This is a genomic window from Microbacterium sp. gxy059 (genome assembly GCF_050958665.1).
Lineage (GTDB): Bacteria > Actinomycetota > Actinomycetes > Actinomycetales > Microbacteriaceae > Microbacterium.
Genome location: NZ_JAMXWT010000028.1, coordinates 1 through 42,423, shown reverse-complemented (window position 1 = coordinate 42,423; position 42,423 = coordinate 1). Strand labels below are relative to the sequence as shown.

Genomic DNA, 42,423 nt, shown 5'->3' with positions numbered 1-42,423 from the left:
GGGGGGGCCCCCCCCCCCCCCCCCCCCCCCCCTCTCCCGGGGAATCCGGGCGGCTACTCGCCGGCCTCCGCGAGGGCGCCGTCCTGATCCATCTGCCAGACCGTGCCGGTCTCGGCCGATGTGGCCTCGACGACGAACTCGCCGTCGGCGACCTGGATCGTCGAGATGTACTTCTCGACGGCGTCCGAGGGGTGGTAGGGCATGACCCACATGCCGTACTTCTGCGTCGGCTGGTCGACATCCGACGCGAGCATGATCTGGGTCAGGTCGGGCTGCTCCGCGAGCTGGTCGTTGACGATCTGCACGCCCTCCTCGAGGTCGGCGACGAACTCGGCGCTCTCCTCGCCCGCGTCCTGCTCGGTCGCCGCGCCTCCGTCGCCGCCTCCGGCGGGCTCCTCGGCGTCGCTCGCGCAGCCCGCGAGCCCGATGACGCCGGCGGCGAGCAGGGCCGCGACGATGCCGGTGCGCTTGAGTGTGTCGTTCATGTCTGTTTCCTCTTCCTGTGATGACGAGCGGCCGGGGCCGCGGGATCCCTCCGCGCGGCCCCGGCGGGTTCTCATTCGATGGGCGAGCCGACCGAGGCGAGCCCGAAGCCGAACTCGTACGAGCTGCCCTCCGAGTCGACGTAGGGCGTCGTGTCCGCGACGTCCTCGAGGCTGGCCTCGACGGAGTCCATGTCCTTCGGCACCGTGATCGGCAGCCGTCCCCGCGGCTCGCTCAGGCCGAGTGCGATGTCGAGGAAGGCCTGATCGCTCACGCCGCTTCCGAGGAGGATCGCGTCGGCGTCCGCCTCGAACTCCGACGGGATGACGAGGCCGGCCGACACCGAGACGAGCGCGACGACCGGGATGTCGCCTCCCGCCTCCTCGACGGCCGCGACCGCGCGCTCGAAGGCGTCGAGGTCGGCCTCGTTCGAGATCTGCGACGTGTTGCCGAGATACGAGCGGTTCTCCTTCTCGCCGTCCGCGAGCTCGTCGCCGCTGATCGACGTCTCGCGCACGCCGTCGCCGTCAGCCGTGTAGGGGCGGTACTGCAGCGAGAGCGGGTAGTACTCCTCGGTCTCCGCGTCCCAGCCGGCCTCGTCGAAGTTCGTGCCGTTGTTCGGGTTGTCCATGCCGACGAGCACGAGGTCCACGTCGCTGAGGTCGGGGGCCGTGTACGAGACGACCTCGTCGTTCTCGTCGAGCTCGACCTCGTCCGTCAGGACCGTGCCGAAGTACTGCTCGGCCGTCTCGACGTCGACCGTCTCCCCCTCGGTGTAGACCGCGGGCCCGAAGGCGCCGTCGTGGCCCGTGTCGAAGGAGCGGGGGATGTAGACCGTCAGGTCGGAGAAGTCCTCGGCGGAGGCCTCCGCCGGCACCGTGCCGTCGAGGTTCTTCAGGAGCACCACCGAGTCGCGCTGCGCCTGCAGCCCGGCCTCCACGAAGTCGTCAGCTCCGACGACCTCCTCCGAGACCTCGAGGTCCTGGTAGACGTCCTCGTAGAGCCCCACGCGGAACAGGTTGGTGAGCACGCGGCGCCCCGTGTCCGCCCAGCGGTCCTCGGCGCTCGTCTCGAGCTCGCCCGCGGCGTGCGCCTCCTCCCACATCTCGAACGCCTCCTGCACCGGCGCGATGTCGTTGTTGCCGCCGAACTGGTCGATGCCCGTCTTCAGGATCTCGAAGTGCCGCTCGGCGACCGAGAGGTCCTCGGCTCCCCACGAGGTGGCGACGAGCGCATCGGGATCCGTGTCGCCGCCCGCCGTCACGCCCCAGTCGGTGACGATGACGCCGTCGTAGTCGTTGTCGGCGCGCAGGATGTCGACGCGCTCCTGGTCGTAGGCGCTGCCGGCCGCCGCGCCGAACGCGGGCTCACCGTCGCCGTCGAGGACGATCGAGTACGAGGTCATGACCCCGCCTGAGTCGAGTGCGGCGAGGAAGGGCTCGAGGTGCTCGTCGAGGTTGCCGCCGGGCAGGACGCCGTACTTGCCGGGATCCGTGTGCGACTCGCGTCCGCCCTCGCCGATGCCGTCGCCCGGGAAGTGCTTGATGACGGTCGAGACCGACTCCTCGCCCCAGCCCTGGTTCTCGCCGTCGACGAAGGTCCCCTGGAAGCCGTCGACGTACGCCGCGGCCATCTCGCTCGCCAGCTCGACGTCCTCGCCGAACGTGCCGTTGATCCGCAGCCAGCGCGGATCCGTCGCGAGATCGATCTGCGGGCTGAGGGCGTTCGCGAGGCCGAGGGCGCGGTACTCGGTCGACGCGATGCGGCCGAAGTCGCGCACGACCTCGGGGTCGAACGTCGCGGCCATGCCCAGCGAGGAGGGCCAGCCGGAGAGGCCGCCCGCGGCGCCGGCGTAGCTGTCCGCGGCGTCGTTGCGGGGATCCGAGCTGAAGTTGATCGGGATGTAGGGCTCGTCTCCCGAGACGAGCGTCTCGGCGTAGGCCTGCATCTGGTTCGTCCAGAGGACGACCGGCTCGATCTCGTTGCCGCCCGCGTAGAGGACGTTGCGCAGATAGGAGCTCTCGAGGTACTCCTTCTGGGCGTCGGTGAGGCCGTCGCCCGGCGCCCGCTCGTGCCCGCTGAAGAGCATGAGGCCCGAGACCTGGTCGGGGCTGAGCTGGGGAGCGAGGTCCGCCGCGCGCTCCTCGGGCGAGAGGCGCCAGTCCTCCCAGTCGTCGAGCTCGCCGTCGCCGTCCATGTCCTTGAACGCGTACGTCGAGCCGCCGTCCTCGACCTCGATGAGCTCGAAGCCGGCGTCCGCGCTCATCGAGAGAGTCTTCCCGTCACCGGGGTTCTCGACCACCGTGAAGGAGGTCGTCCCGTCGGTCACCTCCTTCGTGGAGTAGGTGCTCTCGTCGCCGCCCGAAGCGGTGCACCCGCTGAGCACCACGGCGAGGCCCGCCGTGGCCGCGAGACCGGTCGTGATCGCTGACTTCCTCATCAAAATCCCCGTATCGTCTTCGGCACGCCGCCGCCATGGCGACGCGAGGGAGCGAAGCCGGTCGTCCCTGCCACCGTTCGCATGCGAGGTGGCCGGATCGGTCGTTCAGCTGTGAGGACCGACGCGCGGCTCGCGCTGTCGACGTTACGATCCGGCCGTCCGACCCGACCGGGCGGATGCACGATCGGACGTTCTCGGCGCATGATCCGCATCTCTCCCCGTCCGCGGACGCGGCGCGGCGCCCGGGACCTGTCCGGTCCCGGGCGCCGCGCCGTCACTCCGTCACTCCCCGACGGCGTCGCCCTCGGCAGCGGGGCGGCTGCGTCGCACACGGCGGATCACGAGGATCGCGCCCCCGACGACGAACAGGCCGAGGAGGACCGTCACGGCGATCTGCCCGTACCACCACATCGGCGGCGCGTACGACACCGTCGCCCCCGGCGCAAAGCCGTTCATCGCGTTGGAGTTCGCCACCGCGTACAGGATGTTGTGGCTGGCCCGGCGGATGTCCTGCTGCGCCGCGGGGGACGACGTGTCGTCGAACGACTTCGACGGCGCGAAGGTGAGCGTCAGGTCGGTGCCCGCCGCGATCGACTGGTTCGGGTTCATGTACCGGTAGAGGTTGAAGTCCGAGATGGCGAAGCCCTCGAACCCCCACTCGTCGCGCAGGACCGTGTCCATGAGCGCCTCGCTGCTGCCCGCCCACGTGGCGCCGATGCGATTGAAGGAGCTCATCACGGCGGTCGCCCCGACCGTGCCCTCCTCGACCGCGCCGCTGTCGTCCGCGATGTGCGGAACGGGCATCTCGAGATCCTTCACGATCATCTCGAACGGCTTCAGGTAGACCTCGCGGATCGTCTGCTCGTTCGCCCAGACGGCGATGCCGTTGTTGACGCGCTGCGCCTCCTGGTCGTTGAGGGCGAAGTGCTTGAGCGTCGTGTAGAGGCCCTTCGACGCGGCTCCCTCGGAAGATGCGAGACCCATCGCGCCCGACAGCAGCGGATCCTCCGAGTAGTACTCGAAGTTGCGCCCCGCGAACGGAGAGCGGTGCAGGTTCACCGCCGGCGCGTACCAGCCGCTGACCTCCTTGAAGAGCGACTCGTTGCCCACCATCTCGCCCATGGCGCGGGACATCTCCGTGTTCCACGTCTGCGCGATGAGGTACTCCGACGGATAGGCGACGCCGTTGACGGAGGCGTTGATGAACGACGAGAACCCGGCGGGGCCGTCGAGCTCGGTCGTCATCGGCTTCGCGATCCCGAGCAGCGCCTCGGTCTGATAGGCGCCGTTGAGCAGCATCGTCGTCATCTCGTCGATCGTGAGCGAGTCGAGGAGCTCCTCCCACTTCTCGTCGTCCTTCGGGAGACCGCGCAGATCGACGAGCGTGAGGTCGGTGCTCGCGCCGGTCGTGGGCGCCTCCGCATCGGACGCCTCGGCGACCGCGTCGGCATCGTAGGGGGCGAACCCGTCGATGATCGCCTCGTCGGCGACGAGCAGGTCGTCCGCGGGCGCCGTCGGGAACGTCCCCGCGAAGTCGGCGCGCGACATGTTGAGGATCCGGCCCTCCTCCGGCTCGTCGCTGAAGCGCTCGGAGACGTCGTCGAACTGGTTGGTGACCTCGGCGAGGTCGCTCGACCGCGCCGCGTTCCCCGCGTAGACGACGGTCTCGTCGACCGCGTAGACGATCGGCTCGACGCCGTCTGCCGGCGTGTGCGAATCGGTGCGGAGCGAGAGGGCGTAGTCGCCCGCCTCCAGCACGTACGCGCGCTCGTCCTCGTAGTCGTAGGAGGCCATGTCCTCGACGGCGAGCGACAGCGTCACCGTCTCCGACTGGCCGGGCTCGAGCGTCCCGGTCTTCGCGAAGTCGCCGAGGACGACCTCGGACTTCTCGATGCCGCCGGGCGTGTAGGGGGCGGAGAAGAAGAGCTCCACGACGTCCTTGCCGGGCGCCGTCCCCTCGTTGGTCACCTCGACGTCGATCTCGATCTCGCCGTCCGCCTCGCCGAGGCGCTCCTCCGCGAGGCTCCACGAGAAGTCGGTGTAGCTCAGCCCGTAGCCGAACGGGTAGACGACGGCCTCGTCGTAGTCGATGAAGCCCTCGGCGGCCGCCGTCTCGTAGTAGCGGTAGCCGACGTAGATCCCCTCCTGATAGTTGACGAAGGGCGCGTCGTTCGTCACGGTCGCGTTCGAGGCGACGGTCTCGAGCGCGGACGAGGGGTACTCGACGTCGATGCCCTCGTAGAAGAAATCGCCGAAGTTGACGAAGCTCGGGTCGGCCGTGAAGTCGGCGGCCCAGGTGTCGACGGTGCGCCCGGAGGGGTTCGTCTCGCCCGCCAGCACGTCGCCCAGCGCGTTGAACCCGGTCGCTCCGGGCGAGCCGATGAGCAGCACCGCATCGACATCGGGATCCGCCTGCACGTCGCCCATCTCGAGCGTCGTCGACGCGTTCACGAGGACGACGACCGTCTCGAAGCGCTCCTTCGCGAGGGAGATGAGATCGCGCTCGTCGGCGTTCAGCTCGAGCTGGTGCTGTCCGTCCTCGTAGTTGTCGTCCCACCCCTCCATGTCGGTGGTGAGATCGCCGCCCTCGCCGCCCGGGCGGCCGAGGAAGACGAGGGCGGCGTCGCCGTACTCGTCGAACGAGTCGGAGACGGCCTCGTAGCCGCTGACCGGCATCTCGCCGATGCTGTAGCTCGACTCGTCGGGGAGGTCCATCTCAATGTGCCCACGGGGGTGCTCGGCCGCGTGCTCTTCGATCGCCGTCAGCGCGGCCTCGTTCACCTGGAAGCCCGCCTGCTCGAGCCCCTCGCGCGGCGTCACGGCGGAGGAGGTGTCGACCGATCCGGATCCCGCGCCGCCGTAGACGGGGTCGACCGCCGAGCGTCCGAGCATCGTGACCGAGCCGCCCGCCAGGGGGAGGGCGGCGCTGTCGTTCTTCGCGAGCACGATGCCCTCCGCGGCGATGTCGGCGACGACGCCCTTCGCGGCCTCGTCCACCTCGTCGATCGACGCGAAGTCGGGCGTGTAGTACTCGGTGTCCCAGTCGGCGGCGGCCTCGGGGGTCTCGACCGTGTAGGTGCCGGACCCCAGCTGCGAGGCGACCCACTTCGATCCGATGTTCAGCGCCACGTTGAGGAGGACGGCGACCACGGCGACGAACGCGAGGATCGGGATCCAGATGAGCAGGAATCTCCTGTTCGACATCCGTGCTCGGGGGCTGCTCGCTGTCGCGTCGTTCACGCTCGGACTCCTTCGTTTCTTCGGCCGCGCATCGTCGGCGATCGCGCAGGGCGTCCGACCACGACGGCGGACTCCCGGCCTCGACAGATCACGCTAGGCGCGCCCGTGTCGCGACCCCCGGCCGGGTTCACGATCGGTCGGATTTCGCGCACGAGCGGTGCGGGACCGGCTCAGCTGAAGCCCACGACGCGACGCGCGACGTGGTAGGCGAGCGAGGTGACGCGTCTCCCGGCGCGGCCGGGGAGGTTGCTGCTCGTGGCGATGAAGCTGCGGCGCAGCCGCGCGTACAGGAGGGGGTGGGTCGCGCTGATCTCGCGCCAGAACGTCTCCCGGACCGCCAGGTGCTCCTGCTCCCCGCGGGCGAGCGTCGCCGACGTCACGGCGCAGACCCCCTCGACGTAGTGCAGGAGCGCCTCGCAGAGCGGCGCAGGCACCTCTCCGCTCTCGACCGCGCTCGCGGACGGCAGCGCGGCGACCGCGAGGCGGTTGACGCGCAGCTGCTGATCGACGCGGCGCAGCATCACGTCGGCCTCCACCGACTGCCCCTGCCTGCCGATGAAGTAGTGGTAGAGGCTGACCGGCAGGTAGATCATGCGTCGGACGTGCGCGAGCGGCACCACCACGTAGAGGTTGTCGACGTAGAAGGTGTGCTCGGGGAGGGCCATCCCCGATGCGCGCACGACGCTCGTGCGGTACACGATCGCGTGCATCATCAGGTACTGGCGCGTGCGGAACCGGTCCGTGTCCTCCCATCCGAACACCCGTCCCGTGGGGAACACCGATCCGAAGCGCGTCGTGCGATTGCTCTTGCCCACCCGGTCGTGCACGTAGTCCGTGAAGAGGGCGTCGACTCCTCCGAGGCGCTCCGCGGAGTCCAGCGCGTCGAGCACGGCGTCGAGCGCGCGCATGTCGAGCCAGTCGTCGGCGTCGAGCACCTTCAGGTAGGTGCCCCGCGCGAGGGCGAGCCCGGCGTTGATCGCGCCGCCGTGGCCCGCGTTCGCCTGGTGCACGACGCGGAACACGTCGGGGCGCGCCTCCGCGTACCCGTCGGCGCGGGCGCCCGTGCCGTCGGTGGATCCGTCGTCGACGACGATCACCTCGAGGCGGCCGCCCTCGGGCAGCGTCAGGAAGGGGTCGAGCGCGCGATGAAGATAGCCATCGGCGTTGTAGGCGGGGACGACGAGCGTCAGGAGAGGCACCTTCTCATCCTGCCTGGTCGACGGCGGCCGGCGTCTCCTCCGTCTCGGGGCGGCGGCTGAAGATGACCTTGAAGATCGGGTAGAAGACCCAGAACGAGATCGCCGAGTTGATGATCATGGTGATGACGTCGGCCGTCACCTCCCCGGTCTGGCCCCAGCCCCAGATGTTCATCAGCAGGTCGTAGATGGGCGCCTTGTAGAACCCCTGGGCGGCCGCGGCGACGAACGTGATGATCACGTAGGCGAACGCGTACCAGCCGGCCGCCACCCACGCGGAGGTGTTCGATCGGAACGTCACGTTGCGCTGCAGGAAGAAGTTGATGACCTGCGCGATGAGCATGGTGATCTGCACGGAGAGGAAGTAGGCGAGTCCGCCGCCGCCCGCGGGCATCGCTCCCGCGGCGTAGTCGAACATGAAGTACTGTCCGCCGCCCACGTCACTCCCCACGGGCAGCACCTGGAAGTCGACGTCGACGAGATCCGTGAACCGCTCGAACCCCCACCGGAACAGCGGCATGAGCGCGAGCTGGAGCAGGGTCACGCCGTTGGAGAAGACGAAGAACATGAGGAACTTCGCCATCTCCGGGTGCGAGGTGCGGAAGTCCGCCCATCTCTTCTGCATGGCGCTGAGCATCAGGCGCTCCTCTTCTCGTCGGATGCGGCGCCCGTCGAGGCGGCGCGGAAGGCCGAGGCCGTGCGCTTCTCCTCGCGGCGGCCCTGGAAGAAGGCCCGGACGACGCGTCCGAGGCCGCGGATGGACTGCCCGTTGACCAGCGTGAGAAGCGCCGCGACGAGGCGACTCGTCGCGAGGCCTCCGCTCATCTTCGAGATGATGCGGAAGGGGCCGTTGAACAGGAAGAGGATGTTGAGGTCGGGTTCGCCCCTGTCCTCGGCTCGGCGGCGTCGGCCGTCGAGGATCCGGAAGGCGGCGCGGGCGATCGGGCTGCGCGCCTCGCCGAGCCGGTCCATGGGGTCGTCGGCGCCGAGCGGACCCGCTCCCCAGCCGGATTCCGGAACGGGACGCCCGAGGAGCGCCGAGAAGGCGTCGTCGTCGACGTCGCGCACGTCCCCTGCCGCGTAGGCGGCGAGGGCGGCGGGCAGCGCGTCCGCCGCGACTCCGTCGAGGACGACGGTCTCGACGAGCGGCAGGTCCTCGAGGTGCGAGCCGACGGCGATCTCGTAGGCGCCGGCTTCCACGCGCCACGCCCCCTGGTCGACGTCGAAGAAGCGGAAGGCGCGCTCGCCGAGCCGGATGACGGCCTCCTGAGTCTCCCCCGGCTCGAGGCGGACCTTCTGGAAGCCCTTGAGCTCGCGCACGGGGCGCGGGACCCGGCTGTCTCCGCGTCGGCCGACGTAGACCTGCACGACGTGGCTGCCCGCGACGTCCCCCGTGTTGGTGACGGCGACGGTCGCCACGACGTCGTCGCCGTCGCGGGACACGCGGAGCCCGTCGAGGACGAAGGAGGTGTAGCTGAGGCCGAAACCGAAGGGGAACGCCGGCGCGACTCCCGCGGTCTCGGCGTACCGGTATCCGACGAACGGCCCCTCGCGGTACTCGGCCGTGCGCAGCGTGCTCGGGAAGCGAGCGGCTGCGACGGTGTCCGCGAGGCGCACCGGGAAGGTCTCGGCGAGACGTCCGCCGGGGTCGGTCGCGCCGGTGAGGACGTCCAGGATCCCCTCGGCGCCGGCCTGACCGCCGAGGTAGCCGTGCACGAGCGCGGCCGCGTCGTCGATCCAGGGGGTCTCGACGGCCCCGCCTGCGCTGAGCACGACCACCGTGCGCGGGTTCGCCCTGGCCACGGCCGCGAGGAGCTCGATCTGCGCGGCGGGCAGGCCGAGGCCGGAGCGGTCGAGGCCTTCCGATTCCGCGATCTCGGGGAGTCCGAGGGCGAGCACGGCGACGTCGGCGGATGCCGCGGCGTCGACGGCCTCGGCGACGAGATCGGGCGCGGCGGCGCCGTCGCGCCGGTACCCCTGCGCCGATGCGGCGAGCACGAGATCGGTCTGGCCGATGGCTCCGCGCAGGGTGCTGAGGCGGGTGGGGTTGACGGCGGACGATCCGCTGCCCTGATAGCGGGGCGCGTCGGCGAAGTCGCCGACGAGGGCGACGCGAGTGCCGGCGGAGAGGGGCAGGAGGCCGTCGTTGCGCAGCAGCACCGCGGACTCGGCCGCGGCTCGGCGGGCGAGCGCGTGGTGCGCCTCGGCATCCGGCTGCTCCGCGACGGCGGGCCTCTTCGAGACGCGCTGCACGAGCCCGAGCACGGCCGCGACCCGGCGGTCGAGGTCGCTCTCGTCGAGCTGGCCGCTCTCCACCGCGCGCACGATCTGCCGCACCGAGTCGAATCCGGGCGACGGCATCTCGAGGTCTCCGCCGGCTCGCACGGCGGCGACCGGGTCGTTCCCGCCGCCCCAGTCGGAGACGACCGCGCCGTCGAATCCCCACTCGTCGCGCAGGATGTCGGTGAGCAGGTGCGGGTTCTCGTGGGCGTATGTGCCGTTGACGAGGTTGTACGACGACATGATCGCCCAGGGCTCCGCTTCGCGGACGACGATCTCGAAGGCGGTCAGATAGATCTCGCGGAGGGTGCGCTCGTCGACGATCGAGTCGCTCACCATGCGCCGCAGCTCCTGGCTGTTCACGGCGAAGTGCTTGGGCGTCGCGGCGACTCCCCGGGATTGGATCCCGCGGACGTAGGCGGCCGCGAGGCGCCCCGAGAGCTCGGGGTCCTCGGAGAAGTACTCGAAGCTGCGCCCGCCGAGCGGGCTGCGCTTGATGTTGAGGCCCGGGCCGAGGAGCACGTCTACGCCCTGCGCCGCGGCCTCATCGCCGAGGGCGGCGCCGATCTCGACCGCGAGGTCCTCGTCCCAGCTGTTCGCGACGGTCGCCGCGGTCGGGAAGCAGGTCGCGGGCTGCGAGGCGTTGAGGCCGAGATGATCGGCGGATCCGACCTGCTTGCGCACCCCGTGGGGGCCGTCGGACATCCAGATCGCGCGGATGCCGAGGCGGTCGACCGCGCGGGTCTGCCAGGTGTTCTCGCCGCTGAGCAGGGCCGCCTTCTCCAGAAGGGTCAGCTGGGCGATGAGCTCGGTCGTGTCGACCACGTTGTGCGCCTCCCGGTTCGTCCGGCCCGAACTGCAGGGCGGGATCCTCTGCGTTCATTTCACCGGACGGCCGCCCGGCGGACGCGGACGATCGCACAAGCTGTCGTTTTGGGCGCACGTTCTGCGGAGGAGACGGAGAGTGGCCGCCCCGAGTCGGGAACGGCCCCTCCTTCTGCGGCGCTCAGCGCCACCAGGTGTCGTCGGGAGCGACGGGGAGGTTCCGCTTGTGCCGCGTCGCGAGGTACTTCGCCTCGATGCGACCGGCCGCGTCGGGCGAGATCGCCTCGCCCTCGAGGTAGGCGTCGATCTCGGCGTAGGACACGCCGAGCTCGTCCTCGTCGGCGCGGCCGGGGGTGCCGTCGAGGAGGTCGGCGGTCGGGGTCTTGGTCGCGAGATGGTCGGGGGCGTCGAGCGCGTGCAGGAGGGCGCGCCCCTGGCGCTTGGTGAGGCCCGACAGCGGCAGGATGTCGGCCGCGCCGTCGCCGAACTTCGTGAAGAACCCGGTGACGGCTTCGGCGGCGTGGTCGGTGCCGATGACGAGCAGGCCGGCGTCGCCGGCGAGCGCGTACTGGGCGACCATGCGCAGCCTCGCCTTGATGTTGCCGCGGTTGAAGTCGGACACGTCGGCGCCGGCGGCGCGCTCGACGTCTTCATCGAGGCGGTCGACGCTGCCGCGGATGTCGACCTCGACCGCCCGGTCGGGGGCGATGAAGGCGAGAGCCTTCTCGGCGTCGTCGGCGTCGTGCTGGACGCCGTAGGGCAACCGGACCGCGAGGAACGTCGCCTCTCCGCCCTCCTCCCGCACGCGCTCGACCGCGAGCTGCGCGATCCGTCCGGCGAGCGTGGAGTCCTGCCCGCCCGAGATGCCGAGCACGAAGCCCTTCGCGCCGGTGGCGGCGAGGTAGTCGACGAGGAACCGCACGCGACGGTCGATCTCGGCGCGCGGGTCGATCTCGGCGCGCACGCCGAGCGCGCTGCGGATCTCCTGCTGCAGGGTCATGGCTTCTCCGCTTCTTCGGTGATGAGGCATGTCGCGCCGAGCGGCGCGGCGTCAGTCGCGGCTCCGGTCTCGGAACACGGCGCGCAGCACGAGGAACACGACGAGCGCCACGATGGCGACGGCGAGGACCTTCACGGCGAACCACATGACCGAGAACAGCACCTGCACGATCCAGATCGCGATGACGACGGCGACGATCACGCCGAGCGCGGTCCAGAGGGTGTTCTTGTTCATGTCTCCCAGAGTAGGCGCCCGCGGGGCGGGAGCGCCCGGCTATTCGGGCTGCGAGACCCGGTCGATCTCGGCGATCTCCTCGGGGGCGAGGTCGAGCCGGCCAGCGGCGAGGAGGTCGGGGATCTGCTCGGGGCGCGAGGCGCTCGCGATCGGAGCGACGACGCCGGGCTGCGCGCGGAGCCACGCGAGCGCGATCGTGGCGATCGATGCGCCTCGGGCGCGTGCGACGCGTTCGAGGGCGTCGACGGTCGCGAGTCCCTGGGATGTCGCGTACTTCGCGGCACCGCCGGCGCGCGGGGAGCTGTCGTCGACGGATCCCGCCCGGTACTTGCCCGTGAGGAATCCGGAGGCGAGGGCGTAGTAGGGAAGGATCCCGAGACCGTGGGCGCGGGCTTCGGGAAGCACGTCGGCCTCCGCGTCGCGCTCGACGAGGTTGTAGTGGGGCTGCAGCGCGACGGGTTCGGGGACGCCGAGGCGGCGGGCGGTGTCGATCCATTCGCGGATCCGCTCGGCGGAGTAGTTCGACAGAGCGGTGTGGCGCACGATCCCGTCGTCGACGAGGGCTCCGAAGGCGGCGACGGTCTCGTCGAGGGGCGTGTCGGGGTCGTCGCGGTGCGCGTAGAGGAGGTCGATCGTCGTCGTGCCGAGGCGTTCGAGCGATGCCTCGACGGCGGCGCGCACGGTGTCGGGGGCGAGCCCGGCGTGGTCGGGGTGCTGGCCGACCTTGGTGGCGACGACGACGCCCTCGGGCGCGCGGGTGGAGAGCCAGTCGCCGATGATGCGCTCGCTCTCGCCGCCGCTGTTGCCGGGTGCCCATGCGCTGTAGACGTCGGCGGTGTCGATGAAGTCGCCTCCCCCGTCGACGAAGGCGTCGAGGATCCGGAAGGACGCGTCGCGGTCGGCTGTCCAGCCGAACACGTTGCCTCCGAGGTTCAGGGGGAAGACGTCGAGGTCGCTCGTTCCGATGCGCGTCATGGGGTCTCCTGCCGGTCGGGTGCGGGTGCGGGTGCGGGTGCGGGTGCGGGTGCGGGTGCGGGTGCGGGTGCGGGTGCGGGTGCGGGTGCGGGTGCGGGTGCGGCCAGCCTAGGTTCGGCGGGGGCGGGCGGGTCCGCGGGGTGCGGATCCGTCGTCACGCGGCGTCATGCGGGGCCGCTCGTCTGCTGGTCGACGATGCTCCATCCCTCCGGGGTCTGCCGGACGCGGAGCTGGGCGGGGATCTGCTCCTGCATCGCCTCGACGTGGCTGATGATCCCGATCGTGCGACCCCCCTGGCGCAGTTCGTCGAGGGTGCGCATGGCGACCTCGAGCGTCTCGGCGTCGAGGGATCCGAAGCCTTCGTCGATGAAGAGCGTGTCGAGCCGGATGCCGCCGGCGCGGTTCGTGACGACCTCGGCGAGGCCGAGGGCGAGGGCGAGGGAGGCGAGGAACGTCTCGCCGCCTGAGAGGGAGTGGGGCGGGCGGGCGCGGCCGGTGAAGCGGTCCATGATCTCGATGCCGAGCCCGGAGGCGGCGTTCCGGCGGGCGAGGGCGTCGGTGTGCTGGAGGGCGTAGCGCTGCCCGGACATCTCGGCGAGGCGCAGGTTGGCGGCGTCGACGATCTCCTCGAGTTCGGCGGCGAGCACGTAGGTCTCGAGGTCCATGCGCTTGGTGTTGGGCGCGCGCCCTGAGACGCTGTCGGCGAGGCGGGTGATGACGGCGGCGCGGGCGAGGAGCTCGGCGACGGCCGTGTGGATCTCGCGGGCCCGGTGGGTGTGCGAGGCGAGCGCGTCGGCGAGGCGGCGGGCGGCGCCGCGGCGCTCGAGGGCGTCTTCCGCGGCGCGGCGCGCGGCGGCGAGGGCGTCCCCGGCGCCGGCGATGTCGACGGGTTCGGCGGGGAGGTCGGCGTCCGCGAGCTCGGCGAGGGTCTGCTCGGCGCTGCGGCGTCGCGCGTCGACGTCGAGGATCTCCTGTTCGAGGGCCGCGAACTCGTGGTCGGCGAGGAGCGCCGCGCGGGCGGCCGCGACGTCGGGGAATCCGGCCTCGGAGAGCGCGGCGTCGCGCGCTTCGGCGGACTCGCGGGCGGATTCCTCGGCGCGGTCGCGGGCGCGGTGCGCATCAGCGAGGGCTCCGGCGAGGGAGGCGAGGCGCTGCGATCGGCCGATGCGCTGGGCGACGGAGTCGAAGGATCCGCGGGCGGCGTCGACGTCGCGGCGGTCGCGCGCGAGGTCGGCGGCCGCGGCGTCGATGCGGGCGGCGAGCGCGCTGCGGTCGCTCTGGTCGCGGGTCTCGGCGGCGGCGAGGTCTTCCTGTGCTCGGCGGAGGTCGTCGAGGCGCTTCTGGTAGTCGGCTTTCTCGCGGGCCGCGTCTTCCGCGGCGGCGAGCTGGGTGCGGGCGGCGAGCATGTCGCCGCTGACCTCGGTCTCGGTGCGGCCGTCGGCGCGCTGCTCGGCGTCGCGCAGGGCGAGCTGGGCCTCCTGCCTGCGCACGGCGGCGGTCTCGGCGGCGGAGGCGGCCTCCTGCCGGGCGGCCTCGGCGGCGTCGATGTCGTCGGCGGTGACGGGTTCGTCGGCGCGTTCGGCGGGCTGGGGGTGTTCGGCGGATCCGCACACGGGGCAGGGCTCGTCGTCGCGGAGGTCGGCGGCGAGCTCGCCGGCGATGTTGCGCAGGCGGCGGGCGTGGAGCGCGTCGAGCCGAGCCTCTGCGGCATTCCTCTGCTCGCGGGCGGCACGGTCGGCGGCATCTGCCTGCGTGTGCTTCTGCGCGAGGTCGCCGACTTCCTGGGCGGCCTCGAACTGCTTCTGGAGGTCGCGGAGGTGGGCGTCGACGGCCTCGCGACGCTGGGCGCGCTCGCGGGCGCCCTCGAGGGACTCCTCGGTGCGCTGGATGCGTTCGGGCAGCACGGCGCGCTGCGCCCGGGTCTTCTCGATGCGCACGTCGAGGGCGGCGAGGTCGACGCGCTGGGCCTCGAGGCGGTCGGCCTGCTGCGCGAGCTGGGTCTCGCGCTCGCGGAGGGGCTGCCAGGATCCGATGCGCTGCTGGGTCTCGTCGACGAACGCGTCGAGGGCGGCGGGTTCCGCGTCAGCGGAGGGTCCGTCGACGCTGCCGCTGCTCTCGTCGGCCCAGCTCGCGCGGGAGCGGTCGAGGGCGGTGGTCGCGGTGGTGACGGCATCGGCGGCGCGGTCGGCGGCGTCGAGGGCTCCGCGGGCCGAGGCGGCGCGCCGGGCGGAGGCGAGGGCGGCGCGGCGGCGTTCGGTCTCCTCCCCCGCGGCGTCGAGGGACGCGAGGGCGGCGCGGGCCGCGTCTCGGCGGTGCTGGCCGTCGGCGGCTCGGCGGAGTGCGTCGCGGGTGCTCTCGGCGGCGTCACGAACCGCGCGTGCGACTTCCGCGTCGGCATCGCGGGCATCGGCGAGCTCGGCGGCACGCGCCGCGGCGGCCGCGAGCCGTGCGATCTCCTGCGTCCAGGGGTCGGTCTCGGCGCCCGCGAGCGCGGACGTGCCGCTGTCTGCGGGGGATCCGGTCGTCTCCGCGTCCGGTGCCAGCTCATCGACGATCGCGGTGTCTCCGGTCGCGACGTCGCCACCCGATCCGTTCCCTTCCTCCGGATCGTTCCCCGCAGTGTCTGCCGTGGACGCATCGGCGGGTGCGACGTGCCCGATCGCCGCGCCCGGCTCTCTCCCCGCTTCGGAAGCGCGCTCTTCCGCAGCCACGTCGGCCGCGAGGAACGGCGTCCCGTCGCGCCGTGCATCGGAGACGTCCGTCCTCTCCTGCAGCGCCTCGTCGAGGGCCGCGATGTCGCTGTCGGCCTGGTCGAGGACGGCGCGGAGGCTCTGCTCCTGCTGTTCGGCCTCGGCGGAGGCCTGCTTTCGACGCTCGTCGAGCGCCTGTTCGTAGCTCTGGAAGCGGCGGGTGCCGAAGAGGGTGCGCAGCAGCTGGCGGCGTTCGTCGTTCTTCGCGAGGAGGAAGCGGGCGAAGCGGCCCTGGGCGAGGAGGATGACCTGCAGGAACTGCTGGTGGGTGAGGCCGATGACCTCGGTGACGAGCTGCGCGACGTCGACGGCGCGGGCGGCGCGGCCGATCCATTCGCCGTCGACGCGTTCGAACATCTCGGCGCGCGGGGGTTCGGTGGTCATGCCGGTGCCGCGCAGCTTGGGGCGCTCGTATTCGGGGCTGCGTTCGATGCGCCAGGTGGTGCCGTCGAGCGAGAACTCGACGGCGACCCGGGTGGCCTCTCCGGGGTCGGCGTGGTCGCTGCGTAGCCGCTTCTCGCCGTCGTCGGATCGGGGCGTGGTGCCGTAGAGGGCGAAGCAGACGGCGTCGAGGATGCTGGACTTGCCGGCCCCGGTGCGGCCGGCGATGAGGAAGATGCCGTCGGCCGCGTAGGCGTCGAGGTCGATCTGCTCGCGGCGCCGGAAGGGCCCGAAGCCCTCGATCTCGATGCGGTGGATCCTCATGCGCTCTCCTCCGCTCGGTGCGCGCTGACGACGTCGGCCACGAGGCCGCGTTCGGCGTCGCTCGCGCCGTCGCCCGCACGGACGAAGGCGAGGAAGTCGTCGACGACCTGCGGGTCGGGGCGTCCGCGGCCGACGCGGTCGCGGTAGCTGCGCTCGGGCCCGGTGTCGACCTGCTCGGGGTCGGACTGGATGGTGGCGCAGTGCGGGAAGCGCTTCTGCAGGCGGCGCATGGGCTCGGGCTGCGGCACGGCGTCGGTGAGCACGGCGCACACCCAGTCGTCCGTGTGCTCGTCGAAGCGCGGGTCGCTGAGGAGCTCGTCGAGCGTGCCCCGGAGCACGGCGAGGCGGCGCGGGACGGGCAGGTCGGTCCACTCGACGCTCGCGATTCCGTCGGCGTCGAGGTCGAGGATCCACGCGCCGCGCGGCTTGTCGGCTTCGCCGAAGCTGTAGTGCAGGGGCGCGCCGGAGTAGCGGATGCCGTCGGCGAGCGTCGCGCGCCCGTGGATGTGTCCGAGGGCGACGTAGTCGTGCCCGGCGAGGTCGCCGAGGGGCACGACGTCGAGGGACCCCTGGCGGAGATCCTGTCGGATCTCGCGTTCGACGCCCTGGGTGGGCTCGACGCCTGCGGCGAAGCAGTGGGCCATGACGATGCTGCGCCCGCCGCGCTCGGCCCTGTCGGCGGAGATGAGGGACATCGCGTGCCGCATCGCCTGCTCCTGCGTGCGGATCTCGGCCTCTGGCCAGAGGTGGCGGACGAGAGCGGGCTCGAGGTAGGGCACGGGATAGACGTGCACGGGCCCGTGGGCGTCGTGGAACGTGAGCGGCTCACCCACGGTGAGCGGGTCGGTGATGACGTGCACACCGGCCGCGCCGAGGAACCGCGACTGGAACCCGAGCCGCGCCGCGGAGTCGTGGTTGCCGCTCGTGACGACGACCTGCGCGCCCGCCTCGCGGATGCCGTGCAGCACGTCGGTGAGCAGCGTGTACGCGCCCGCGGCGGGCGTCGCGGAGTCGAACACGTCGCCCGAGACGACCACGAGGTCGACGCCGTTCTGCTCGACCTGACGCACGAGATCTCGGAGCACCTCGCGCAGCGCGTCGAGCGTCGAGTGCCCGTGGAACGACCGGCCGATGTGCCAGTCGGAGGTGTGCAGGATTCGCATGCCCACCACGCTACGGGGAGGGTCCGACAAACGAACGGAGGGCGTCGGCGGAACGACGGTCGGCGCGCACGATAGCGTTCGATTGTCAGTGGTGTGCACGACGCTGACCGTGTTCCTGTCGACCGTCAGTCTGGAGTCCCTCGGTGAAGAAGCAGATCCATGTTGTTGGCGCGGTGATCGTCGACGCAGGCAACATCCTCTGCGCACGACGCGGACGCGGCAGCCTCGCTGGGCTGTGGGAGTTTCCCGGAGGGAAGATCGAGCAGGGAGAAACGGCGCGAGAGGCGCTCCAGCGCGAGATCACGGAAGAACTCGAATGCGTCGTCGAGGTGGGTGACGAGGTCGCCACCACCGCGCACGAATACGACTTCGGCGTCGTGCATCTCACGACTTTCCTCTGCCGTCTCGTCGAAGGGACGCCCCACCTCACGGAGCACACCGAGGTCACGTGGCTCCGTCCAGCGGATCTCGCGACGTTGACCTGGGCTCCCGCCGATGTTCCGGCCGTCGACCTCCTCCGGGAGCGATCGTTCGCATGACCCACGTCGACTTCGCGTGGGACTCGTCTCTCGCCCTCGACGTGAACTTCGGGTACGTCGAGGCCACGGCTTCCGCACCCCGCCGGTTCAACCCTCGGGTCGTTCTCAACACGGACGACACGTCGGTTTTGCGGGCGCTGCGGGAAGAGCTCCGCAACTGTGAGACGTTCACGTTCTCCGTCGCGTTCGTCTCGGCCCGCGCCCTCGCGCTCCTCAAGCAGGAACTCGTCGAGCTCCGGGACTCCGGGCGCACCGGCACCATCATCACGTCGGATTACCTGACGTTCAATGCACCGAGGGCCTTCGACGAGCTCCTCCACCTCAAAGAACAGTTCGGCATCGACGTACGGATCCACCGCGCCGCCGCGTTCCATCCCAAGGGGTACGTGTTCGAATCCGCCCACACGGTCACGGTGCTCATGGGAAGCTCCAACCTCACCGAAGCCGCGATCAGTTCCAATCACGAATGGAACCTCCAGGTATCGGCGGCGCACGGTAGCGACCTCGCCGACCAGCTCAGCTCCCTCGTCGCTCGCCAGGCGGACGAATCCGCACCTCTCACGCAGGAATGGCTCGACGATTACCGCGCGCGATACGTCCCGCCCCTCCCGCGTCCACGCCGTCAGGACGCCGGCAACACCCCGGTGTCCGCAGACGAATCGACAATCGTCCCCAACCGCATGCAGCAGGAGGCGATGGAGGCGATCGCGCGCGTCCGCGAGCAGGGTGGGCGCCGCGCACTCGTCGTGTCAGCGACGGGTACGGGGAAGACCATCCTGTCGGCCCTGGACGCGCGATCCTGCGCACCGCGGCGGCTTCTCTTCGTCGTCCATCGAGAGCAGATCCTCGACCGCAGCATCGAGGAATACCATCGCGTGCTCGGCGGCCCCCTCTCGGACTACGGGAAGCTCACGGGAGGGATCAAGCAGCATGACCGCCGCTACGTCTTCTCCACCGTGCAGACACTCTCGCGCCACCTCGACACGTTCGCCCCCGATGCCTTCGACTACGTCGTCATCGACGAGGCACATCGTGCCGGCGCCGAGGGACACCGCCGTGTCTTGACCTACTTCGAGCCCACTTTCCTCCTCGGTATGACCGCCACCCCTGAGCGGACCGATGAGTTCAACGTGTTCGAGCTGTTCGACTACAACGTGCCGTACGAGATCCGGCTTCAGCATGCCCTCGAAGAGGACATGCTGACCCCGTTCCACTACTACGGGATCACCGACGTGTCGTATGCCAACGGCACCTCTCCCGAGACCGATCCGTCCCTCCTCATCACCCCGGAGCGCGTCGATCACCTCGTGACGGCGCTCGACCTCTACGGGCAGGCCGGCGTCGCCCCACGAGGTCTCATATTCTGCAGCCGGAAGGACGAAGCGCGACGACTCTCGGAGGCGCTCAACGCGCGCACACTGAGGGGCGTTCCGCTCCGCACGCTCGCGCTCGCGGGTGACGACTCCCTCCCCAATCGTGAGGCTGCCGTCGAGCGGCTCGAATCGGGCGACCTGCACTATCTCCTCACGGTCGACATCTTCAACGAGGGCGTGGATATCCCGTCGGTCAACCAGGTCATCATGCTGCGGGAAACGCAATCGTCGATCGTCTTCGTGCAACAGCTGGGCCGGGGCCTCCGCAAAGCACGCGACAAGGAATATCTGGTTGTCATTGATGTTATCGGCAACTACACAAACAACTACATGATCCCGATCGCCCTCTTCGGGAATGAGTCGCTCAACAAAGAGTCGCTCCGCAAATCACTGATCACCGCGGAAGAGCGCGGAGTTTTGCCCGGGCTGTCCAGCGTGCGGTTCGATCGGATTGCGCAAGAGCGAGTTCTCAGCGCCATCAGTAACGCGAAACTCGACTCCGCCCGCAACCTCCGCCGCGCCGTGCTCTCTATGGAGAAGCGCCTAGGGCGCCCCCCCACGCCTCATGGACTTCTGGGCGTTCGAATCCACGGATCCTGTGGTACTCGCCACCCACCGCGATCACTTCCCTGCGCTCGTCGCGTCTGCTCTGCGCGAGCCCGAATCCCTCTCGCCGCGTGAGAGCGACGCGCTCAAATTCATGACGCGCGAGTTCCTCACGGCAAAGCGCGGGCACGAGATCACGATCCTCCGCGAGCTCCTCCAGCACCCGCTCACCCGACGGGACATCGCGGATCTCCTCGCGGCACGTGGGTGGGAGGACACGGACACCATTGTGACCGGGCTGATCCGCATCTTCACGATGGAGTTTCACACCGGCCAGGAGGTAAATCAGACGTACGGTAGCCCCATCGCGCTGCGTCTGGATGACGGGTTACGCCTCGCCTCAGACGTTGCGGAGTCTTACGGGGAGGGCGGTGGGTTCACCGAGGCGGTCGATGACCTGATCGCGACAGGGTCCGCCCTCATCGACGCGCGCTACGACTCGGCGCGCCCTCTGACACCCGGGGTGCAGTACACACGAAAAGACGCGTGCAAGCTTCTTGGGTGGGAGAACAACGAGCAGGGCGTGATCTACGGCTATAAACTGCACCAAGGCACTCACACCTGCCCAATTTTCGTCACCCTCCACAAATCGGATGACATTGCCGCCAGCACCCGCTACGAGGACACCCTCGTGGATCGGTCCACGATGCGCTGGTTCACCCGCCCCAACAAGACACGACAAACACCGGAAGTCCGAAGCATTGTTGCCGGCGACTACGCGCTTCACGTCTTTGTGAAGAAGGATGATGCGGAGGGTAGTGACTTCTACTATCTCGGCGAAGCGACCGCGAAAGATCCACAGCAGACAACGATTATCAACGATCATGGCCAGGAGCAGCCCATCGTCATGATGACGCTGGATCTCTCGGCGCCGATGGAAGCCGGTCTCTACGACTACTTCCACCCCGTGCTGACGACCTAATCCCTCTCCGTTCCTTCTCCCGTGCGCAGCAGCCGGTAGTCGCGCTTCCGCAGCGCGCGCAGGACCAGGCGGGCGGGCATCGGGAAGGCCGCGAGGCCGTGGTCCGCCGCGCAGGGTTCGACGGCGACCACCGCATACCACCGCCCGCGATGGAGCACGCGTCCGCCCGCCTGCTCGAGGTTGCGCAGCCAATTGACCTCCGGCCCGTACGTGAGCTCGGCGACGAAGCCCTCGCCGACCGGGGCGAGGATGAGCGGGGCCTCGTAGGTCGCGCCGCTGCGGCGTCCGATGTGCTCCACGAGGGAGAACGGCCCGCGCCCGGACCGCGCGATCCGCAGCGTCAGCGGGTTGAGAGTGCGATTCAGCACATCGAGGAACCGGCGGGTGCGGCGCTTCATGCCGCGAGGGCACTCCGCCCCGCGGACCCCGTGTACACTCGCTCCAGGTTCACGAGTTGCGGCTGTCGGTACCTGGCCGGCCGCACGGCAACCCCCTCCATCGAGCGGGGTGCCCCAGGGGAAGAACCGGCCCGGCGCGGTCGCGTGCGGGCAAGTCGATGGAAGCCCGCGAGAGCGGTGCGCCCCTGCGGGCTTCCGGGAAGGATCCCGATCATCATGAGCACCACCATCCCCGGAGACGTTCCGGAGCAGCCCGATCCCGACGCCAGCTGGGGCGACGTGCCCGAAGCCGACCGTCCGCTCTGGTCGCGCTACCTGCTCGACCACCTGCCGCGGCGGAACGGCCCGCTGATCCTCTCGTACATCGCGCGGGGCATCGTGGGCGGCGGCACCAACGCCCCCGATTCGTGGCGACAGGCCGCGCGGGATCTGCACGCGGTCGGCTTCACGCCGCTCGAGTACTACCTGCTCTGCGAGATCCTGCGCTCCACGCGGCTGCGCCGCGAGCTGCATCCGCGCGACCACGCGCACCTCTTCGAGCTGTGGCCCGTGGACGAGCCGAACCGCCTCCCCGCGTACCGGCTGAATGCCGAGGCCTGGCGTCCGTGGCTCGAGAAGGTGCGCGCCGGCGCGTCCCCGAAGCGAGCCGCGCTGCGGATCCTGCACGGCGACGCGCTCCCGCCGCTCGGCGGCGTCGTGTCGCTGCGCACGGGCGACACGACCCTCCTCGACGACTGAGCGCCGCCCCGGCGCGCCCGCGCGGCGCGCCGGGGCGCCGGGGCGCCCCGATGCGGGACACGTCGTCCCGGAGCGCGTCGGCACCCGTCCGGCGCGCCGGGTTTCGTCCTCTGTCGGAGGCCCCGCGTAGCGTGGACCGCATGACCTCCGAAGCGACTCCCGCGCCCGTGCAGAACACCCGCGTCCAGGAGGCCCTGGCGACGTGGGCCGAGCGGAAGGATCCCCAGACGCACAGCGAGGTGCTGCGCACCGCGTTCGCCGGCCAGCTGCTGCTCGACATCACGGGCTCCGAGATCGCCGACCCGCAGCACCCGCTGCAGGAGGGCGATCGCCTCGTGGTGACGTCGGTGAGCGACGGCGAGGAGAAGGACCTGCTGCTCGCGTTCACCGACAACGCCCGCCTCGCCGCATACTCGCAGCACGAGGATCCGCTGTCGCTCGCTCAGCCGGCCGCCGGCGCGCTCACGCAGTCGAGGGAGCACCACGACGGCATCGCGATCGACGCGGGCACCCCCGGCGCGTTCGTGGCCTACGCCGACGAGATCCAGCGCGCGGCGGGCGACGATCCGGCCAGCGCGGCGCGCATCGCGACGGCCCTGGTCGACGGAGGCGTGCAGATCGACGAGTTCGTGCGCATCCTGCGCGAGGGCGTCGTCTACGTGGGCGGGCAGCCCGTGACCGACGACGACGGAGACACGATCGGCTACAGCGTGCTGACCGCCACGCGCCCCGACGGCGCGCGCCTGCACGCGCTGTTCTCCTGCCCGGCCGAGGTGTGGGCGCTCGCCCCCGACGCGGTCGCGCAGCCCGCGACGCTCGACCGCGTCATCGACTCGGCCGCGGAAGGCGAGATGTCGGGCATCGTCGTCAACCCCGCCGGCCCCGCGGCGGAGCTCCCGCTCGACTGGTTCGAGCGCGGCGACGGCTGAGCTCAGGCCAGCAGGTCGGCGCGCTCGGGGTGCGCGTCGAACCAGACGCCCACGTACGAGCACACCGGCTGGATCCGCAGACCCCCGCGGCGGGCGATCTCGTCGACCGCGCGCTCGGTGATGACCGCGGCGAGCCCCTGGCCGCGCTGCGGCGGGGGTGTGAAGGCGCGGGTCAGGGCGATCTCGCCGTCCTTGATGCGGTAGTCGAGCACGCTCACGAGCTCGTCGCCGCGCCGCAGCTCGAAGCGCGACGCGTCCGGCGCGTCGCGGAAGGTCAGGTCGTCGTCGCTCATGCCCCCAATCTACGGCCGCGGGGCTGCCCTCGGGGCCGTTCGGCGCACCCGAGCGCCCCGCGCGCCGCACCCCGCCGATCGTCGCCTCCCGGCGTCGGCGGCGTCATGTGACGCCGCCGTTTGACACATTGCGAGACGGAGCGCAATAATCCTCGACATGACCAATGACACGCAGCTTCTGTCCGCCCAGGAGGCGAACGGAGTCACCGGGATGATGATGCCCGGTCGCGATGTCATGTGCTGTCGAATGTGCCGCTGACGTCAGACGCAGTCCGCACACCCGCACGATCCGCCCCGATGACCGCGCGCAGAGCCACATGAGCCCCGCGACATCGGCAGGATCGGCTCTCTCCCCCGTCTTCCGGGGAGGGATCCCGCGCACCCCGACTCGGGGAGCGCCGACCGACAGCACCCGCCGGATCCCCGCATCCGCGCACCCTTTCGAAGGACCCTCATCATCATGGCCGCTCTCGCCCCTCGCACCCCCGTCCGCCCGACCCGCCCGACCCACCTGCGCGCGGTTCCGCCGCTCTCCGATGCCCGCCCCGCACCCTCGTCGAACGGCCGCCCCGTGAACGATCTCTCCTCCGCCCAGACCTCCTCGCCGCTGCCCGCCGGATCGGAGCCGCGCGGCTTCGCCCTCTACGTCGGCCTCGACGAGGCCTCGGCCGCCGCCGACGGCGTCAGCCTCAACGTGCTCGTCGACGCCCTCCGCCGCACGATCGCCGACCTCTCGCCCCGGGCGCAGACCTATGCGGCGGTGGCCCTCGCCCCCCAGCAGGCCGGCGGGCGCGACATCGACGTCGTGCGCCTCGCCCTGAAGGAGCCCGGCGCGGTCGCCCGGACGAAGCAGGAGGCCCCGAAGCCCGACGTCGACGCGGGCGTCACCGTGGACATCTCGCGCAAGCGCGTCACGATCGACGGGGAGTCCGCCGCCCTCACGTACAAGGAGTTCGAGCTGCTGCAGTACCTCGTCCTGCGCGAGGGCAGCACGATCGAGCGCGGCGAGCTGGTCGACGCGATCTGGCAGACCGACGACGAGAGCGCCCCCGGGGAGCGCACGATCGATGTGCACGTCCGCCGTCTGCGCGCCAAGCTCGGCCGCTACGAGGACATCGTGCGCACCGTGCGCGGCGTCGGCTACCGCTTCGACCGCCACGCCGACGTCACGATCCGCTACGGCGCCGGGACCCCCTCGCCCGACCGCTTCTGAGACCCGCGAGCGGGCGCGGCGGATCCGCGACACAATGGACGCATGTCACGCCGCGCCCGCTCGATCCTCATCGCCGTCGGCCTGCTCGCCCTGGCCTGCCTGGTGGGATCCGTGCTCGGCAGCCCGTGGCTCGGCCTCGCGCTCGGCGTCCTCATCGGCATCGGCGTCCTGATCGCCGGCGAGTCCCGACGAGGCGGCAACCAGGGCATCTACGACCGCGACGACGACGGCGCGGAGCTCTGATCCGCCCCTCTCACCGCTCTCGCAGGAGACTCTGAGAACCCGCTCGTTACCGTTCCGTTACCAACGGTTCGAATCCGTCGCGATCCGCATCCTGACACGGATGCCGCGGGACCGGCGCCGTTCTCAGGTTCGGGCCGGTCCGTCCCGTCTCGACGCCGAGTCTGAGTGCCGGAGGCCGCGGGCACCCAGGATCGCCTCGCATTCTCGGGGTCCGGCGCTCCTCCCTCCCGGAGGGCGCTCACCCCCATCGCGCACGTCGATGCGCCCCGAGACAGTGAGATCGATTCCCCGGATGACCCCTGACGAGACCCGCCTCGCCCTCCCCTCCTTCCCCCGCCCGAACCACGTGCGCCTGCTCCGACAGGAGCGCGAGAGGCGCCGCCGCCGCATCGCGGTGATCGCCGCGTCGGCGGCGGGCGTCGTCGCGATCGGCGCCGGCACGACCGCCTTCACCCTCGCGCCCGACGCCGGCTCGCGCGCCGTCGCCGCCGAGGCGCTCGTCTCCGCCGAGACGTCGCCGGACGTCGACGAGGCGCTCACGACGGCCCACAAGGTCATGGAGCGCGCCGAGGGCAAGGTCGACACGACCCGCCTCGAGGGGTTCGTGACCTCGCTCGAGGACGACGAGGGGATCCCCGCCCCCGCGGCCGTCAAGCTCAGCAGCGCCGCCGTGACCGAGGCGGAGGAGCTCGCAGACCAGGTCTCCGCCGCCGAGGAGGAGGAGAGGCGCGCGGCCGAGGAGCGGAAGCGCCAGGAGGAGCAGCGGAAGGCGGAGGTCGCCGCCGCGGAGGCCGAGGAGGCCGCCGCGCAGCTCGCGGAGGCCAACACCGTGGAGGGCGCCCAGGCGACCGCGCAGAAGATGATGGCCGACGAGTACGGCTGGGGATCCGACCAGTTCGGGTGCCTCGATCAGCTGTGGACCAAGGAGTCGGGCTGGGACTACCAGGCGACGAACGCCTCCAGCGGCGCGTACGGCATCCCCCAGTCGCTGCCCGGCAGCAAGATGGCCGGCCACGGAGACGACTGGCAGTCGAACGCCGCGACGCAGATCAGCTGGGGACTCGAGTACATCTCGTCCGTCTACGGTACCCCGTGCGCGGCATGGGGCCACTCGCAGGCGACCGACTGGTACTGATCCGGATCAGTAGTAGACGGCGAGCGGCCCGGTCGGGCCGGGTACGACCTGCACCGGGGTGTCGAACACCCCGCTCAGCACCTCGTCGGTCATGATCTCCTCCGGCGTCCCGAACTGCACGACCCGCCCGTTCTTGACCGCGCAGATCCGGTCGGCGTAGTGCCCGGCGAAGTTGATGTCGTGCAGCACGATGACGATCGTGCGGCCCAGCTCGTCGGCGGCGCGCTGGAGCTGCTGCATCATCTGCACCGAGTGGCGCATGTCGAGGTTGTTCAGCGGCTCGTCCAGCAGCACGTAGTCGGTCTCCTGGCACAGCACCATCGCGACGTACGCGCGCTGCCGCTGTCCGCCCGAGAGCTGGTCGAGGTACCGGCCCTCCAGCTCGCTGAGATCGAGGAAGTCGATCGCGCGGCTGATGATGTCCTCGTCGCTCTCCGTGAGGCGCCCCTTCGAATAGGGGAACCGGCCGAACGACACCAGCTGCCGGACGGTGAGGCGGGTGATGAAGTGGTTCTCCTGACGCAGGATCGACACGATCCTCGCGAGGTCCTTCGACGAGGTGCTGCCCACGTCGTAGCCGGCGATCTCGATGGTGCCCTCGTCGATGCCCAGCAGCCGCCCGATCATGGTCAGCAGCGTCGACTTGCCCGCCCCGTTCGGCCCGACCAGCGCCGTGATCCCTCCCCCGGGGATCTCGACGTCGACCGGCCCGATGGCGACCTCGGTGCTGTACTGCTTGCGGACTCCGGTGAGGGTGATCACAGCCTGCCCTTTCTGAGGATGACGAACAGGAACACCGATCCGCCCACCAGCTCGATGATGATGGAGACCACGCCCTGCGCGTAGAAGATGTTCTTCATCACGAAGTACGACCCGGCCAGGATGACGAATCCGGTGAGCGCGGCGACGGGGAAGATGTGGCGGTGGTCGTACGTGTCGGCGAACTGGTAGGCGAGGGTCGCCACGAGGAACCCCAGGAACGTCATCGGCCCCACCAGCGCCGTCGAGACCGCCATCAGCAGCGACACCAGCAGCAGCATCCGCATCACCTCGGCCCGGTGGTTCAGCCCGAGGCTCGTCGCGGCCTCCCGGCCGAGCGCGATGAGGTTCAGACGGCGCCCGTTCCACCAGATCAGCGCCGTCGCGACCGCCATGATCGGGATCGCGTACGGCAGATACGACGCGTCGGCGTTGGCGATGCTGCCGAACAGACGCGCGGAGAGCACGTCGAACTCGCTCGGCGTGAGGAGGCGCTGCATGAACGTGGACACGGATCCGAGGCCGGCGCCGATGATGATGCCGATCAGCAGCATGATCTGGATGTTGCCGTACCTCCCCGACAGCAGCCATCCGTACAGCAGCAGGGAGAAGCCGACCATCAGCACCACCTGCAGCAGGAACTGCGGCACGCCCTGCAGCGCCACGACTCCCGCGACGCCGAGGAAATAGACCGACGAGGTCTGCACGGCCGTGTAGAGCGACTCGAACCCCATGATCGACGGGGTGATGATGCGGTTGTTCGTGACGGTCTGGAAGGTGACCGTCGCCACCGCCTGGCACACCGCGACGACGGCGATGACGGTGACGTTCTCGGCCCGCAGCTTCGCGATCCGCCAGAACCCGTCGGAGCCGACCGGCATGGGGTTCTCCCACGCCAGCAGGCCGAACGCGGACGCGGCGGCGAGCACCAGGAGGATCCCGACGACCAGCGCGTACCGGTACCGGGCGCGGCGGGTCGGCAGGGGGCGGGCGCTGCGCACGACGGCTCTCCCCTCAGCCACGGCGACGCTGCCTGAGCAGGAGGAGGATGAAGACCACCGCGCCCACGATCCCGAGGATCAGCGAGACGGGCACCTCGAACGGCATGATGATCGTGCGGCCGACCAGGTCGCACACCGTCACGATCGCGATGCCCGTCAGGCACACCCACGGCAGGTTGCTGCGCAGGTCGTCTCCGCGGATCATCGAGACGATGTTCGGCACGATCAGTCCGAGGAACGGCAGGTTCCCGACCACGACGGTCACCACGCCGGTCGCCACCGCGATCAGGCCCGTGCCGAGCAGGATCACGCGGTTGTAGTCGAGCCCCACGTTGGTGGCGATCTCCTTGCCGAGACCGGCCACGGTGAACCGGTCGGCGGCGATGAACACCACCACCGCGACGGCCAGCACGATCCACAGCGGCTCGTACTGTCCGCGGAACACCGAGGTGAAGCTCCCCGCGAACCAGACCCCGAGGTTCTGCAGCATGTCGGTCTGCAGCGCCACGAAGGTGGACACCGACCCCACGACCGCGCCCAGCATGATCCCCACGATCGGCACGATCAGGGACGACCGCAGCGAGATCCGCCGGAGGAACAGGAAGAACACCATCGTGCCGATGAACGCCGCGATCGTCGCGCCGCCCATCCGCGCGAGGATCGACGCCCCCGGGAACAGCACCATCACCGTCAGCAGCCCGAGCCCCGCCCACTCGGTGGTGCCCGTGGTGGTCGGCTCGACGAACCGGTTCTGCGTGAGCAGCTGCATCACGAGCCCCGACATCGCCATCGCCCCGCCCGCGAGCACCAGGGCGATCGTGCGCGGGATCCGCGTGATCGCGAACATCTCGGCGCCGTCGTCGGCGCCGAACACGTCGTAGACGCCGGTGAAGAGGGACACGGCGAGGAGGGCGAGGACGACCACGACGCCGATGAGGAGCTTCGCGTCGAACAGCCTCCCCCGGGTGCGCGCGGGGGCGTCTCGTGTCGCGGGGGTCATGATGCGGGGTCGTCCTCTCTCACACGGCGGCGGTGGCCGCGGGATCAGTTCGCCGCCTCGAGGGCGTCGGCGAGCTCCGAGAAGAACTCGGTGTAGGTCTGGATGCCCTCGTTCGTGTACGTGTCGGCGGGCATGTAGACGATCTGGCTCTCCTTGACCGCGGTGACGCCGGCGAGCGCCTCCGAGTCCTCGAGGACCTCGGCCGCGGGGCTGTACTCGGGGTCGTCCGAGGCGACGGCCGCGTCGCGGTCCATCACGAGGATCCAGTCGGGGTTCGAGTCGGCGATCGCCTCGACCGAGATGTCGTCACCCTGGTGATCGTCGCTCGACTCGTCGACCTCGAGCGACGGCGTCAGGCCGAGGATGTCGAAGACGGGCCCGAAGGTGCGGCCGTTGCCGGGAGCCGAGTAGCCGATCTCGCCACCCGAGGTGATGACGGCCATGACGGTCTCACCCGAGTCGTAGGCGGCCTTCACGCGCTCGATCGAGTCGTCGAGGTCGGCGCCGAGCTGAGCGGCCTCGTCCTGCTTGCCGAAGACCTCGCCGAGCACCTCCACCTGGCGCTTGAGCTCGGCGTCGAAGGGCTCGCCCTCGCGCGGGTCGAGCTCGAGGATCGTCGCGTCGGGGGCCAGGTCGGCGAACTGGTCGTGGTACTGACTGAAGCGCTGGCCGTTGACGATGAGGTCGGGCTCGACGGCGACGACCGCTTCGAGGTCGGGCTCGCGGTGGCTGCCGAGGTCGACGATCGAGTCGTCGTCCACGTAGTCGATCGTGTCGGGCATGAGCGACACGGCGCCGGCGGTGAGCTCGACGCCCCAGTCGGAGAGGGTCTCGAACGTGCGGTTGTCGGTCGCGACGACCGAGTTGGGCGGCACCGTCACGGTCTGCGCGCCGTTGTTGTCCTCGACCTCGATGGTCGATGCGCTCTCGTCGCCCGCGGGAGCGTCGGCCTCGGCGTCGCCCCCGTCCGAGGAGCAGCCGGCGAGGACGAGGGCCGATGCGGCGACGAGCGACAGCATCGTGACGGGGCGGGACATGCGCATGCGAGAGGTTCTCCAGCTTCGTTCGAGGGCGCGCCGTCAGGCGCGTACTCACGGGGTGGGGACGGTCGGGGAGCCCGGGCCTCCCACCCCTCAGGGAAGGTAAGGCGAGCCTCACCCGACTCAGGTCAGGTTAGCCTAAGTCCCATGACCGCGTCCACTTCGCCGTTCTCCCTCGTCCGCGAGCCCCTCGACCTCGTCGTCCGCTTCGTCACACTCGCCGCCCGCGAGCGGATCACTCCGGGATACGCGAAGGTGCGCCTCGTGGGCGACGAGCTGCGGGGCTTCGGCGCGGAGGGCCACGACGACCACATCCGCATCTTCTTCCCGGACGGCCGCGTCGACACCGTGGACGAGATGCGCGCGGCCCCGAGCCGCGAGTTCACGCCCGTGGCGTGGGGCGAGGACCCGGACGGCACGCCGTTCCTCGACCTCGAGTTCGCGCTGCACGGCGACGAGGGCGTGGCCGGCGTCTGGGCGGACACCGCTCAGATCGGCTCGATCGTCGGCATCGGCGGGCCGCGCGGCACGCTGCGGATCGACGGCTCCCCCACCGGATGGCTCCTCGCGGGCGACGAGACGGCGGTGGCGCAGATCCGGCGCTACGCCGCGCTCATCCCGGACGGGGCGCCGGCGCGGATCCTCGTCGAGGTCCCGGACGCCACGCACGAGGTGCCCGTCGAGACCGCCGCGGAGGTGACCTACGTGCACCGCGGCGACGCCTTCCCCGGCACGGCCCTCGCGGCCGCGCTCGACCGGCTCACGGCGGAGGACCGCCCCGGCGAGGACCCCTTCGTGTTCGTCGCGGCCGAGCAGGCGATCGTGAAGACCGCCCGCGCCCTCGCCTGCGAGCGCTGGGGCGTCGCCCCCGAGCGCATCGTCGCGAAGGGCTACTGGAAGCGCGACGACACCGGCGACACGTACCACGCGGCGCACTGACGCCGCGCCGGGCGCCGGCGTCGCCTCGCGGGCGGCGCGGATGCGCGCGAGCGGCGCGGATCCTCCGCCGGATATCTGCGCCGCTCGCGGATTCCTGCTCGCCTACTGGGTGCTGAACGCCGCGTCGAACGCGGCGGTCGGGAGCGGCCAGAGCAGGTCGCGGATCCGACCGACGGCCTCGGCCGCGCCGTGCTCGCGGTCCATCCCGGCGTCCTCCCACTCGATCGAGATCGGCCCTTCGTAGCCGATCGCCGCGAGCGCGCGGAAGGCGTCCTCCCAGGGGATGTCGCCGTGGCCCGTCGAGACGAAGTCCCACCCGCGGCGCGGGTCGCCCCAGGGCAGATGGGAGCCGAGGATCCCCTGGCGTCCCGTCGCGGGGCGCACGCGCGTGTCCTTGCAGTCGACGTGATAGATCCGGTCGGCGAAGTCGCCGATGAATCCGACCGTGTCGACGCCCTGCCACGCCATATGCGAGGGATCCCAGTTGAGGCCGAAGGCCGGGCGCCGGTCGATCGCCTCGAGGGCGCGCACCGTCGTCCAGTAGTCGTAGGCGATCTCCGAGGGGTGCACCTCGTGGGCGAACCGCACCCCCTCGCCATCGAACACGTCGAGGATGGGGTTCCACCGCCGGGCGAAGTCCTCGTATCCCTCGTCGATCACGTCCTGCGAGACGGGCGGGAACATCGCGACGTACTTCCAGATGCTGGATCCCGTGAACCCGACCACCGTGTCGATGCCGAGCCTGCGCGCCACCCGCGCGGCGCGCTTCATGTCCTCGGCGGCGCGCTGGCGCACGCCCTCGGGGTCGCCGTCTCCCCAGACCTCGTCGCGGAGGATCGCCTGATGCCGGAAGTCGATCGGGTCGTCGCAGACGGCCTGCCCGCCGAGGTGATGCGAGATCGCCCACGCCTTCAGGCCGTACCGGTCGAGGATGTCGAGGCGCTCGCGTACGTAGGCGTCGTCCTCGTCGGCGCGGCGGAGGTCGAGGTGATCGCCCGACGCGGCGATCTCGAGTCCGTCGTAGCCCCACTCGGAGGCCTTGCGGGCGAGCTCCTCGAACGGCATGTCGGCCCATTGGCCGGTGAACAGGGTCACGGGAAGACGTGCGGATTCGGTCATGTCATCTCCTTCGATGCGGGCGTCGGTCATTCTGCCGTGTCGATCCAGTCGCCCGTCGCCGCGGAGGCGAGGACGGCCTCGGTCAGGCGCGCGGCGCGCAGCCCGTCGGCGAAGGTCGGCAGACCTTCGGGGGTCTCGCCGCGGATCGCCGCATAGGCGTCGCGGACGAACGCGTTGAACGCGTCCTGGTATCCCATGGGGTGTCCCGAGGGCACGAGGCACAGCCGGGCCGCGTCGGGGGCGAGCAGGTCGGCCTGCCGCTCGAGGATCGTCGTGCCCTCGCGCCGCCCGATCCGGAGCGTCTCGGGGGCCTCCTGCTCGAAGAGGTACGACTCGCGGGATCCGTGCACCTCGATCGCGAGACCGTTCTTGCGTCCGGCGGCGACCTGCGAGACGAGCGCCGTGCCCGGCGCGCCGCCGGACAGCACGAACAGCACGGCCGCGAGGTCCTCGGTGTCGACGGGGCATCCGCCGCGCTCGTCGTGGATGCGGCGCGTCACGGCCTGGAGCCGCGCGACCCGCTGCCCCGTCACGAACTCGATGGCGTCGAAGAGATGCGATCCGATGTCGGCGAAGGCGCGGGAGGGTCCGCCGGCGTCGCTCGCCGTGCGCCAGTTCTCGTCGTCCTCCGAGAGCATCCAGTCCTGCAGGTAGCGCGCGTCGACGGAGAGCACGGTCTGCTCGCCCGCGGCGATCCGCGCGCGGGCCTCCCGCATCATCGGGTGGTAGCGGTAGACGAACGGCACGGCGCCGACGACTCCGGCATCGCGCGCGGCGGCGACGAGCGCCTCCGCGTCGCCGACGGCGGTGGCAAGCGGCTTCTCGCAGATCACGTGTCGTCCGGCGGCGATCGCCGCCTCGGCCTGCGGCCGGTGCAGCGCGTTCGGGCTGCAGACGTGGACGACGTCGATGTCGTCCCGCGCGACGATCTCGTCGATCCCGGGCTCGGCGCAGGCGACGCCGAGCTCCGCCGCGGCCTCCTCCGCGCGGCTCCGGCGGGACGAGGAGATCGCCACGAGGTCGGCTCGGGCCGCTCGCGCCGCCGTGGTGTGGGCGCGGCCCATCATGCCCGCGCCCACGAAGGCGGCGCGGAGGGGGGTGTCGGGGGTGGTCATCGGTCCTCCTGCAGGGGGCGCGGAGCGGGGGCGGTCGGGGCGGATCGGCTGGTCGGCGGCGCGTCGCGTGCGCGGCACGCGGACCGCCGCGAGGACGCGCTCATGTCGCGGCCTCCGCGAGCGATCGGGACGTCAGCCCGTGGGCGGCGAGCACGAGGTCGCGCACCGCCGCGGCATCCACCGTCTCGGCGTCGATCAGATCCGGGTCGGACACGATGATCAGCGGGGCGTCCTCGGGACGATCGGGAAGGCGGCCGTGCGTGCCCCGCACGTGCGAGGCGTCGAGCGGCACCGTGCTCATCGCGTATCGGAGGCCGAGCTTCTTCCTGACGAGGTTCAGTCCGGCCTTGGCCTTGGCGAGCGGGTCCGCGGGGTCGAAGAACAGCTCGGCGGGGTCGTACCCGGGCTTGCGATGGATGTCCACGCCCCGCGCGTACTCCGGAGCACGCGCGTCGTCGAGCCAGAAGTAGTAGGTGAACCATGCGCCCGGCTTCGCCACGATCACGAGATCCCCCGCGCGGGGGTGGTCGATGCCGTGGGAGGCCTGCGCCTCCCTGTCGAGCACGAGGTCCACACCGGGGAGGTCTCGGATGGCCTCCGCGGTGCGCTCGAGATCGGCGGGGTCCTTCACGTAGACGTGGGCGACCTGATGATCCGAGACGGCGAACGCCCGAGAGGTCCAGGGGTCGAGCTGCTCTCGCCCCTGCTGCACGTACACCTCGAGGAGACCGGCGCGGCGCAGCGCGCGGTTGATGTGCACCGGCTGCTCGGCCTCGGTGATGCCGTACTCCGCGAGGACGATGATCGTCATGCCGAGCGCCTCCGCGTCCGCGAGCAGCGGCGCCAGCGTGCGATCGAGCTCCGCCGCCGCCTCCCGCGATTCCGGCGCGCTCGGCCCGTGCTTCTGATGCGCGTAGTCGAGATGGGGCACGTAGAGCAGCGTCAGGTCGGCGTCGTCGTCGTTCCAGCGCCCCTGCAGGAGGCCGCGCGCCGCGTCGATGAGCCATCTGCTCGACACGATCGACGCCGTCGGCCCCCAGTACTGGAACAGCGGGAACTCCCCCAGGGAGCGGACCAGCTCGTCGTGGAGCCACGCGGGACGCACGTAGGCGTCGGGGCTCTTGCGCCCGTCGGCGTGGTAGATGGGCCGAGGCGTCACGACCACGTCGGTCTCCGCCCCCATCGCGTACCACCATCCGACGTTCGCGACGCGATAGTCGGGGTGGGTCCGCCGCACCTCGTCCCAGACCTTCTCGCCCTCGACGAGGACGTTGTGCTGCCGCCAGAGCAGCACGTCGCCGAGACCCCGGAAGTACCACCCGTTGCCGACGATCCCGTGCTCGCGCGGCGGGCGCCCCGTCAGGATCGTCGACTGCACGCTGCAGGTGACGGCGGGGAGGATCGTGTTGAGCCGCGCCGTGCGCCCTCGGTCGGCGAGACGCCGCAGGGTCGGCATGTGCTCGAGCGCCTGGGCGGTGAGCCCCACGACGTCGATCAGAAGCACCTTCTTCATCGTGTCCTCCTTCATGAGCGGGCAACGGATCCGGTCGGGGTCGTCGCATGGTCCAGCTCCCGCACCGCCCAGCGGACCTCGCTCGCGATTCCCGCGACGAGGCTCGTCGGCTGCAGTGACGCGGGCAGCACGGACCAGGTGTACGTCTCGATGTCCAGGTGCGCGTCGCGTCCGCCGGGGGCGCGCAGGACGGCGTCGACGGCCTCCCGCAGGACGTCCTGCGTCGACGAGAGCGGCGCCTCGGGCGTGACGTGGAGCGGGATGTGGACGTGCACGCGCCAGGGCCGATCCACGGGCCAGGCGGACGCGGAGAGCGCCTCGCCGAGGTCGTCGGCCGCGCGCACGGCGCCCGCGGGGTCCGGAGCCGCGCGCACCTGGTGCAGGTACCGGTCCTCCGCGAAGGCCGCGAGCGCCGCGCGCGATTCGGCGCTCGACGGATCCGGGACCTCGAGCGCGGCGGACGCCTGCACCTTCACGATCCGGATCCCGGCGTCCGCGATGCGCGCGACCGCCCTCTGCGGGTCGGCGAAGGAGACCGCGAGGTGGCATGCATCGAGGCACACCCCGATGCGTCCGTCCGCGATCAGACGCGGTCGCGCGGAGAGCCACGAGACGACGTCCTCGACGTCGTCGAGAATGCACCCGGGCTCCGGCTCGATCGCGATGCGCACCGTCCTCCCCGTCGTGCGCTCGAGCTCGACGAGGTGCTCGATGAGCTCGAGCATCGCGCGTTCGGCGGCTTCGTCGTCCGCGTCGGACCACCCGTGGCGCCATCCGAGGGGAAGGGTCGAGATGCTTCCCTCCTCCCCCGCGGGGAGGAGGTGGGCGAGCGCCGTCGCGCAGTCCTTCGTGAACTCCAGCCTCTCGCTCCGCGTCCAGTCGGGCTGGTAGACGCGCAGCTTCACGACCTCGTCGTGGAACCCCCGGTAGGGGAAGCCGTTGACCGTGCGCAGCTCGAGGCCCTCCTCGTCGAGCGCCGCCGCGAGCCGCGCCCTCGCCGCGGGGTCGCGCGCGAGGAGTGCGGCCGCTCCGACGGGCAGCCAGAGGCCGACGCCGAGGCGGTCGAGCCCCGCCTCGCGTCGGACGGGGCCACTGTGCGCGCGCAGCTGGGCGATGATCCCGTCGAGGTCCTCGGCGGGATGGACGTTGGTGCAGTAGGAGAGGCGCACGTCAGACCGCCCTCGCCGAGGGCGCACCGCGCAGGACGGAGTTCCCGGAGAACGTGTCGGACGAGGGTGCCGCGATGTCGAAGCCGGGGATCGGGTCGATGTTCAGGCGTCCGCTCTGCCCGTAGAACTCCACGGGGTTGCGCCACAGCACGCGGTCGATGTCGTCGGACGAGAAGCCCGCCCGGCGCATCGCCTCCCCGGTCTTCGCCGTCTTCAGCGGATCCGAGCGCCCCCAGTCCGCCGCCGAGTTCACGAGAACCCGGTCGAGGCCGATGCGCTGGAGGATCGCGACCATGCGCTGCTCGTCCATCTTCGTGTCGGGGTAGATCGAGAACCCCATCCAGGCGCCGCTGTCCCGCACCGCGTCGACCGTCATCTCGTTGAGGTGGTCGACGAGGACCGCGGACGAGGGCACGCCCGACTCGGCGATGACGTCGAGCGTGCGGCGCGTGCCGCGCTCCTTGTCGCGGTGCGGGGTGTGCACCAGAACCGGAAGCTGGAACTCGAGCGACAGCGACAGGTGCTGGGCGAGGACCTCGTCCTCCTCCGGCGTCATGGAGTCGTATCCGGTCTCCCCGATCGCGACGACGCCGTCCTTGCGGAGGTAGTGGGGCAGCTCGACGAGCACCTCCCGGCAGCGCGGGTCGTTCGCCTCCTTGGGGTTCAGGGCGATCGTGCAGTGGTGCCGGATGCCGAACTGCTCCGCGCGGAAGCGCTCCCAGCCGATGAGGGAGTCGAAGTAGTCGAGGAAGCTCGCCGCGGACGTGCGCGGCTGCCCCAGCCAGAAGGCGGGCTCGACGACCGCGCGCACGCCGGCGGCGTGCATCGCCTCGTAGTCGTCCGTCGTGCGGGCGGACATGTGGATGTGGGGATCGAAGATGCGCATGGCGCTCACCTCGCCGTCCTGACCCCGCGGATCAGCGCGAGGTCCTCGGGGATCGTGCGACCGGCCGCCCTCCGCTCCTGGGCGAAGTGGTCGGCCATGTCGGCCAGTTCGTCGTCGCGCCGTCGCTCCAGGCCGGCGACCTGCGCCAGCGGCTCGCCCATGAAGACGAGCTTGAGGACGCCCTGGCGCCAGGAGGCGGCGTCGAGGTGCCGCTCGGCGAACGCGCCCATCGCGGCGGCGACGATGCGGGGGTCGTTGGCGCGGAGCGCGTCCGCGACGATCTCCCTTCCCGTGCGGATCCAGGCGTCGGCGGGGTCGGGGAGGACGCCGAGCGCGCGCAGCACGGCGATGCGCTCGTCGGCGTCGCCGCGCTGATAGAGGCGCCGCGCCGCATCGGCGCCGCTCCCGTCCGGGGGCAGCGCTCCGAGAAGGGCGACGCGGGCGCGCATCGCAGGAGCGCCCCGCCCCACCGCTCGCGTCGCCTCCGCCACGAGCTCGGGGATCCGCTCGGGCTCGCGGGAGACCGTTCGGATCGCGTCGCGCGTCCAGGCGTCCACACCGGCGGCGAGATCGCGCATGATCCGCAGGCTCTCGCGGGCGACCCTCGGAGCATCGCCGGAGTGGCGCGGCAGCTCCAGCGCGGCGACGCCGGCGTAGCCGATCTCGTCGAGAGCGGCGAACGCGGCGGCGAGATCGAGGTCGCCGTCGCCGAGCGCGCGATGGTCGTGGACGCCCGTCGGCATGTCGTCGACCTGCACGTTGAAGAGACGGTCTCCCGCGGCGCGGATGGCGCCGGCGACGCCGCCCGGCTCGTCGACGACGATGCAGTGCCCGAGGTCGACCGTGATCCCCACGCCGGCGGGGGCGCCGGCGAGCTCGATCCAGCGACGCGCCTGCGCCACCGTCTCGACGATCATCCCCGGCTCGGGCTCGATCGACAGGCGCACGCCGGCCCGCTCCGCCTGATCGGCGAGCGCTCGGAGCCGCTCGCCGATCAGCCGCCACCCCTCCTCCGCGTCGGCGCCGTCCGGGAGCTCTCCGCTCCAGAGCGAGACGCACTCCGCTCGGAGGATGCGTCCGATCTCGATCGCCCGCTCGAGCAGGGCGACGCGGGAGATCGCGTCGCGGTCCGCGAGCGAGGGCCGGAAGGGCCGGAAGGCGTCGAGCGCGTACGGCGCGCCGGTCTCGACGACCACGCGGAGTCCGCGCCGTGCGAGATCGTCGGCGAGCGCCTCGGCGCGCGTGCGCCAGTCGGACGCGAAGGGGTCGAAGTGCGCGGGGCCCAGGGTGAGGGCGACGGCCTCGTATCCCGTCGTCTGGATGACGTCGAGGCAGTCGTCGAGGGCGTGCTCGGCGAATCCGTTGGTTCCGTATCCGGGCGCCCACGTCATCGTGTTCGATTCGGTCATGTCACGTCTCCTTGTCTTCTCTTCGCGGCGAGCAGGCGGCCGATCGCGTCGACCGCCGCGAGGATCATCGCGCCCCTCCCGGATCCGCCCGCGGCGGCGAACGCCGCCTGGAGCGGCACCATCCCGCGGATCCCCTGTCGGGTCGCGTCCCGCGCGTGACGAGCGCTCGGATCGCGCGCCGCGCGCACGAATCCGGGGAGCACCGTCGCGAGGAACGCGGCGGCGCCGATCGCCGCGCCTGCGCGTCGCCCGCGGTGCTCGCGAGCCGCGGCGATCGCGGCTCCCGATGCGGCGACGGAGAGCGCGGCCGCGGCCACGGAGGCGGCGCGGGAGGTCCCGTGCACCTCTCCGCGAGACACCTGCGTCACCGCCATCGTGTGCGCGGCGATCGCGCCCGCGGGAAGGAGCGCAGCCCGCGGGGAGGACGCCGCTCCCATCAGGACGTCGAGGCCGCGGCAGGCGGCCATCGCGACGGGGCCGAGGCGTCCCCGCTTGGCGACGAGGTCGTAGAGCCAGACGCATCCGGCGAGCGGCAGCGCGATGCGCCGCGCGCGGGGGCCCGCGGATCCGGCGACCGCGACTCCCGCGGCCGTGAGGCCCGTCGCGATCCCGAGGGCCCGTCCGCGCGAGATCCGGCCGGAGGGGATCGGTCGCTCGGGGCGCTCGACGGCGTCCAGGTCGGCGTCGACCACGTCGTTGAGGGCCATCCCCGCGGCGTAGAGGGCGGCCGACGCGGTGGAGGCGGCGGCGGTGCGCGCCGAAAGCGGTCCCGCGGATGCCGCTCCGGCGATGCCGTCGCCGATCACGGTGAGGATCGCGGGCGCCCGGACGAGTTCGAGCACGTCTCTCAGAGCCATCTGTCGCTCCCTTCCGAGGGCAGGCTCGTCAGCGCCGACGCCGCCGGCGCTGACGAGCCCGGGTGTCAGGACTCGAAGGCGAGTCCGATGTAGTCCTCGACGTTGTCGACCGTCACGACCGGGGCGTCGAGCACGATGCGGTACGGCACGCTCGGCGTGACGAGGTCGCTCATCGTCTTGCCCTGGGCGAGCAGGCGGGCGAGGGCGATGCCGTCGGCCGCCTGGGTCGACGGGTAGACGATCGTGGCCTTGATCACGCTGTCGTCGGCCTCGATGCGATCCATCATGTTGACGCTTCCGCCGCCGCCGACGAGGAAGAACTCGCTGCGGCCCGACGACTCGATGGCGGCGAGGACGCCGACGCCCTGGTCGTCGTCGTGGTTCCAGATGGCGTCGATCTCGGGGTTCGCCGAGAGCAGCTGAGAGGCGGCCGTCTCGCCGCCGGCCACCGTGAAGTCGGCCGCGACGCGCGGCCCGACCTCGAGCCCGCACTCGGCGAGGGCGTCGTTGAATCCCTGCGTGCGGTCCTGCGTGAGGGGCAGCGAGTCGATGCCGGCGATCTCGCCGATCACGGGGTCGTCGGCGTCGGCGAGCTGCTCGCACATGTAGTGGCCCGCGCTGACGCCCATGCCGTAGTTGTCGCCGAGCACGGTGATCCGCGAGGCGGCGGAGTCGGAGAACTCGCGGTCGACGTTGATGACCGGGATGCCCGCCTCCATCGCCTTCATCGCGACCTCCGTGAGCGCGGCGCCGTCGGTCGGCAGCAGGACGATCGCGTCGACGTCCTGGTTGATGAACTGCTCGACCGCCGCGATCTGCTGGTTCGCGTCGTTCGTGCCCTCGGCCTGCCGCAGCTCGACGTCGTCGAAGCCCGCGGCGGCGTCGAGCGCGCCCGAGTTGATGGCGCCGAGCCAGCCGTGATCGGCCTCGGGACCCGACCAGCCGATCGTGACGGCGTCGCCCGAGGCCTGGTTCTCCTCCGCGGTCGTGCCCTGCTCGCCGGCGCCCGCGGCGCCCTCCGAGCCGTCGCTGGTGCATCCCGCCAGCAGCCCGAGGGCGGCGAGGGCGGCGAAGCCGGTGACGAGCGGGCGCGTCCGCATGCTGCGCTGTGTCTGCATGTTTCCTCCTTGAACCTGATGCAGATGGATCGACGTGGCACGTCGGCGCCCGTGCGGGGCCGTCCTCATCGACGAGGCAGACGCTAGCAGAAGTGAACCTCGGATGCACAGCTTTTGCGCATTACTTGTCAAAAGTGGGAGGCGGCGCCCGTGCGCCCACGCGTTCGAGGGGGGGCGCCCGGCGTCGAGCCCCGGGAGGAGAAAGTTCCGCTCCCCCCTGTTGCGCCGAGTCACCGTCATGTTATGTTCGCTGAGTGATCAAAGATGACCACCCATCGTCATTACTCTCCATCCGCGGCATCACGAAGCGGTTCGGAGCGGTGAAAGCCCTGCGCGGCGTCGACCTCGACGTCGTGCCCGGCGAAGTCCACTGCCTTCTCGGGCAGAACGGCGCCGGCAAGTCGACCCTGATCAAGACCCTCGCGGGCGTGCATCAGCCCGACAGCGGCGAGATCTCCTGGCAGGGCGAGAGCGTGGAGATCCCGACGCCCCAGGCGGCGATCGAGCTCGGCATCGCCACGATGCACCAGGAGCTCGACGTCGTCGACGGCCTCACGATCGCCGAGAACGTCTTCCTCGGCCACGAGCTGTCCCGCGGCGGCGTCACCCGCCGCGCCGAGCAGGCGACCGAGACGACGCGCCTGCTCCAGCGTCTCGGCCACGGAGAGCTCTCGCCGCACACCGAGGTCGGATCGCTGAGCGCCGCCGAGAAGCAGATCGTGAGCATGGCCAGGGCCCTCTCCCACGACATCCGCCTCATCGTCATGGACGAGCCCTCCGCCGTGCTCGACGCCGAGGAGGTCGAGAACCTCTTCCGCGTCGTCGGCGAGCTCACCGCACAGGGCATCGCGGTGATCTACATCACCCATCGCCTCGAGGAGATCCGCACGATCGGCGACCGCATCACCGTGCTCAAGGACGGCGCCTCGATGGCGAGCAATCTCGACGTGGCCGATACACCCACGCACGAGCTCATCCGCCACATGACCGGACGCGCGGTGGAGAACGTCTTCCCCGCGTCGCCTGGCGTCCCGGACGACGCCGCCGTCCTTCTCGACGTGACGGATCTCGCGCTCGAGGAGCTCTTCGAGGACGTGAGCTTCTCCGTCCGCGCGGGCGAGATCGTCGGCCTGGCCGGCCTCGTCGGATCGGGGCGCTCCGAGATCCTCGAGACCGTCTACGGCGCCCGCCGCGCGACGAGCGGCTCCGTCCGCGTCGACGGCCGGCCGCTCCCCCGCGGATCCGTCGTGGCCGCGGTCGAGGCGGGCATGGGCCTCAGCCCCGAGGAGCGCAAGTCGCAGGGACTGCTGCTCGGCGAGCCCATCTACCGCAACGTGACGCTCCCCACCTTCGCGCGGATGGCTCGCGCCGGCCTCCTCGACGAGGGGGCGGAGCGCCGCGCCGCGGACGCGCAGATCGACGCGCTCGAGCTGCGTCCCGCCGATTCCACGCGCCCCGCCGGCACCCTGTCCGGCGGCAATCAGCAGAAGATCCTCCTCGCCCGCTGGCTCGTGCACGGCAGCAGGATCCTCCTGCTCGACGAGCCGACGCGCGGCGTCGACGTCGGCGCGCGCGCCGAGATCTACGCCCTCATCCGCCGCCTCGCCGACGCCGGCAACGCGGTCGTCGTGATCTCCAGCGAGATCGAGGAGGTCCTCGGCCTCGCCGACACCGTGCTCGTCATCGGGGACGGTCGCGTCCTCGCCACCCTTCCCTCTTCCGAGATCACGGAGCACGGCGTGCTCGATCTCGTCATGAAAGGAGCCGCAGCGTGAGCGCTCAGGCCTCTGACACCACCACGACCGCCTCCCCGCCCTCGCTGCTGCGACGCATCTTCTCGGGGTCGGTCGGACGCAACCTCGGGCTCGTCCTGGCGCTCGTGCTCATCCTCGTCGTCGGCGCGGTGACCGCCCCGAACACGTTCACGACCGTGGACAACATGCTCGTGATCCTGCGGCAGGCATCCATCATCGGCGTCATCAGCGTCGGGATGACCTTCGTGATCCTGTCGGGAGGGATCGACCTGTCTGTCGGCTCCGTGATGGGCCTCGCATCGGTGGCCGCGACGCTCGCAGCCGTGCAGGACCTCGCCGACAGCGTCCACTGGAGCGTCATGGTGCTCATCGCGCTCGCGACGGGGCTCGTCGCGGGGCTCATCAACGGCATCGTCGTCGCCTACGGCAAGGTCGCGGCCTTCATGGCGACCCTCGCGATGATGGTCGGCGCCCGCGGGCTCGCGGAGATCATGGCGCAGAACCGCACGCTCGTCATCTCCGACCGGGGCTTCGTCCGCGCGATGAACGTCGACCTCCTGGGCGTCGACGTGCTCATCTGGATCTTCGCGGTCGTCGCGATCGCCGGCTGGTTCCTCCTCAACCGCACCACCTTCGGACGCCGCACGATCGCGATCGGCGGCAACCCCGAGGCCGCGCGCCTCGCGGGGATCAAGGTGAAGCGGCACACGATGTGGCTCTACGCGATCTCCGGCCTCACCGCGGGCATCGCGGCGGTCATGATCCTCGGACGCACGACCGCGGGCACGTCGACGCACGGCATGCTGTACGAGCTCGACGCGATCGCCGCCGTGGTGGTCGGCGGCACGCTGCTCGCGGGAGGGAAGGGCACGATGACCGGCACCGTCTTCGGCGTGCTCATCTTCGCGACGCTGTCGAACGTGTTCGTGCAGAACAACCTCTCCTCCTCGGTCCAGGCGCTCGCCAAGGGCGTGATCATCGTCGTGGCGGTGCTGCTCCAGCAGCGGTTCGCGTCGCGTCCCGGGGCCGCGGACTCGGCCGCGGCTCGGCGGGCGAGCGCGTGG

36 protein-coding genes and 1 riboswitch are annotated in these 42,423 nt (G+C 71.1%); of the genes, 11 read left to right on the top strand and 25 right to left on the bottom strand.

Annotated elements, in window-relative coordinates; genetic code table 11:
- Window positions 1–53: 53 nt before the first annotated feature.
- From NHL53_RS13440 to NHL53_RS13390, 11 genes are all read right to left on the bottom strand, one after another.
- Complete coding sequence (locus NHL53_RS13440) at window positions 54–485, bottom strand: hypothetical protein (RefSeq protein WP_433777387.1); 432 nt, start codon at window positions 483–485, stop codon at window positions 54–56.
- Window positions 486–556: 71 nt separating this feature from the next.
- Window positions 557–2,923, bottom strand: coding sequence for a glycoside hydrolase family 3 N-terminal domain-containing protein (locus tag NHL53_RS13435; protein ID WP_433777386.1), 2,367 nt, complete (start codon window positions 2,921–2,923; stop codon window positions 557–559).
- A gap of 282 nt (window positions 2,924–3,205) precedes the next feature.
- The gene (locus NHL53_RS13430; protein ID WP_433777385.1) at window positions 3,206–6,163 is read right to left on the bottom strand and encodes a glycoside hydrolase family 3 C-terminal domain-containing protein; all 2,958 of its coding nucleotides are present in this window, start codon (window positions 6,161–6,163) and stop codon (window positions 3,206–3,208) included.
- 170 nt (window positions 6,164–6,333) lie between these two features.
- Window positions 6,334–7,362, bottom strand: a complete 1,029-nt coding sequence (locus tag NHL53_RS13425; RefSeq protein ID WP_433777384.1) for a glycosyltransferase family 2 protein — start codon at window positions 7,360–7,362, stop codon at window positions 6,334–6,336.
- Window positions 7,363–7,366: 4 nt separating this feature from the next.
- On the bottom strand, window positions 7,367–7,996 hold the full coding sequence (locus NHL53_RS13420; protein ID WP_433777383.1) for a hypothetical protein: 630 nt from the start codon (window positions 7,994–7,996) through the stop codon (window positions 7,367–7,369).
- Window positions 7,996–10,509, bottom strand: coding sequence for a glycoside hydrolase family 3 C-terminal domain-containing protein (locus NHL53_RS13415; protein ID WP_433777389.1), 2,514 nt, complete (start codon window positions 10,507–10,509; stop codon window positions 7,996–7,998). The genes NHL53_RS13420 and NHL53_RS13415 overlap by 1 nt, the downstream gene beginning before the upstream one ends.
- Before the next feature lie 136 nt (window positions 10,510–10,645).
- Window positions 10,646–11,464: an ammonia-dependent NAD(+) synthetase gene (nadE, locus tag NHL53_RS13410; protein WP_433777382.1), complete on the bottom strand. Its 819-nt coding sequence runs from the start codon at window positions 11,462–11,464 to the stop codon at window positions 10,646–10,648.
- Window positions 11,465–11,515: 51 nt separating this feature from the next.
- Window positions 11,516–11,698 carry a hypothetical protein gene (locus tag NHL53_RS13405; RefSeq protein WP_433777381.1) on the bottom strand — a complete coding sequence of 61 codons (183 nt, stop codon included), beginning with the start codon at window positions 11,696–11,698 and terminating at the stop codon, window positions 11,516–11,518.
- Window positions 11,699–11,737: 39 nt separating this feature from the next.
- Window positions 11,738–12,673 (bottom strand): aldo/keto reductase, encoded by a 936-nt coding sequence (locus NHL53_RS13400; protein WP_433777380.1) that lies wholly within the window; start codon window positions 12,671–12,673, stop codon window positions 11,738–11,740.
- 164 nt (window positions 12,674–12,837) lie between these two features.
- The gene (locus tag NHL53_RS13395) at window positions 12,838–16,128 is read right to left on the bottom strand and encodes an AAA family ATPase (RefSeq protein ID WP_433777379.1); all 3,291 of its coding nucleotides are present in this window, start codon (window positions 16,126–16,128) and stop codon (window positions 12,838–12,840) included.
- Window positions 16,125–17,291 carry an exonuclease SbcCD subunit D gene (locus NHL53_RS13390; RefSeq protein ID WP_433777378.1) on the bottom strand — a complete coding sequence of 389 codons (1,167 nt, stop codon included), beginning with the start codon at window positions 17,289–17,291 and terminating at the stop codon, window positions 16,125–16,127. Before NHL53_RS13390 ends, NHL53_RS13395 begins: the two co-directional genes overlap by 4 nt.
- Before the next feature lie 143 nt (window positions 17,292–17,434).
- On the opposite strand from NHL53_RS13390, the gene NHL53_RS13385 reads away from it, so the two are divergent.
- Genes NHL53_RS13385 through NHL53_RS13375 form a run of 3 tightly spaced genes read left to right on the top strand, consistent with a single transcriptional unit; the run spans window position 17,435 to window position 20,731 of the window.
- Window positions 17,435–17,830 (top strand): (deoxy)nucleoside triphosphate pyrophosphohydrolase, encoded by a 396-nt coding sequence (locus NHL53_RS13385; RefSeq protein WP_433777377.1) that lies wholly within the window; start codon window positions 17,435–17,437, stop codon window positions 17,828–17,830.
- Window positions 17,827–19,884, top strand: coding sequence for a DEAD/DEAH box helicase family protein (locus NHL53_RS13380; RefSeq protein WP_433777376.1), 2,058 nt, complete (start codon window positions 17,827–17,829; stop codon window positions 19,882–19,884). The genes NHL53_RS13385 and NHL53_RS13380 overlap by 4 nt, the downstream gene beginning before the upstream one ends.
- Entirely contained in the window at window positions 19,802–20,731 is a 930-nt protein-coding gene (locus NHL53_RS13375; protein ID WP_433777375.1) for a DUF3427 domain-containing protein, read from the top strand. The genes NHL53_RS13380 and NHL53_RS13375 overlap by 83 nt, the downstream gene beginning before the upstream one ends.
- Here NHL53_RS13375 and NHL53_RS13370 read toward each other — a convergent pair.
- Window positions 20,728–21,129 carry a nitroreductase family deazaflavin-dependent oxidoreductase gene (locus tag NHL53_RS13370; RefSeq protein WP_433777374.1) on the bottom strand — a complete coding sequence of 134 codons (402 nt, stop codon included), beginning with the start codon at window positions 21,127–21,129 and terminating at the stop codon, window positions 20,728–20,730. The two genes, NHL53_RS13375 and NHL53_RS13370, sit on opposite strands and share 4 nt — an antisense overlap.
- A gap of 47 nt (window positions 21,130–21,176) precedes the next feature.
- A riboswitch (SAM riboswitch) is annotated at window positions 21,177–21,292 on the top strand.
- A 53-nt stretch (window positions 21,293–21,345) separates the two neighbouring features.
- On the opposite strand from NHL53_RS13370, the gene NHL53_RS13365 reads away from it, so the two are divergent.
- Both NHL53_RS13365 and NHL53_RS13360 read left to right on the top strand, forming a co-directional pair.
- Window positions 21,346–21,867, top strand: a complete 522-nt coding sequence (locus NHL53_RS13365; RefSeq protein WP_433777373.1) for a hypothetical protein — start codon at window positions 21,346–21,348, stop codon at window positions 21,865–21,867.
- 140 nt (window positions 21,868–22,007) lie between these two features.
- Window positions 22,008–22,796: an SseB family protein gene (locus NHL53_RS13360; protein ID WP_433777372.1), complete on the top strand. Its 789-nt coding sequence runs from the start codon at window positions 22,008–22,010 to the stop codon at window positions 22,794–22,796.
- A gap of 2 nt (window positions 22,797–22,798) precedes the next feature.
- Here the strand turns inward: NHL53_RS13360 and NHL53_RS13355 are convergent, their stop codons facing one another.
- The gene (locus tag NHL53_RS13355) at window positions 22,799–23,089 is read right to left on the bottom strand and encodes a GNAT family N-acetyltransferase (protein WP_433777371.1); all 291 of its coding nucleotides are present in this window, start codon (window positions 23,087–23,089) and stop codon (window positions 22,799–22,801) included.
- A 460-nt stretch (window positions 23,090–23,549) separates the two neighbouring features.
- Between NHL53_RS13355 and NHL53_RS13350 the strand changes: the two genes are divergently transcribed.
- The 3 genes from NHL53_RS13350 to NHL53_RS13340 all read left to right on the top strand — a co-directional run bounded on the left by NHL53_RS13350 (window position 23,550) and on the right by NHL53_RS13340 (window position 25,680).
- Window positions 23,550–24,302, top strand: a complete 753-nt coding sequence (locus NHL53_RS13350; RefSeq protein ID WP_433777370.1) for a winged helix-turn-helix domain-containing protein — start codon at window positions 23,550–23,552, stop codon at window positions 24,300–24,302.
- Between the two features lie 42 nt (window positions 24,303–24,344).
- Complete coding sequence (locus NHL53_RS13345) at window positions 24,345–24,545, top strand: hypothetical protein (protein WP_433777369.1); 201 nt, start codon at window positions 24,345–24,347, stop codon at window positions 24,543–24,545.
- A gap of 292 nt (window positions 24,546–24,837) precedes the next feature.
- On the top strand, window positions 24,838–25,680 hold the full coding sequence (locus NHL53_RS13340; protein ID WP_433777368.1) for a phospholipase: 843 nt from the start codon (window positions 24,838–24,840) through the stop codon (window positions 25,678–25,680).
- A 6-nt stretch (window positions 25,681–25,686) separates the two neighbouring features.
- Here NHL53_RS13340 and NHL53_RS13335 read toward each other — a convergent pair whose 3' ends face one another.
- Genes NHL53_RS13335 through NHL53_RS13320 form a run of 4 tightly spaced genes read right to left on the bottom strand, consistent with a single transcriptional unit; the run spans window position 25,687 to window position 29,483 of the window.
- Window positions 25,687–26,442 (bottom strand): iron ABC transporter ATP-binding protein, encoded by a 756-nt coding sequence (locus NHL53_RS13335; protein WP_433777367.1) that lies wholly within the window; start codon window positions 26,440–26,442, stop codon window positions 25,687–25,689.
- Window positions 26,439–27,461: an iron chelate uptake ABC transporter family permease subunit gene (locus tag NHL53_RS13330; RefSeq protein ID WP_433777366.1), complete on the bottom strand. Its 1,023-nt coding sequence runs from the start codon at window positions 27,459–27,461 to the stop codon at window positions 26,439–26,441. The genes NHL53_RS13335 and NHL53_RS13330 overlap by 4 nt, the downstream gene beginning before the upstream one ends.
- Window positions 27,454–28,440: an ABC transporter permease gene (locus tag NHL53_RS13325; protein ID WP_433777365.1), complete on the bottom strand. Its 987-nt coding sequence runs from the start codon at window positions 28,438–28,440 to the stop codon at window positions 27,454–27,456. The genes NHL53_RS13330 and NHL53_RS13325 overlap by 8 nt, the downstream gene beginning before the upstream one ends.
- 44 nt (window positions 28,441–28,484) lie before the next feature.
- A complete protein-coding gene (locus NHL53_RS13320) occupies window positions 28,485–29,483 on the bottom strand; it encodes a siderophore ABC transporter substrate-binding protein (RefSeq protein ID WP_433777364.1) in 999 nt (332 codons plus the stop codon).
- 144 nt (window positions 29,484–29,627) lie between these two features.
- On the opposite strand from NHL53_RS13320, the gene NHL53_RS13315 reads away from it, so the two are divergent.
- Window positions 29,628–30,419, top strand: coding sequence for a siderophore-interacting protein (locus tag NHL53_RS13315; protein ID WP_433777363.1), 792 nt, complete (start codon window positions 29,628–29,630; stop codon window positions 30,417–30,419).
- 102 nt (window positions 30,420–30,521) lie between these two features.
- On the opposite strand, the gene NHL53_RS13310 is transcribed toward NHL53_RS13315, so the two are convergent.
- From NHL53_RS13310 to NHL53_RS13275, 8 genes are all read right to left on the bottom strand, one after another.
- The gene (locus tag NHL53_RS13310) at window positions 30,522–31,538 is read right to left on the bottom strand and encodes a sugar phosphate isomerase/epimerase family protein (protein ID WP_433777362.1); all 1,017 of its coding nucleotides are present in this window, start codon (window positions 31,536–31,538) and stop codon (window positions 30,522–30,524) included.
- 26 nt (window positions 31,539–31,564) lie between these two features.
- A complete protein-coding gene (locus NHL53_RS13305; RefSeq protein ID WP_433777361.1) occupies window positions 31,565–32,653 on the bottom strand; it encodes a Gfo/Idh/MocA family protein in 1,089 nt (362 codons plus the stop codon).
- Window positions 32,654–32,753: 100 nt separating this feature from the next.
- Complete coding sequence (locus NHL53_RS13300; protein ID WP_433777360.1) at window positions 32,754–34,166, bottom strand: alkaline phosphatase family protein; 1,413 nt, start codon at window positions 34,164–34,166, stop codon at window positions 32,754–32,756.
- Window positions 34,167–34,177: 11 nt separating this feature from the next.
- A complete protein-coding gene (eboE, locus tag NHL53_RS13295) occupies window positions 34,178–35,335 on the bottom strand; it encodes a metabolite traffic protein EboE (RefSeq protein WP_433777359.1) in 1,158 nt (385 codons plus the stop codon).
- Window position 35,336: 1 nt separating this feature from the next.
- Complete coding sequence (locus NHL53_RS13290; protein WP_433777357.1) at window positions 35,337–36,221, bottom strand: TatD family hydrolase; 885 nt, start codon at window positions 36,219–36,221, stop codon at window positions 35,337–35,339.
- 5 nt (window positions 36,222–36,226) lie between these two features.
- Entirely contained in the window at window positions 36,227–37,630 is a 1,404-nt protein-coding gene (locus NHL53_RS13285) for an EboA domain-containing protein (RefSeq protein ID WP_433777356.1), read from the bottom strand.
- Window positions 37,627–38,487, bottom strand: a complete 861-nt coding sequence (locus NHL53_RS13280) for an SCO3242 family prenyltransferase (RefSeq protein ID WP_433777355.1) — start codon at window positions 38,485–38,487, stop codon at window positions 37,627–37,629. Before NHL53_RS13280 ends, NHL53_RS13285 begins: the two co-directional genes overlap by 4 nt.
- 65 nt (window positions 38,488–38,552) lie before the next feature.
- Window positions 38,553–39,605, bottom strand: a complete 1,053-nt coding sequence (locus NHL53_RS13275) for a substrate-binding domain-containing protein (protein WP_433777354.1) — start codon at window positions 39,603–39,605, stop codon at window positions 38,553–38,555.
- Between the two features lie 299 nt (window positions 39,606–39,904).
- On the opposite strand from NHL53_RS13275, the gene NHL53_RS13270 reads away from it, so the two are divergent.
- On the top strand, window positions 39,905–41,380 hold the full coding sequence (locus NHL53_RS13270; protein WP_433777388.1) for a sugar ABC transporter ATP-binding protein: 1,476 nt from the start codon (window positions 39,905–39,907) through the stop codon (window positions 41,378–41,380).
- The coding region (locus NHL53_RS13265; protein ID WP_433777352.1) for an ABC transporter permease at window positions 41,377–42,423 on the top strand (1,047 nt) is incomplete at its 3' end. The genes NHL53_RS13270 and NHL53_RS13265, both read left to right, overlap by 4 nt.

Bases quoted from the DNA above. Each gene is read 5' to 3' on its own strand.
- NHL53_RS13440 (WP_433777387.1), bottom strand. From the start codon at position 485: ATGAACGACACACTCAAGCGCACCGGCATCGTCGCGGCCCTGCTCGCC.
- NHL53_RS13435 (WP_433777386.1), bottom strand. From the start codon at position 2,923: ATGAGGAAGTCAGCGATCACGACCGGTCTCGCGGCCACGGCGGGCCTC.
- NHL53_RS13420 (WP_433777383.1), bottom strand. From the start codon at position 7,996: ATGCTCAGCGCCATGCAGAAGAGATGGGCGGACTTCCGCACCTCGCAC.
- nadE (WP_433777382.1), bottom strand. From the start codon at position 11,464: ATGACCCTGCAGCAGGAGATCCGCAGCGCGCTCGGCGTGCGCGCCGAG.
- NHL53_RS13405 (WP_433777381.1), bottom strand. From the start codon at position 11,698: ATGAACAAGAACACCCTCTGGACCGCGCTCGGCGTGATCGTCGCCGTC.
- NHL53_RS13400 (WP_433777380.1), bottom strand. From the start codon at position 12,673: ATGACGCGCATCGGAACGAGCGACCTCGACGTCTTCCCCCTGAACCTC.
- NHL53_RS13395 (WP_433777379.1), bottom strand. From the start codon at position 16,128: ATGAGGATCCACCGCATCGAGATCGAGGGCTTCGGGCCCTTCCGGCGC.
- NHL53_RS13390 (WP_433777378.1), bottom strand. From the start codon at position 17,291: ATGCGAATCCTGCACACCTCCGACTGGCACATCGGCCGGTCGTTCCAC.
- NHL53_RS13380 (WP_433777376.1), top strand. From the start codon at position 17,827: ATGACCCACGTCGACTTCGCGTGGGACTCGTCTCTCGCCCTCGACGTG.
- NHL53_RS13370 (WP_433777374.1), bottom strand. From the start codon at position 21,129: ATGAAGCGCCGCACCCGCCGGTTCCTCGATGTGCTGAATCGCACTCTC.
- NHL53_RS13365 (WP_433777373.1), top strand. From the start codon at position 21,346: ATGAGCACCACCATCCCCGGAGACGTTCCGGAGCAGCCCGATCCCGAC.
- NHL53_RS13360 (WP_433777372.1), top strand. From the start codon at position 22,008: ATGACCTCCGAAGCGACTCCCGCGCCCGTGCAGAACACCCGCGTCCAG.
- NHL53_RS13355 (WP_433777371.1), bottom strand. From the start codon at position 23,089: ATGAGCGACGACGACCTGACCTTCCGCGACGCGCCGGACGCGTCGCGC.
- NHL53_RS13350 (WP_433777370.1), top strand. From the start codon at position 23,550: ATGGCCGCTCTCGCCCCTCGCACCCCCGTCCGCCCGACCCGCCCGACC.
- NHL53_RS13345 (WP_433777369.1), top strand. From the start codon at position 24,345: ATGTCACGCCGCGCCCGCTCGATCCTCATCGCCGTCGGCCTGCTCGCC.
- NHL53_RS13340 (WP_433777368.1), top strand. From the start codon at position 24,838: ATGACCCCTGACGAGACCCGCCTCGCCCTCCCCTCCTTCCCCCGCCCG.
- NHL53_RS13325 (WP_433777365.1), bottom strand. From the start codon at position 28,440: ATGACCCCCGCGACACGAGACGCCCCCGCGCGCACCCGGGGGAGGCTG.
- NHL53_RS13320 (WP_433777364.1), bottom strand. From the start codon at position 29,483: ATGCGCATGTCCCGCCCCGTCACGATGCTGTCGCTCGTCGCCGCATCG.
- NHL53_RS13315 (WP_433777363.1), top strand. From the start codon at position 29,628: ATGACCGCGTCCACTTCGCCGTTCTCCCTCGTCCGCGAGCCCCTCGAC.
- NHL53_RS13310 (WP_433777362.1), bottom strand. From the start codon at position 31,538: ATGACCGAATCCGCACGTCTTCCCGTGACCCTGTTCACCGGCCAATGG.
- NHL53_RS13305 (WP_433777361.1), bottom strand. From the start codon at position 32,653: ATGACCACCCCCGACACCCCCCTCCGCGCCGCCTTCGTGGGCGCGGGC.
- NHL53_RS13300 (WP_433777360.1), bottom strand. From the start codon at position 34,166: ATGAAGAAGGTGCTTCTGATCGACGTCGTGGGGCTCACCGCCCAGGCG.
- NHL53_RS13290 (WP_433777357.1), bottom strand. From the start codon at position 36,221: ATGCGCATCTTCGATCCCCACATCCACATGTCCGCCCGCACGACGGAC.
- NHL53_RS13285 (WP_433777356.1), bottom strand. From the start codon at position 37,630: ATGACCGAATCGAACACGATGACGTGGGCGCCCGGATACGGAACCAAC.
- NHL53_RS13280 (WP_433777355.1), bottom strand. From the start codon at position 38,487: ATGGCTCTGAGAGACGTGCTCGAACTCGTCCGGGCGCCCGCGATCCTC.
- NHL53_RS13275 (WP_433777354.1), bottom strand. From the start codon at position 39,605: ATGCAGACACAGCGCAGCATGCGGACGCGCCCGCTCGTCACCGGCTTC.